The 54,947-nt window shown below is 70.7% G+C and carries 58 protein-coding genes (1 of these 58 running past the window's edge); 37 read left to right on the plus strand and 21 right to left on the minus strand.

Translation table 11 applies throughout. The features are described from left to right. A partial coding sequence (locus tag VFZ39_RS07880) for a heme o synthase (protein ID WP_330865183.1) occupies positions 1-623 on the plus strand: 623 nt, incomplete at its 5' end. A gap of 316 nt (positions 624-939) precedes the next feature. On the opposite strand, the gene VFZ39_RS07885 is transcribed toward VFZ39_RS07880, so the two are convergent. From VFZ39_RS07885 to VFZ39_RS07900, 4 genes are read right to left on the minus strand one after another with little or no spacing between them, the layout of a single operon-like run. After that, positions 940-1,827: a COX15/CtaA family protein gene (locus VFZ39_RS07885; RefSeq protein WP_330865184.1), complete on the minus strand. Its 888-nt coding sequence runs from the start codon at positions 1,825-1,827 to the stop codon at positions 940-942. Beyond that, positions 1,818-2,603: an ABC transporter permease gene (locus VFZ39_RS07890; protein WP_330865185.1), complete on the minus strand. Its 786-nt coding sequence runs from the start codon at positions 2,601-2,603 to the stop codon at positions 1,818-1,820. Before VFZ39_RS07890 ends, VFZ39_RS07885 begins: the two co-directional genes overlap by 10 nt. Further along, positions 2,600-3,565 carry an ABC transporter ATP-binding protein gene (locus tag VFZ39_RS07895; RefSeq protein ID WP_330865186.1) on the minus strand — a complete coding sequence of 322 codons (966 nt, stop codon included), beginning with the start codon at positions 3,563-3,565 and terminating at the stop codon, positions 2,600-2,602. The genes VFZ39_RS07890 and VFZ39_RS07895 overlap by 4 nt, the downstream gene beginning before the upstream one ends. Before the next feature lie 20 nt (positions 3,566-3,585). Then, positions 3,586-5,943, minus strand: coding sequence for a xanthine dehydrogenase family protein molybdopterin-binding subunit (locus VFZ39_RS07900; protein WP_330865187.1), 2,358 nt, complete (start codon positions 5,941-5,943; stop codon positions 3,586-3,588). A gap of 90 nt (positions 5,944-6,033) precedes the next feature. Between VFZ39_RS07900 and VFZ39_RS07905 the strand changes: the two genes are divergently transcribed. From VFZ39_RS07905 to VFZ39_RS07950, 10 genes are all read left to right on the plus strand, one after another. Beyond that, complete coding sequence (locus tag VFZ39_RS07905) at positions 6,034-6,708, plus strand: metalloregulator ArsR/SmtB family transcription factor (protein ID WP_330865188.1); 675 nt, start codon at positions 6,034-6,036, stop codon at positions 6,706-6,708. Between the two features lie 11 nt (positions 6,709-6,719). Beyond that, positions 6,720-8,138 carry a Fe-S cluster assembly protein SufB gene (sufB, locus tag VFZ39_RS07910; protein ID WP_330865260.1) on the plus strand — a complete coding sequence of 473 codons (1,419 nt, stop codon included), beginning with the start codon at positions 6,720-6,722 and terminating at the stop codon, positions 8,136-8,138. Next, entirely contained in the window at positions 8,138-9,295 is a 1,158-nt protein-coding gene (gene sufD / locus VFZ39_RS07915; protein WP_330865189.1) for a Fe-S cluster assembly protein SufD, read from the plus strand. The genes sufB and sufD overlap by 1 nt, the downstream gene beginning before the upstream one ends. After that, positions 9,295-9,630 (plus strand): non-heme iron oxygenase ferredoxin subunit, encoded by a 336-nt coding sequence (locus VFZ39_RS07920; protein ID WP_330865190.1) that lies wholly within the window; start codon positions 9,295-9,297, stop codon positions 9,628-9,630. The genes sufD and VFZ39_RS07920 overlap by 1 nt, the downstream gene beginning before the upstream one ends. Continuing rightward, entirely contained in the window at positions 9,627-10,388 is a 762-nt protein-coding gene (gene sufC / locus VFZ39_RS07925) for a Fe-S cluster assembly ATPase SufC (protein WP_330865191.1), read from the plus strand. The genes VFZ39_RS07920 and sufC overlap by 4 nt, the downstream gene beginning before the upstream one ends. Continuing rightward, positions 10,388-11,650 (plus strand): cysteine desulfurase, encoded by a 1,263-nt coding sequence (locus tag VFZ39_RS07930; RefSeq protein ID WP_330865192.1) that lies wholly within the window; start codon positions 10,388-10,390, stop codon positions 11,648-11,650. Before sufC ends, VFZ39_RS07930 begins: the two co-directional genes overlap by 1 nt. 4 nt (positions 11,651-11,654) lie before the next feature. Further along, positions 11,655-12,104 (plus strand): Fe-S cluster assembly sulfur transfer protein SufU, encoded by a 450-nt coding sequence (gene sufU, locus VFZ39_RS07935; protein WP_330865193.1) that lies wholly within the window; start codon positions 11,655-11,657, stop codon positions 12,102-12,104. Continuing rightward, the gene (locus tag VFZ39_RS07940) at positions 12,101-12,490 is read left to right on the plus strand and encodes a metal-sulfur cluster assembly factor (protein WP_330865194.1); all 390 of its coding nucleotides are present in this window, start codon (positions 12,101-12,103) and stop codon (positions 12,488-12,490) included. Before sufU ends, VFZ39_RS07940 begins: the two co-directional genes overlap by 4 nt. A gap of 65 nt (positions 12,491-12,555) precedes the next feature. After that, a complete protein-coding gene (locus VFZ39_RS07945) occupies positions 12,556-13,062 on the plus strand; it encodes an ASCH domain-containing protein (protein WP_330865195.1) in 507 nt (168 codons plus the stop codon). Then, positions 13,046-13,669: an acVLRF1 family peptidyl-tRNA hydrolase gene (locus VFZ39_RS07950; RefSeq protein WP_330865196.1), complete on the plus strand. Its 624-nt coding sequence runs from the start codon at positions 13,046-13,048 to the stop codon at positions 13,667-13,669. Before VFZ39_RS07945 ends, VFZ39_RS07950 begins: the two co-directional genes overlap by 17 nt. Positions 13,670-13,672: 3 nt before the next feature. Here VFZ39_RS07950 and VFZ39_RS07955 read toward each other — a convergent pair whose 3' ends face one another. After that, positions 13,673-15,022: a serine hydrolase domain-containing protein gene (locus tag VFZ39_RS07955; RefSeq protein WP_330865197.1), complete on the minus strand. Its 1,350-nt coding sequence runs from the start codon at positions 15,020-15,022 to the stop codon at positions 13,673-13,675. Between the two features lie 9 nt (positions 15,023-15,031). Then, positions 15,032-15,508, minus strand: coding sequence for a GbsR/MarR family transcriptional regulator (locus VFZ39_RS07960; protein ID WP_330865198.1), 477 nt, complete (start codon positions 15,506-15,508; stop codon positions 15,032-15,034). A 54-nt stretch (positions 15,509-15,562) separates the two neighbouring features. Between VFZ39_RS07960 and VFZ39_RS07965 the strand changes: the two genes are divergently transcribed. From VFZ39_RS07965 to VFZ39_RS07975, 3 genes are all read left to right on the plus strand, one after another. Further along, positions 15,563-16,477, plus strand: coding sequence for an ABC transporter ATP-binding protein (locus VFZ39_RS07965; RefSeq protein WP_330865199.1), 915 nt, complete (start codon positions 15,563-15,565; stop codon positions 16,475-16,477). Next, positions 16,474-18,045 carry a polyketide antibiotic transporter gene (locus VFZ39_RS07970; RefSeq protein WP_330865200.1) on the plus strand — a complete coding sequence of 524 codons (1,572 nt, stop codon included), beginning with the start codon at positions 16,474-16,476 and terminating at the stop codon, positions 18,043-18,045. The genes VFZ39_RS07965 and VFZ39_RS07970 overlap by 4 nt, the downstream gene beginning before the upstream one ends. A gap of 172 nt (positions 18,046-18,217) precedes the next feature. Beyond that, positions 18,218-19,123 carry a phosphotransferase gene (locus tag VFZ39_RS07975; protein WP_330865201.1) on the plus strand — a complete coding sequence of 302 codons (906 nt, stop codon included), beginning with the start codon at positions 18,218-18,220 and terminating at the stop codon, positions 19,121-19,123. Between the two features lie 3 nt (positions 19,124-19,126). Here VFZ39_RS07975 and ypfJ read toward each other — a convergent pair whose 3' ends face one another. Further along, positions 19,127-20,077 (minus strand): KPN_02809 family neutral zinc metallopeptidase, encoded by a 951-nt coding sequence (gene ypfJ / locus VFZ39_RS07980; RefSeq protein WP_330865202.1) that lies wholly within the window; start codon positions 20,075-20,077, stop codon positions 19,127-19,129. 73 nt (positions 20,078-20,150) lie between these two features. Here ypfJ and VFZ39_RS07985 point away from each other — a divergent pair, with 73 nt between their 5' ends. The 3 genes from VFZ39_RS07985 (at position 20,151) to VFZ39_RS07995 (ending at position 24,502) form a co-directional block, all read left to right on the plus strand. Next, a complete protein-coding gene (locus VFZ39_RS07985; protein WP_330865203.1) occupies positions 20,151-21,749 on the plus strand; it encodes an ABC-F family ATP-binding cassette domain-containing protein in 1,599 nt (532 codons plus the stop codon). Positions 21,750-21,818: 69 nt separating this feature from the next. Beyond that, a complete protein-coding gene (locus tag VFZ39_RS07990) occupies positions 21,819-22,610 on the plus strand; it encodes an enoyl-CoA hydratase/isomerase family protein (protein WP_330865204.1) in 792 nt (263 codons plus the stop codon). A 23-nt stretch (positions 22,611-22,633) separates the two neighbouring features. Beyond that, positions 22,634-24,502, plus strand: coding sequence for an ABC transporter ATP-binding protein (locus VFZ39_RS07995; RefSeq protein ID WP_414690277.1), 1,869 nt, complete (start codon positions 22,634-22,636; stop codon positions 24,500-24,502). Here VFZ39_RS07995 and VFZ39_RS08000 read toward each other — a convergent pair. Beyond that, positions 24,499-25,260: an SURF1 family protein gene (locus VFZ39_RS08000; protein ID WP_330865206.1), complete on the minus strand. Its 762-nt coding sequence runs from the start codon at positions 25,258-25,260 to the stop codon at positions 24,499-24,501. The genes VFZ39_RS07995 and VFZ39_RS08000 overlap by 4 nt on opposite strands. Positions 25,261-25,336: 76 nt before the next feature. Between VFZ39_RS08000 and moaA the strand changes: the two genes are divergently transcribed. Then, positions 25,337-26,335: a GTP 3',8-cyclase MoaA gene (gene moaA, locus VFZ39_RS08005; RefSeq protein WP_330865207.1), complete on the plus strand. Its 999-nt coding sequence runs from the start codon at positions 25,337-25,339 to the stop codon at positions 26,333-26,335. Positions 26,336-26,351: 16 nt separating this feature from the next. Here the strand turns inward: moaA and VFZ39_RS08010 are convergent, their stop codons facing one another. Both VFZ39_RS08010 and VFZ39_RS08015 read right to left on the minus strand, forming a co-directional pair. Then, entirely contained in the window at positions 26,352-26,570 is a 219-nt protein-coding gene (locus VFZ39_RS08010; RefSeq protein ID WP_330865208.1) for an acetone carboxylase, read from the minus strand. 187 nt (positions 26,571-26,757) lie between these two features. Next, positions 26,758-27,075 carry a DUF3099 domain-containing protein gene (locus VFZ39_RS08015; RefSeq protein WP_330865209.1) on the minus strand — a complete coding sequence of 106 codons (318 nt, stop codon included), beginning with the start codon at positions 27,073-27,075 and terminating at the stop codon, positions 26,758-26,760. Between the two features lie 73 nt (positions 27,076-27,148). Here VFZ39_RS08015 and VFZ39_RS08020 point away from each other — a divergent pair, with 73 nt between their 5' ends. The 6 genes from VFZ39_RS08020 to VFZ39_RS08045 all read left to right on the plus strand — a co-directional run bounded on the left by VFZ39_RS08020 (position 27,149) and on the right by VFZ39_RS08045 (position 32,714). Beyond that, complete coding sequence (locus VFZ39_RS08020; protein WP_330865210.1) at positions 27,149-27,361, plus strand: dodecin; 213 nt, start codon at positions 27,149-27,151, stop codon at positions 27,359-27,361. 58 nt (positions 27,362-27,419) lie between these two features. Continuing rightward, positions 27,420-28,136: a beta-ketoacyl-ACP reductase gene (locus tag VFZ39_RS08025; protein WP_330865211.1), complete on the plus strand. Its 717-nt coding sequence runs from the start codon at positions 27,420-27,422 to the stop codon at positions 28,134-28,136. A gap of 2 nt (positions 28,137-28,138) precedes the next feature. After that, positions 28,139-28,909 (plus strand): enoyl-ACP reductase FabI, encoded by a 771-nt coding sequence (fabI, locus tag VFZ39_RS08030; RefSeq protein ID WP_330865212.1) that lies wholly within the window; start codon positions 28,139-28,141, stop codon positions 28,907-28,909. Positions 28,910-29,136: 227 nt separating this feature from the next. After that, complete coding sequence (locus VFZ39_RS08035) at positions 29,137-30,042, plus strand: hypothetical protein (protein WP_330865213.1); 906 nt, start codon at positions 29,137-29,139, stop codon at positions 30,040-30,042. A gap of 60 nt (positions 30,043-30,102) precedes the next feature. Further along, positions 30,103-31,806 (plus strand): Mur ligase family protein, encoded by a 1,704-nt coding sequence (locus VFZ39_RS08040; protein ID WP_330865214.1) that lies wholly within the window; start codon positions 30,103-30,105, stop codon positions 31,804-31,806. Next, positions 31,803-32,714: a serine hydrolase domain-containing protein gene (locus VFZ39_RS08045; protein WP_330865215.1), complete on the plus strand. Its 912-nt coding sequence runs from the start codon at positions 31,803-31,805 to the stop codon at positions 32,712-32,714. The genes VFZ39_RS08040 and VFZ39_RS08045 overlap by 4 nt, the downstream gene beginning before the upstream one ends. Positions 32,715-32,767: 53 nt before the next feature. Here VFZ39_RS08045 and VFZ39_RS08050 read toward each other — a convergent pair whose 3' ends face one another. The 3 genes from VFZ39_RS08050 to VFZ39_RS08060 form a co-directional block, all read right to left on the minus strand. Next, positions 32,768-33,247, minus strand: coding sequence for a hypothetical protein (locus VFZ39_RS08050; protein WP_330865216.1), 480 nt, complete (start codon positions 33,245-33,247; stop codon positions 32,768-32,770). 183 nt (positions 33,248-33,430) lie between these two features. Next, positions 33,431-36,205, minus strand: coding sequence for a cyanophycin synthetase (gene cphA, locus VFZ39_RS08055; protein ID WP_330865217.1), 2,775 nt, complete (start codon positions 36,203-36,205; stop codon positions 33,431-33,433). Further along, positions 36,202-37,170 carry a cyanophycinase gene (locus tag VFZ39_RS08060; protein ID WP_330865218.1) on the minus strand — a complete coding sequence of 323 codons (969 nt, stop codon included), beginning with the start codon at positions 37,168-37,170 and terminating at the stop codon, positions 36,202-36,204. The genes cphA and VFZ39_RS08060 overlap by 4 nt, the downstream gene beginning before the upstream one ends. 33 nt (positions 37,171-37,203) lie before the next feature. On the opposite strand from VFZ39_RS08060, the gene VFZ39_RS08065 reads away from it, so the two are divergent. Together VFZ39_RS08065 and VFZ39_RS08070 are read left to right on the plus strand one after the other, a co-directional pair. Further along, the gene (locus VFZ39_RS08065) at positions 37,204-37,719 is read left to right on the plus strand and encodes a SixA phosphatase family protein (RefSeq protein WP_330865219.1); all 516 of its coding nucleotides are present in this window, start codon (positions 37,204-37,206) and stop codon (positions 37,717-37,719) included. 70 nt (positions 37,720-37,789) lie between these two features. Next, complete coding sequence (locus VFZ39_RS08070; RefSeq protein ID WP_330865220.1) at positions 37,790-38,713, plus strand: RNA polymerase sigma-70 factor; 924 nt, start codon at positions 37,790-37,792, stop codon at positions 38,711-38,713. A 28-nt stretch (positions 38,714-38,741) separates the two neighbouring features. Here VFZ39_RS08070 and serB read toward each other — a convergent pair whose 3' ends face one another. Continuing rightward, positions 38,742-39,953, minus strand: coding sequence for a phosphoserine phosphatase SerB (serB, locus tag VFZ39_RS08075; protein WP_330865221.1), 1,212 nt, complete (start codon positions 39,951-39,953; stop codon positions 38,742-38,744). Positions 39,954-40,026: 73 nt separating this feature from the next. Between serB and VFZ39_RS08080 the strand changes: the two genes are divergently transcribed. Then, positions 40,027-41,073, plus strand: coding sequence for a kelch repeat-containing protein (locus tag VFZ39_RS08080; protein WP_330865222.1), 1,047 nt, complete (start codon positions 40,027-40,029; stop codon positions 41,071-41,073). 59 nt (positions 41,074-41,132) lie between these two features. Here VFZ39_RS08080 and VFZ39_RS08085 read toward each other — a convergent pair whose 3' ends face one another. Then, positions 41,133-42,437 carry an FUSC family protein gene (locus VFZ39_RS08085; RefSeq protein ID WP_330865223.1) on the minus strand — a complete coding sequence of 435 codons (1,305 nt, stop codon included), beginning with the start codon at positions 42,435-42,437 and terminating at the stop codon, positions 41,133-41,135. Positions 42,438-42,656: 219 nt separating this feature from the next. After that, complete coding sequence (locus VFZ39_RS08090) at positions 42,657-43,589, minus strand: NADP-dependent oxidoreductase (protein WP_330865224.1); 933 nt, start codon at positions 43,587-43,589, stop codon at positions 42,657-42,659. Between the two features lie 104 nt (positions 43,590-43,693). On the opposite strand from VFZ39_RS08090, the gene VFZ39_RS08095 reads away from it, so the two are divergent. Next, a complete protein-coding gene (locus VFZ39_RS08095; RefSeq protein ID WP_330865225.1) occupies positions 43,694-44,383 on the plus strand; it encodes a helix-turn-helix domain-containing protein in 690 nt (229 codons plus the stop codon). 84 nt (positions 44,384-44,467) lie between these two features. After that, positions 44,468-44,827, plus strand: a complete 360-nt coding sequence (locus tag VFZ39_RS08100; protein WP_330865226.1) for a VOC family protein — start codon at positions 44,468-44,470, stop codon at positions 44,825-44,827. Positions 44,828-44,829: 2 nt separating this feature from the next. Here VFZ39_RS08100 and VFZ39_RS08105 read toward each other — a convergent pair whose 3' ends face one another. Then, positions 44,830-45,501: a hypothetical protein gene (locus VFZ39_RS08105; RefSeq protein ID WP_330865227.1), complete on the minus strand. Its 672-nt coding sequence runs from the start codon at positions 45,499-45,501 to the stop codon at positions 44,830-44,832. Between the two features lie 54 nt (positions 45,502-45,555). On the opposite strand from VFZ39_RS08105, the gene VFZ39_RS08110 reads away from it, so the two are divergent. The 6 genes from VFZ39_RS08110 to VFZ39_RS08135 all read left to right on the plus strand — a co-directional run bounded on the left by VFZ39_RS08110 (position 45,556) and on the right by VFZ39_RS08135 (position 51,250). Continuing rightward, on the plus strand, positions 45,556-46,356 hold the full coding sequence (locus VFZ39_RS08110) for an ABC transporter ATP-binding protein (RefSeq protein WP_330865228.1): 801 nt from the start codon (positions 45,556-45,558) through the stop codon (positions 46,354-46,356). A gap of 63 nt (positions 46,357-46,419) precedes the next feature. Beyond that, positions 46,420-46,893 carry an NfeD family protein gene (locus VFZ39_RS08115; RefSeq protein WP_330865229.1) on the plus strand — a complete coding sequence of 158 codons (474 nt, stop codon included), beginning with the start codon at positions 46,420-46,422 and terminating at the stop codon, positions 46,891-46,893. Between the two features lie 24 nt (positions 46,894-46,917). Further along, on the plus strand, positions 46,918-48,093 hold the full coding sequence (locus tag VFZ39_RS08120; protein ID WP_330865230.1) for an SPFH domain-containing protein: 1,176 nt from the start codon (positions 46,918-46,920) through the stop codon (positions 48,091-48,093). Next, entirely contained in the window at positions 48,090-48,851 is a 762-nt protein-coding gene (locus VFZ39_RS08125; RefSeq protein WP_330865231.1) for a sulfite exporter TauE/SafE family protein, read from the plus strand. Before VFZ39_RS08120 ends, VFZ39_RS08125 begins: the two co-directional genes overlap by 4 nt. 30 nt (positions 48,852-48,881) lie before the next feature. Continuing rightward, the gene (locus VFZ39_RS08130) at positions 48,882-49,463 is read left to right on the plus strand and encodes a GNAT family N-acetyltransferase (protein WP_330865232.1); all 582 of its coding nucleotides are present in this window, start codon (positions 48,882-48,884) and stop codon (positions 49,461-49,463) included. A 56-nt stretch (positions 49,464-49,519) separates the two neighbouring features. Further along, complete coding sequence (locus VFZ39_RS08135; RefSeq protein WP_330865233.1) at positions 49,520-51,250, plus strand: alpha/beta fold hydrolase; 1,731 nt, start codon at positions 49,520-49,522, stop codon at positions 51,248-51,250. A 2-nt stretch (positions 51,251-51,252) separates the two neighbouring features. On the opposite strand, the gene VFZ39_RS08140 is transcribed toward VFZ39_RS08135, so the two are convergent. After that, positions 51,253-52,209 (minus strand): YafY family protein, encoded by a 957-nt coding sequence (locus tag VFZ39_RS08140; RefSeq protein WP_330865234.1) that lies wholly within the window; start codon positions 52,207-52,209, stop codon positions 51,253-51,255. Between the two features lie 86 nt (positions 52,210-52,295). On the opposite strand from VFZ39_RS08140, the gene VFZ39_RS08145 reads away from it, so the two are divergent. After that, positions 52,296-52,736, plus strand: a complete 441-nt coding sequence (locus VFZ39_RS08145) for a hypothetical protein (protein WP_330865235.1) — start codon at positions 52,296-52,298, stop codon at positions 52,734-52,736. Positions 52,737-52,755: 19 nt separating this feature from the next. On the opposite strand, the gene VFZ39_RS08150 is transcribed toward VFZ39_RS08145, so the two are convergent. Both VFZ39_RS08150 and VFZ39_RS08155 read right to left on the minus strand, forming a co-directional pair. After that, on the minus strand, positions 52,756-53,145 hold the full coding sequence (locus VFZ39_RS08150; RefSeq protein WP_330865236.1) for a VOC family protein: 390 nt from the start codon (positions 53,143-53,145) through the stop codon (positions 52,756-52,758). Positions 53,146-53,170: 25 nt separating this feature from the next. After that, a complete protein-coding gene (locus VFZ39_RS08155) occupies positions 53,171-53,833 on the minus strand; it encodes a class I SAM-dependent methyltransferase (RefSeq protein WP_330865237.1) in 663 nt (220 codons plus the stop codon). 144 nt (positions 53,834-53,977) lie between these two features. Between VFZ39_RS08155 and VFZ39_RS08160 the strand changes: the two genes are divergently transcribed. Further along, positions 53,978-54,685 carry a hypothetical protein gene (locus tag VFZ39_RS08160; RefSeq protein WP_330865238.1) on the plus strand — a complete coding sequence of 236 codons (708 nt, stop codon included), beginning with the start codon at positions 53,978-53,980 and terminating at the stop codon, positions 54,683-54,685. A 23-nt stretch (positions 54,686-54,708) separates the two neighbouring features. Here VFZ39_RS08160 and VFZ39_RS08165 read toward each other — a convergent pair whose 3' ends face one another. Further along, positions 54,709-54,947, minus strand: the 3' portion of a protein-coding gene (locus VFZ39_RS08165) for an alpha/beta hydrolase (protein WP_330865239.1). 739 nt of this gene lie beyond the right edge of the window; 239 of the gene's 978 nt are visible here — the last part of the coding sequence; its start codon lies off the right edge, out of view — the gene reads right to left on this strand; the stop codon is at positions 54,709-54,711.

Consider the following 54,947-nt stretch of genomic DNA (forward strand, 5'->3'; position numbering starts at 1 on the left):
CCCTCATGTTCGCGACGGTGCTGGCCGTGCTGTCGACGGTGGTGCTGGCGGTGTGGGTCAACTGGCTCTCCGCCGCGCTCTCGGTGCTCGCCAACGCGTTCTACGTGTTCGTCTACACGATGCTGCTGAAGCGGCGCACCACCCAGAACATCGTCTGGGGCGGGCTGGCCGGCTGCTTCCCGGCGCTGATCGGCTGGACGGCGGTCACCGGCGAGCTGTCGTGGGTGCCGGTGGTGCTGTTCGCGGTCGTGTTCTTCTGGACGCCGCCGCACACCTGGGCGCTCGCGCTGCGCTACCGCGAGGACTACGCCAACGTCGACGTGCCGATGCTGCCGGTCGTGGCGCCGGCGCAGGTGGTCGCGCGCCAGATCGTCGTCTACTCGTGGGTGATGGTGGCGACGTCGCTGCTGCTCTGGCCGGTGGCTGACACCAGCATGTTCTACCCCGTCGCCGCGTCGGTGCTGGGTGCGGTGTTCCTGGTCGAGGCGCACAAGCTCCTGCGCCGCACCCGCGGCACCGAGGACCTCACGCGGATCCAGCCGATGCGGCTGTTCCACTCCTCGAACCTCTACCTGTCGCTGTTGTTCGTCGCGGTCGCCCTCGACCCGCTGCTCATGCGCTGACCCGTCACTTGTTGTCGGCCCAGATCCACTGACCCGTCACTCGTTGTCGGCGCGGAAACTCCCAGCCGGCACCGAACCTCACAGCTCGGGTGCCGAGGGGATGCGCAAGTGACGGCTCGTGCAGGTGTGGGGGTGCGCAAGTGACGGCTCGGGCGGGTGTGGGGGTGCGCAAGTGACGGCTCGGGCGGGTGTGGGGGTGCGCAAGTGAGGGCTCACGGAAGAGGAATCGAGAAAAGTTCGGGAACAAGGCAACCAAACCGGCTGCTGCGACGTCGTTACTGGTGACAGCGTCACGGTCCGGCCACGGGGGTCCGGATCAGGGCGCTGTCGCCACGTGCGGCCGGTCGACCCTCACCGGCTCCCGGACGGCGAGCAGGCTCCAGGTCATCGCGGCGGAGATCAGGGCCGCGCCGAGCAGGTGGAACCCCACCAGCACGATCGGCAGGTCGGTGAAGTACTGGACGAAGCCGATCAGCCCCTGCGCGAGCTCGATCGCGAGCAGCACCCCGGCGGCGCGCCGCGCGCCCGGCGGGGCGACGACCACGAGCGCAACGGTCAGCCCGACGAGGAGGAAGACGGCGTCCGCGTGCAGCTGGCTCAGCTGCAACGGGTCCAGCCCGTTGCGGGGGACGTCGAGGTCGCCCGCGTGCGGTCCCGAGCCGGTGACCACGGTGCCGACGTACAGCACCAGCCAGCCGGCCGCGAACACCAGCCACGCCAGGGTCACCACTGGCCCGCCCACCGGCTCCGGCTCGGGCCGGTCCAGCCGCCACAGGAACAGCACGGCCAGGCCGATGATGGCCAGCGAGCACAGCAGGTGGAAGGAGACCACCCACGGGTTGAGGTCGGTGAGAACGGTCAGCCCGCCGATCACTGCCTGGGCGGGGATGCCGACGCCCAGCACGAAGGCCAGCACCCGCAGGTCGCGGCGTCGGGTCTGCCAGGCGGCGATGAACGTCAGGATCGCGATCGCCGCCAGCACGAACGTCAGCAACCGGTTGCCGAACTCGATCGCGGAGTGCATGTCGAGGGCGCCGTGCGGAGTGAAGGACTCCTCCGTGCAGCGGGGCCACGTGGGGCAGCCCAGTCCCGACGCCGTGAGCCGGACCGCGCCGCCGGTCACGACCAGCCCGATGTTGGCGACCAGCGTCGCCCACCCGAGCCGGCGCACCTGGGGCGACAGGTCGAGATCGGTCACTCCCACTGGAACGTCCTCGCTGTGAGGACTGTGCCGAGGGCGCCCCACGCGAGCAGCACCACCAGCTCCACTCCCGGCAGCCGGCCGTCGGTGAGGGAGGCGCGGGTCGCCTCGCCGAGCGCGCCGGACGGCAACCACTGGGCGATCGCGCCGAAGTCGCCGTACGACGAGGCGGGGAGCACGACCGCTCCGCCGGCGAGCAGCAGCAGGTACACCAGGTTGGCCGCCGCCAGGGTCGCCTCCGCCCGCAGCACGCCGGCCAGGAACAGCCCGAGCGACGCGAAGGCGAAGGTGCCCGTCAGCACGGCGAGCACGAACCCGAGCAGGCCGGCACCACCGGGGGACGGCTGCCACCCCAGCGCCAGCCCGACGCAGCTCAGTACGAAGAGCTGGCCGACCTGGACCAGCAGCAGGGCCCCCACCTTGCCGAGCAGCAGCCCGGAGCGCGGGAGCGGCGAGCTGCCGAGCCGCTTGAGTACGCCGTACCGCCGCTCGAACCCCGTGGAGATCGCCAGGGACGTGAACGACGTCGACATCACCGCGAGCGCGAGCACCCCGGGGGTCAGTACGTCGACCGGTCGGCGGCCGACGTCGAGTCCCAGCCGGTCGGCGCCGACCACGGCGCCCACCAGCACGATCACCGGGATCACGATCGCCAGCAGCAGCTGCTCGCCGTTGCGCACCAGAAGCCGGGTCTCCATCGACGCCTGAGCGCGCACCATCCGGCCGAGCGGAGCGGAGCCCGGCCTGGGCGCGAAGGTGCCCGACGAGGTGGCCGTCACGGGACCAGCTCGCGCCCGGTGAGCTCGAGGACCACGTCCTCGAGGGTGCGTTGGCCCAGTGACAGGGTCTCCGGCAGCACCCCGTGCTCCTCGCACCAGGCCGAGACCTTGGCGAGGGTGGTCGAGTCGGCGGGGCCGGTGACCACCAGGCTCACGTCGTCGAGCTGGGTCACCTCGATCGCCTCGCCCAGCCGCTGCCTGAGCGAGCTCGGGGCGCCGGCCGGGAACGGCTTGGTGACGACCAGCCGGATGGTGGAGACTTTCCCGCCCCGGGTGAGCTCCAGCGGCGAACCGCTCACCACGAGCCGGCCCCGGTCGATGATGTGCACCCGGTCGGCCAGCCGCTCGGCCTCCTCCATGAAGTGGGTGGTCAGCACGACCGTGACGCCGTCGGCACGGAGCTCCGACAAGAGCGCCCAGGTGGTACGCCGGGCCTGCGGGTCCATCCCCGCCGTGGGCTCGTCGACGAACACCAGCTCCGGTCGCCCGACCAGCGCCATCGCGAGCCCGAGCCGCTGCTGCTGTCCACCCGAGAGTCGCCGGTACGGGGTGCGACCGCAGTCATCGAGGCCGAGCCGCTCGCTGAGCAGGTCGGTGTCGAGCGGGTGGGCGTGCAGCCGGGCGACGTGGTCGAGCATCTCGCGGGCACGCACCCCGGACCAGGCGCCGCCGGACTGCAGCATCACGCCGATCCGGGGCAGCAGGGCGCGCCGGTCGCGGCGCGGGTCCAGACCGAGCACCCGGACCGTGCCGAGGTGCGGGTGTCGGTACCCCTCGCACGTCTCGAGCGTGGTGGTCTTGCCGGCGCCGTTGGGACCGAGGACCGCGGTGATCGACCCCCGCTCGACCGTGAGCGAGAGGTCGTCGACGGCGATCTTGTCGCCGTAGCGCATCACCAGGCCGGCGATCGAGACGGCCGGCTCGTCGCCGGCTGGCTCGTCGGACGCTGGGGGCGCGGGCACCGGCACAGTCTAGGAACGCGTCACACCTCGACGTCGTCGGGCGCCTCCTCGTCGACGACGGTGGTGTCGGAGAACACAGCGGGCGGCTCGCGCCAGGGATCGGTGTCGCCCGCCTCGGCCGCTCGCAGGGCGGCGTGCACCCGGGCCGGGGTGCACGGGATGTCGACGTGCCGCACCCCGAGATGGGAGAGGGCGTCGACGACCGCGTTCTGCACGGCGGGGGTCGCGCCGATCGTCGCCGCCTCGCCGATCCCCTTGACCCCGAGGTCGTTGTACGGCGTCGGGGTCTCGGTGCTGTGAGCCTCGATCATCGTCGTGTCCGCAGCGGTCGGCAGTGCGTAGTCGGCGAACGTCGAGGTCAGCGGTGTGCCCTCGTCGTCGTAGACGAACTCCTCCCACAGTGCCTGGCTGATGCCCTGCACCGCGCCGCCGTGCTGCTGCCCGGCGACCAGCAGCGGGTTGACCACGCGACCGCAGTCGTCCACCGCGACGTGTCGCAGGGGAGTGACCAGGCCGGTCTCGGTGTCGACCTCGACGATCGCCACGTGGGTGCCGAACGGGAAGGTCGCGTGCTCCTGCTTGAAGTCGGAGCTGACGGCCAGCGGCTCACCGCGCTCGGCGGCACGTGCGGCCAGGTCGCCCCAGCTCACCGAGCTGGTCGGGACGCCTCGGACCGCCAGCCCGCCCTGGGCGACCTCCACGTCGTCGGGGGAGGCCTCGAGCAGCTCGGCGGCGAGCTCGCGGGCGCGCTCCAACAGCTCGCCAGCTGCCTGCGAGACCGCCTGCCCACCCATCTGGAGCGAGCGAGCTCCGCCGGTGCCGCCGCCGCGCGGCACGAGCGCGGTGTCGGACTGCTCGTAGCTGATCCGCTCGAGGTCCAGCCCGAGCCGCTCCGCCACGATCATCGAGAACGCCGTCGCGTGCCCCTGTCCGTGGGCGGAGGTACCTGAGCGGACCGTCGCCGACCCGTCCTCGTGGATCTCCACGACGCCGATCTCCTGACCGCCGAACCCGGTGATCTCGACGTACGACGCGATCCCGATGCCGAGCTGCCGGGGGTCCGCCGCGCGGCGCCGGCGCGCCTGGTCGGCGCGCGCCCCTTCGACGTCGGCCAGGCGGAGCGCCTCGCGCAGCGGCAGGTCGTAGTCGCCGGAGTCGTACGTCGCGCCCGCGTGCGTGGTCCACGGGAACTCGTCGGGCGAGACGAAGTTGCGGCGGCGGATCTCCTCGGGGGCCAGGCCGAGCTCGTCGGCGGCGAGGTCGAGCATCCGCTCGATGAGGGCTGCCGCCTCGGGGCGTCCGGCTCCGCGGAAGGCTCCCACCGGTGCGGTGTTCGTGACCACGCTCAGCCCGTCCCAACGCACGCGCGGGATCCGGTAGGGGCCCTGACCCATGGTGCGGGTGGAGCCCGCGGCGAAGCTGCCCCCGAAGCCGGCGTAGGCACCGCAGTCACCGACGACCCGCGCGCGGAGGCCGGTGATCACTCCGGCGCGGGTGAGTCCCAGTTCGGCGTACTGCACCTGGCCGCGGCCGTGCATCGAGAGCATCGCCTCGCTGCGGGTCTCGGTCCACGCGACCGGACGGCGGAGGGCGAGCGCCGCGCACACGACCGCGGCGTGGTCGGGCGAGACGCCGGCCTTCCCGCCGAAGGCGCCGCCGACGTGGGGCGCGATCACCCGGATCTCCTGCCGGTCGAGGCCGGTGATCTTCGAGAACAGCCGCTGCCCGAGGTGGGGGTGCTGGGTCGACACCCAGACCGTGAGCCGGTGCCCGGCGTCGTCAGGAGTCGGGTCGGCCAGGATCGCGTTGCCCTCGATCGGTGCGGTGGCGAGCCGGTTGTTCTCGATCCGCGCCCGCACCACCACCTCGGCGTCATCGAGCGGGTCGCCCTCGCCGAGCCGACGGATCGCGATGTTGCGGGGCAGCTCCTCGTGCACCTCGGGGGCGCCGGGCTCGGCCGCCGCCTCGGGGTCGACCACCACCGGCAGCGGTGCGTAGTCGACGTCGACCAGCTCGGTCGCGTCCACCGCCTGCGCCCGGGTCTCGGCGACCACCAGCGCGACGGGGTCGCCGACGTACCGCACCCGGCCCTTGGCGAGCGCGTAGCGTGGCACGGCGTCGTTCGCCTGGGCGAAGAGCGGCACCGGCGTCGCGCCGAGATCCGCGGCGGTGAAGACGCCGACGACGCCCGGGGAAGCGGCCGCCGCGTCGATGTCGACCGCGGTGATCTCGGCGTGGGCGAACGGGCTCCGGACGAACACCGCGTGAAGCGTGTCGGCGCGGGCGCGGGCCACGTTGTCGACGAAGCTGCCCCGGCCACGCAACAGCTCGGGGTCCTCCACCCGGCGGACCGCGGTGCCGAGGATCGATCCAGACATGTGCGCAGCCTAGGGTCAGGGCGGAGGAGCGCCGGAAGGTAAGGCCCCCCTTACTTGAATCGCTCCAACCAATAAAGGCACACTGATGTTGTGGAAATCATCGAGGACCACCCGACCCGGGATCGCGTGGCACGCGCGATCCTGGTCAACGGACCCTCGACGGCCGCCTCGCTGGCCGAACAGCTGGAGCTGACACCCGCCGCGGTCCGCCGCCATCTCGACCATCTGGTCGCCGAGGGCGTCGTCGAGCCGCGGGACCAGCGGGTCTACGGTCACCGTGGCCGTGGCCGGCCCGCCAAGGCGTTCGCGCTGACCGATGCCGGTCGCGATGCGTTCGACCAGGCGTACGACGACCTGGCGGCCGACGCGCTCCGGTTCCTGGCCGAGACGGCCGGTGACGAGGCCGTGCTCGCGTTCGCGCGGAGGCGGATGTCGTTCATCGAGCGCGACTACCGACGCGTCGTGGCCGACGACCCGAGCCTGTCACCCGCCGAGGCGCTGGCGAAGGTGTTCACCGACGAGGGGTACGCCGCCAGCGTGCGCGAGCTGCCCCTCGCCGACCAGCGCATCGGTGAGCAGCTGTGCCAGCAGCACTGCCCGGTGTCCCACGTCGCGCAGGAGTTCCCCCAGCTGTGCGAGGCCGAGACCGAGGCGATCGGCCGGATCCTCGGCACCCATGTCCAGCGGCTCGCCACGATCGCCCACGGCGACGGCGTCTGCACCACGTGTATCCCGGACGTCTCCAATGAGAGGAAGACGCAGTGACCTCCCAGAACCTGAGCATCGAAGAGCTCAACCCCGAGCTCAAGGGGCTTCGCGAGCGCTATCAGTTCGGATGGGCCGACCGCGACGACGCCGGGGCCGACGCCACGCGTGGCCTCAACGACGCGGTCGTCCGCGACATCTCGGGCAAGAAGTCCGAGCCGCAGTGGATGCTCGACCTGCGCCTGAAGGGCCTCAAGCTCTTCGGGCGCAAGCCGATGCCCACGTGGGGCTCCGACCTCTCCGGGATCGACTTCGACAACATCAAGTACTTCGTGCGCTCCAGCGAGAAGCAGGCGCAGTCGTGGGAGGACCTCCCCGAGGACATCAAGAACACCTACGACAGGCTCGGCATTCCCGAGGCCGAGAAGCAGCGCCTGGTCGCGGGTGTCGCGGCGCAGTACGAGTCCGAGGTCGTCTACCACTCGATCCGCGAGGACCTCGAGGAGAAGGGCGTCCTGTTCCTCGACACCGACACCGCGCTCAGGGAGCAGCCGGAGCTGTTCCAGGAGTACTTCGGCACCGTGATCCCGGTCGGCGACAACAAGTTCGCCGCCCTCAACACCGCGGTGTGGTCGGGTGGCTCGTTCATCTACGTGCCGCCCGGGGTCCACGTCGACATCCCGCTGCAGGCCTACTTCCGGATCAACACCGAGAACATGGGCCAGTTCGAGCGGACGCTGATCATCGTGGACGAGGACGCCTACGTGCACTACGTCGAGGGCTGCACCGCGCCGATCTACTCGTCGGACTCGCTGCACTCCGCCGTCGTGGAGATCATCGTGAAGAAGGGCGGTCGCTGCCGCTACACGACCATCCAGAACTGGTCGAACAACGTCTACAACCTCGTCACCAAGCGGGCGACGTGCGAGGCGGGCGCGACCATGGAGTGGGTCGACGGCAACATCGGCTCGAAGGTCACGATGAAGTACCCCGCCGTCTACCTGATGGGCGAGCACGCCAAGGGTGAGACGCTGTCGATCGCCTTCGCGGGCGAGGGCCAGCACCAGGACGCCGGCGCCAAGATGGTGCACGCGGCGCCCCACACCTCGAGCTCCATCCTGAGCAAGTCGGTGGCGCGGGGCGGCGGCCGTACGTCGTACCGCGGGCTGGTCCAGGTCAACGAGGGCGCGCACGGCTCGAAGTCCAACGTGCTGTGCGACGCCCTGCTGGTCGACCAGATCAGTCGCTCCGACACCTATCCGTACGTCGACATCCGCGAGGACGACGTGTCCATGGGTCACGAGGCGAGCGTCTCGAAGGTCAGCGAGGACCAGCTGTTCTACCTGATGTCGCGCGGCATGCAGGAGGACGAGGCGATGGCCATGATCGTCCGCGGCTTCGTGGAGCCGATCGCCAAGGAGCTGCCCATGGAGTACGCCCTCGAGCTCAACCGCCTGATCGAGCTCCAGATGGAAGGAGCCGTCGGCTGATGACGGCAGTGGCCGAGGCTCTCGAACTGAACCGTGTCGAGAGCCACCTCAACCCGCCTGCGTCGTACGACCTCGCGGACCACCCGACCCCGACCGGTCGCGAGGAGACCTGGCGCTTCACGCCGCTCAAGCGGCTGCGCGGGATCCTCGACGGCGAGGAGTCGGATGCCGAGCTGTCGTGGGAGACCACGCTGCCCGACGGCATCACCACGTCGGTGCTCGCGTCGGCGGACGCCCGCGCGGAGCACCTGCCGCCCAACGAGCTGCCGGCCGCGCTGGCCGTCGAGCGCTCGGGTGCCTGCCGGGTGATCGACGTCCCGGCGGACTGGAGCTCCGACGAGCCGATCCTGGTCCGGCTGCACGGCGACCACGCCGACACCCTGGTGTGGAGCCAGCTGCTGGTCCGGGTCGGCCACCACGCCCGGGCGACGCTCGTGCTCGAGCACACCGGCTCGGCCCGCTACTGCGTCTGCACCTCGGTGGTCGTGGGCGACGGAGCCGACCTCACCATGGTCACCATCCAGGACTGGGACGACGACGCCGTCCACCTCGGACGCGACGCCATCAGGGTCGGGCGCGACGCGGCGGTCAAGCACGCCGCGCTCTCGTTCGGCGGCGACCTGGTCCGGATGCACACCAACGTCGACTACGACGGACCCGGTGGCTCCGCGGAGCTGCTCGGCCTCTACTTCGCCGACGAGGGCCAGCACATCGAGCACCGGCTCTTCGCCGACCACACGGCCCCGCGCACCCGCAGCCACGTCAGCTACAAGGGCGCGCTGCAGGGGCAGGGCGCCCACACCGTCTGGGTGGGCAACGTGCTGATCCGCAAGGTCGCGGAAGGCATCGACACGTTCGAGGAGAACCGCAACCTGGTCCTCACCGACGGCTGCCAGGCCGACTCGATCCCGAACCTGGAGATCGAGACCGGGGAGATCGAGGGAGCCGGCCACGCGTCGGCGACCGGTCGGTTCGACGACGAGCAGCTGTTCTACCTGCGCTCGCGCGGGATCGACGAGAAGGAGGCGCGCCGGCTCGTCGTGCACGGCTTCTTCAACGACCTGATCCGCAAGATCGGCGTACCCGCGATCGAGGAGCGCCTGGTGCGGATCGTCGAGGCCGAGCTCTCGAAGAACGTCAGCGGGAAGGTGCTGTGATGGCGTTCGAACGAGCGTGCTCGCTGAGCGAGGTGGCCGAGGACGAGGCGCTCGGCGTCACCATCGGCGCGTACGAGGTCGCGGTCGCCCGCCACGGCGAGGAAGTCTTCGCCGTCCAGAACATGTGCAGCCACGCCGCGGTCGCGCTCTCCGAGGGTGAGGTCGAGGACTGCACTGTCGAGTGCTGGCTGCACGGCTCGCGCTTCGACCTCCGCACCGGCAAGCCCACCGGCCTCCCCGCCACCGAGCCCGTGACCACCTTCCCCGTCGACGTCCGTGGTGGAGACGTCTACGTCGACACCGAGACCACCCTGAACGGAGTTACCCCCTCATGAGCACCCTGGAGATCAAGGACCTGCACGTCAGCGTCGACACCGAGGACGGCGCGAAGGAGATCCTCACGGGGGTCACCCTCACCATCCGGGCCGGCGAGGTGCACGCGATCATGGGTCCCAACGGGTCCGGCAAGTCGACCCTCGCCTACTCGATCGCGGGGCATCCCAAGTACACCAACACCAGCGGCTCCGTGACCCTCGACGGCCAGGACGTGCTGTCGATGACGGTCGACGAGCGCGCGCGGGCCGGGCTGTTCCTCGCCATGCAGTACCCCGTCGAGGTCCCGGGCGTGTCCGTGGCGAACTTCCTGCGCACGGCCAAGACCGCGATCGACGGTGAAGCACCCAAGCTGCGGACCTGGATCAAGGACGTCAACGCCGCGATGGAGAAGGCCGACCTCGACCCGTCGTTCTCGCAGCGCAACGTCAACGAGGGCTTCTCGGGCGGTGAGAAGAAGCGCCACGAGATCGCACAGCTCGAGCTGCTCGACCCCAAGGTGGCGGTCCTCGACGAGACCGACTCCGGCCTCGACATCGACGCGCTCAAGGTCGTCTCGCAGGGCGTCAACCGGTTCGCCGAGGACGACGACAAGGCGGTTCTGCTGATCACGCACTACACGCGGATCCTGCGCTACATCAAGCCGGACTACGTGCACGTCTTCGTCGCCGGCAAGATCGCCGACGAGGGCGGCCCCGAGCTGGCCGACCAGCTCGAGGCCGAGGGCTACGACAAGTACGTCAAGGCTGCGGCGGTCTGATGTCGCTCCCCGGTCTGCTCCCTGATCTGGAGGTCCTGCGCAAGGACTTCCCGATCCTCGCGCGCACGGTCGCGGGTGGGCAGCCGCTGGTCTACCTCGACAGCGCCAACACCTCACAGAAGCCGCAGGTGGTCATCGACACGATGGTCGACCACCTCGAGCGGCACAACGCCAACATCGCCCGCGCCATGCACACGCTGGGCTCGGAGTCGACCGAGGCGTTCGAGGCGGCCCGCGACAAGGTGGCCGGGTTCATCGGCGCGCCCTCGCGCGACGAGGTGATCTTCACCAAGAACGTCACCGAGGGGCTCAACCTGCTGGCGAACACGTTCGCCTGGGCCGACGGCGACCTGCGGGTGGGGCCGGGCGACGAGGTGCTCATCACCGAGATGGAGCACCACTCCAACATCGTGCCGTGGCAGCTGCTGACCGAGCGGACCGGTGCGACCCTGCGCTGGTTCGGCATCACCGACGACGGGTTGCTGGACCTCTCCCGCATCGACGACCTGATCACAGAGCGGACCAAGGTCGTCTCGCTGGCATGGGTGTCGAACATGCTGGGCACGATCAACCCGGTCCGGCAGATCGCCGAGCGGGCGCACCAGGTGGGCGCGGTGGTGATCGTGGACGCCGCCCAGGCGGTCCCGCACCTGCCGGTCGACGTGGTCGAGAGCGGCGCCGACTTCGTCGCCTTCACCGGCCACAAGTGCGTCGGTCCGACCGGGATCGGCGTGCTGTGGGGGAAGGCGGACCTGCTCGACCGACTGCCCCCGTTCCACGGCGGCGGAGAGATGATCGAGACCGTCACGATGGAGCGCTCGACGTACGCCAAGGCGCCGCACAAGTACGAGGCCGGCACTCCACCGATCGTCGAGGCGGTGGGTCTCGGCGCGGCCGTCGACTACCTCGGTCACGTCGGGATGGGCGCGATCCACGCCCACGAGCAGGCGATCACCCGGTACGCGCTCGAGGGCATGTCGACCGTGCCCGGGCTGACTGTTCTGGGCCCGACCGACCCGACCCTGCGCGGCGGTGCGATCAGCTTCGAGATCGACGGAGTCCACCCGCACGACGTGGCGCAGGTGCTCGACTCGCGCGGCGTCGCCGTGCGCGCCGGCCACAGCTGCGCCAAGCCGGCTCACGCCCGGTTCGGGGTCCAGAGCTCGACCCGGATGTCGTCGTACCTCTACACGACGCCGGGCGAGATCGACGCCTTCATCGAGGGGCTGGAATACGTCCGGTCCTACTTCAGGTTGGGGTGATCCCATGAGCACGGATCTGGACAACCTGTACCAGGAGATCATCCTGGACCACTACAAGAACCCGCACCACGCGGGCCTGCGTGAGCCGTTCGAGGCCGAGGTGCACCACGTCAACCCGACCTGCGGCGACGAGGTCACCCTGCGGGTGCACGTGAACGACGGCGTGGTGGAGGACGTGTCGTACGACGCCGTCGGCTGCTCCATCTCGCAGGCGTCCGCATCGGTGCTGGCCGACCTGGTGATCGGCAAGTCCGTCGACGACGCGATGGGCGTGCACGAGACGTTCCAGACCCTGATGCAGGGCAAGGGCCAGGTGGAGCCCGACGAGGACGTGCTCGAGGACGGCATCGCCTTCGCCGGCGTCGCGAAGTTCCCGGCCCGTATCAAGTGCGCACTACTGTCGTGGATGGCGTGGAAGGACGCGACCGCGCAGGCATTGGAGGAGAAGCCATGACGACCAACCCGGCTCACACGCCCGACCATACGGACCTGCCCGAGGTGCCGGAGGCACAGTCGGGTGGCGGCACCGCGACCGTCACCGTCGACGACGTGACCGAGGCGATGAAGGACGTCGTCGACCCCGAGCTCGGCATCAACGTGGTCGACCTCGGCCTCGTCTACGGCGTCCACCTCGACGACGACAGCAACTGCGTCCTCGACATGACGCTCACCTCGGCCGCGTGCCCGCTGACCGACGTGATCCAGGACCAGACCAACAGCGCCCTCGAGGGGCTCGTCGGTGACGTGCTGATCAACTGGGTCTGGATGCCGCCGTGGGGTCCCGACAAGATCACCGACGACGGCCGCGAGCAGCTGCGCGCGCTCGGCTTCAACGTCTGAGCGAAACTCTGATCCGGAGCAGGCGGGCGGAGTCGGTCCTTCCCGACGCCGCGTACGGTGGCGGTGTGAACACCGACACCGAGCCGCCGACCGACGTCGAGGCCTTCTGGAACCTCGCGCGGTTCCACGCGAAGCTGAACGCAGCCCCGACGTACTTCGGTCCGACCACGCTCGAGGTGGTCCCACCGCCGGCGTGGTCGTTCGGCGCGACGCCGGAGCACGCTGACGGCCTGCTGCGGCTGGTCCTCGACGGCACCAAGACCGCCACGTCGACCGCCCTCTGGGACTTCGACGCCGAGGGGGAGGAGCTCCCGCAGTCCGGGACGCTCAGCATCATCCTGGACGGTGCCGGGCACCCGCGCGCGCTGATCGAGACGACCGACGTGACCGTGGTGCCGTTCGATGAGGTGGACGAGGAGCACGCCTGGCTGGAGGGCGAGGGTGATCGTTCCCTGGCCCACTGGCGGGACGTCCACGAGCGGTTCTTCACCGAGCACGCGGCACACGACCGCGGGTTCGCGCCGGACATGCCGGTGGTGCTCGAGCGGTTCAAGGTTGTCTACCAGGCCTGACGTCCTCGTCCCGGTGGAGCGGCTGGGTCGCTGGGTCGAGAACTTCGCTGCCAGGCACGGCGGCGTCGCACTGACCAGCGACGGCGCGCTGCACGGGACGGCTCCCGACGGGTCGACCTTCGTGGCCCGGCTTCCGTTCGACCGGACGTACGGCGGACCGGCCGACCCCGTCGCGTTCGCCGCTGCCGCGGTGCCGCCGTCGGTCTGGGGCGTGCTGCTGGTGCGCAAGGGCGGGTTCGCGGTCGCCCGCCTCGGGGGATCCGCCATGGTGGAGCACAAGGTGGGGCAGCGGCACGTCCAGGGCCGCACGAAGGCGGGCGGGCAGAGCCAGCAGCGGTTCGCCCGGCGACGCGACAACCAGTCGCGAGAGGCGTACGAGGCGGCCGCCGGGCACGCGGCCCGGATCCTGCGCTCCGGCCCCCTGGTGACCGGTGGCGACCACGCCGCCGTGGACTCGGTGCTCGCAGACGCGCGACTGGCCGACCTGCGACGTAGCGGCCTCACGGTCGTGGACCCCTGGCTCCCGGTCCCGGACCCGCGCCGGCGCGAGCTGGACGCGGCGATCGCCGACGCCCAGGCCGTGGCCATCGAGGTCCACAACGCCTGAGCGTCAGCCGGGGGACTCGCCGAAGGCGAGCGGCTCGCGGGTCGCGCGGTAGGTGGCCCAGTTGAGCTTCGTCGGCACGCCCGAGTCGTCCCGGGTGACGAGCAGCAGCTCGCCCCGCTCGCGGCCGCTGACGGTGCGGTACCGGTCCTCGCCGACCTTCTCGAACACCGACGGGGGACTCGCTGCGGGTGCGCCCTGCGGCCGCGCCTCCAGCCGACCATGCACGACCGAGAACACGAACGGAGATCCCTCCAGGAACCACACGCCGCGGAGGCCGGCGAGCTCCTCCGGCAGCTCGGTGCCGGGCGACCACGGCTCGGGCTCGTCAGGGACGTCGGCCACGACCCGGTCGCCCAGCTCCACCGCGAACAGGTCGGGCGCGGGGGTCACGGAGGCGTTCATCAGCACCAGCGCTCCGGTCCCGGACTCCCGGTGGGTGAAGACGCCGGTGATGTGGCCCGGCATCCCGCCGGTGTGCCCGACCCAGGTCCGGCCGGCGGAAGAGCGGGCCAGAAAGAAGCCGAGTCCCATGGCCCCGGTCCAGCCGTCCACGTCGCGCAGCGCCTGGGGCTGGCACATCTCCTCCATCGTGTCGGGCGAGAGCACCCCCGGGTCGGGGTCGGCGACGAAGGCCGACCACCGCACGAGGTCCCGCGCGGTGCTGGCCAGACCGCCGCAGGGTGCCATCGCGTGCAGGTCGATGACCGGCTCGGGGCGAGGCACGTCGTCGTACGGCGCCACGTAGTAGCCGGTCGCCCGGGCGCCGTCGTCGAACCCCACGGATGTCCGCCGCAGCTCCAGAGGCTCGAGCAGCCGGACACGGAGCGAGTCCTCCCACGAGCGACCGTCGAGGCGGGCCACGAGCTCGCCGAGCACGGCGTAGACGACGTTCGAGTAGTGCCAGCGGTCGTGCGGACGGCCCACCGCCTCGACGTCGGCGAAGCCCCGGAGCAGTTCCTCGGTCGTCGGCTGTTGCAACGTCTCCCAGACGTTGCCCACCGGCTCACGCTGCAGACCGGAGACGTGGGCCAGGCCCTGTCGCACGGTGGTCGGATGGGTGATCTCGGAGAGGTGGTCGGCGATCCGGTCGTCGAGGCTCAGTCGTCCCTCATCGCGCAGCTGCATCACCATCACCGCTGTGAACGTCTTCGAGTTCGAGGCGATCAGGAACTGGTCGTCCGGCCCGGGGGAGCGCTGGGCGCCGACCTCGACAACACCGATCCCGTCTGCCCAGAGCACGTCGCCCCGACGGTGCACTGCGGCGTACAGACCCGGTACGCGGCCGGTGCGTTGTCGGTCCAGCGCGGTACGACGGAGGGAGCGGACGGTCTGGTCGGGGAGTGCGGTGGTCACGCCACGACGCTAGCCCTTGACCTCCCGCTCGTACGCGGCGCGGTGCGCGAGCCAACGCTCGGCGACACCCTCCATCTCGCGTCCCACGAACACGAGGAACTCTCGCATCAGGCGCAGTCGACGATAGGTCGGCGACTCGTGATCGAGGTGGTCCAGGGCGTCCTCGAGTGCGGTGATCATCGGCCCGTAGAGCTGGTCCTCGCGCAGCATCGCCTGCAGCCACGCGTCGTCGTCGACGACGTAGACGTCGCGTCGCCCGCCGCGCTCCCGCTCGCGGTGGACGAAGCCGATCTGCGCCAGGTACCGGACGGCACCCGACACCGATGCGGGACTGACGCCCAGGGCGTCGACCAGCTCCGCGGAGGTCATCCGGCCGTCCTCGTCCGCGGTCAGCGCGGCGAAGACACGGGAGGGCAGCCGCTGCAGGCCGGCCGCGGTGAGGGCGGCGCCCATCCGCTCGACGTAGCGGGTGGTGGGGTCCGTCATGACTGCAGTATCACAGAATTTAGAAAGTTCTGAAAGTTGTGTACGCTCGTCGTCGTGAGTGCACCGATCGAGATCAGGCAACTGGACAAGCGCTTCGGGGCGACGCAGGCCCTCGACGGCCTGGACCTGACGGTCGACGAGGGGGAGGTCCACGGCTTCCTCGGACCGAACGGCGCCGGCAAGTCGACCACGATCCGGGTGCTGCTCGGGTTGCTCCGGAAGGACCGCGGGGAGGTCCTGCTGCTCGACGGCGACCCATGGCGCGACGCCGCCGCCCTGCACCGCCGTCTGGCGTACGTGCCCGGCGACGTCACGCTCTGGCCGAACCTCACCGGTGGCGAGGTGATCGACCTGCTCGGCCGGCTCCGGGGGGGTGTGGACACCCGACGCCGGGACGAGCTGGTCGAGCGGTTCGAGCTCGACCCGACGAAGCGGGCGCGGGGCTACTCCAAGGGGAACCGGCAGAAGGTCGCGCTGGTGGCCGCGCTGGCCTCCGACGTCGAGCTGCTGCTGCTCGACGAGCCGACGTCGGGCCTCGACCCGCTGATGGAGGCCGTCTTCCAGGACTGCATCGACGAGTTCAAGGAGCGGGGCCGGACCGTGCTCCTCTCGAGTCACATCCTCGCCGAAGTGGAGCGGCTCTGTGACCGGGTGAGCATCATCCGGGCCGGCCGCACCGTTGAGCGCGGGACGCTTGCCGAGCTCCGGCACCTGACGCGGACCTCGGTCGCCGCCGAGCTGGCCGGACCCGCCGCTGACCTGGCCTCTCTCGACGGGGTCCACGACCTCGTCGCCGAAGGGCACCGGGTGCGGTTCGAGGTCGACACCGCAGCCCTCGACGAGGCCGTCGGTGTGCTGCACCGGGCGGGGGTCCGCACCCTGACCGCGACCCCGCCGACGCTGGAGGAGCTCTTCCTGCGGCACTACGGCGACGAGCTCCCGCAGGCCGTCGAGCCGACGTCGACATGACCGGGACCGGGGTGCTGGTGCGGGCGTTCCTGCGACGCGAGCGCTGGCCGTTGCTGTGGTGGGCGCTCGGGGGCACGCTCCTCTACTGGAGCCAGGCGATCAGTGTGAAGGAGCTCTACTCCACGCAGGCGGAGTTCGACCGGGCCGCGACCATGATGGAGTCGAACCCGGCGCTGATCGCGATGGCCGGACCTGCCCGAGCGCTCAACACCGTCGGCGGGCAGGTGACGTGGCAGTCGGCCGCGTTCGGGGCGATCGTGGTCGGCCTGATGAGTATGTTCATCGTCGGACGCCACACCCGCGCCGAGGAGGAGAGCGGGCGGGACGAGCTGCTCAGGGCGGGCGTGGTCGGCCGCCGGGCGCCGATGACCGCGGCGCTGCTGGTCGCTGCGATCGCGAACACCCTGGTAGGCGGGCTGGTCGCCGTCAGCCTGATCTCGGTACCGCTCGCGGTCGCCGACTCGGTGGCGCTCGGCGTCGGGCTGACGCTGTGCGGCCTGGTCTTCACGGGGGTCGCGCTGGTGGCCGCGCAGCTCACGGCCGGCACCCGCACGATGTACGGCCTCACCGGTCTGGTGATCGCGGCGTCGTACGCACTCCGCGCGGTCGGCGACGTGGGCAACGAGGCTCTGAGCTGGTTGAGCCCGATCGGCTGGTACCAGCAGATGTACGCCTTCTCCGGCCTGCGCTGGTGGCCGGCACTGCTGCTCGCATCAGCGGCGTTCGTCACCGTTCTGGTCGCCTACGCCGTGTTCGAGCGCCGCGACATCGGAGCGGGCGTCTTCGCGTCGCGGCCCGGACCCGCCCGGGCGCACCCGGCGCTGCGCAGCTCGTGGTCGCTGGCGTGGCGGCTCCAGCGCGGCGCGGTCATCGGCTGGTCGCTCGGGCTGCTCGCGGCCGGGCTGGCGTACGGCTCGATCGGCAACGACGCCGGCGACCTGATGGGCGACAGCGACGCGGCGCGCGAGGTGATGGTGGCCGCTGGCGGCGACCTCGTCGACGGGTTCTTCGCGATGGCGATGACGATCCTGGCGCTCCTCGCGTCCGGCTTCGCGATCTCCTCGGCGCTGCGTCCCCGGGGTGAGGAGGACGCCGGCCATGCGGAGGTCGTCCTTGCGACCGCGACGTCGCGGACCCGGTGGCTGCTGAGTCAGGTCTGCGTGACGGTAGTCGGCAGTGCGGTAGTGGTCGGCGCAGGCGGCCTGGGGCTCGGCGGCGCCTACGCCTTGGTGACCGGTGACGCGAGCGAGATCGGCACGTTCATCTGGCAGAGCCTGACCTGGCTGCCGGCGGTGCTGGTGCTGGCCGGGCTGACGCGGTTGTTGTACGGGCTCGCGCCGCGGCTGGCCACCCTCGGCTGGCTCGGGCTGGCGTACGCCGTGGTCGTGCTCGTGTTCGCGGAGATCCTGCGCTTCCCGGAAAGGCTGCGATCGCTGTCGCCGTTCGAGCGGTTGGCCTCCGTGCCGGTCGAGTCGTTCGACGTCGGTGCCTTCGCGGCCGTCCTGGGGGCCGCCACGCTGTTGAGCGCCGGTGGCTGGTTCGCGTTCACGAGGCGCGACGTCGGCTAGTGTCTCGTGCGTGAGGCCTCTTGATGCTTGGCGTCTTCAAAGTGCGTGCAGCGCAAGGCGGCGGAGCGCGGGACTACTGGGCGTACTTCGAGCGACGCCAACGCAGCGAAGTGTGTGCTGTGGGGGCGCGAAGCGCCTAGAGGTCTCGCGCACGGGACACTAGGTCCCCACCATGTGGGAGCCGGAGCCGCACTGGCATCCGCTGACCGGCGGGACCGGAACGTCGACCGTCGGGGTGTGGCGCGCCGCCCTGGGCGAGCAGCCGGTGGTCATCAAGCGGCTCGCGCGACCGGCCCGACACGACCCGGCAGAGTTCAGCGACCCCGAGCACTTCGCTTACTGGCGGCGCGAGGCCGACGTCCTCTCCACCGGAATCCTTGGGGGCACGTCGGGGTTGCGCGCGGTTCCGGCGGCGGTCGAGGAGGACCCCGACGGCATCACGATCACACGCGAGTGGGTCGAGGATGCCGCGAGCAGCGGGCTCTTCGTCGCGATGGCTCTGGGCCGGTTCGCCGGCAGCCTCACCGCCCGGCCCCGGTTCCTGGCCCGCCACCAGCTGCGCGACCGGTTGGCGAGGGTGGAGCGGCGGGGCGGGTGGCCCACCTTGGCCAGGACCGCCATCGCCGATGTCGCAGACCATCTCTGGGAGCGGCGCACCGCGTTCCTCGAGAGGGTCGAGTCCCTGCCGCGGGTCGCCCAGCACGGGGACGCGACTCCGGTGAACCTGCCGGGGCGGGTCGCGGACGAGGTGGTCGCGATCGACTGGGCGACGCTCGGCGTAGGCCCGGTGGGCAGCGACCTCGGCCAGTACGCGTTGGCCGCTCGCGAGGAGTTCGATCCGCTGCTCGACGCCTACCTGATGGGTCTCGACCCCGAGGTCGCGGAGTACGACGAGGTGCTGCTCGGGGCCCGGGTCACTGCCGTCTACACCGCCCTCAACCGCGCGGAGTGGGCGCTGGAGCGCGTGTCGGGCGGCGAGGGCGCCCTGGCCGCCAAGTTCCGACACCCGGCCGTAGCGCCGCACCTGCGGACCCTGCAGCGGCAGTACCCGTTGATCGAGGCCCTGGTGGAGGGCTGAGCCTCACAGCTGCGATGCGCTGAACGTGTCGCAGGCCTGCAGCGACCCCTCTTGGTACCCGACCATGAACCAGCGCTGCCGCTGCTCGGCCGAGCCGTGGGTCCACTCCGCCGGGTTGACCCGGCCGGTGGTCTGGTCCTGGATCCGGTCGTCGCCCACCGACTTGGCAGCCGCGATCGCCTGGTTGATGTCCTCCTCGGACAGCTCGAGGATGAGGGGTACGCCGGACTGGTCGTCGGTGCCGGTGGCGTTGCGGGTCCACATGCCGGCGTAGCAGTCGGCCTGGAGCTCGAGCCGGACGGCGTCGCTCTCCGGCCCGCGCTGGGTGCGGACCTGTCCCATCGTCCCCATCACGTTCTGGATGTGGTGTCCGTACTCGTGGGCGAGGACGTAGGGCTCGACGAACTCACCGGCCGGTCCGCCGAGCTGCTGCTGCAGCACCTGGTCGAAGAAGGTGGTGTCGAGGTAGATGCCCTCGTCGGGCGGGCAGTAGAACGGCCCGACCTGGGACGTCGCCTGGCCGCAGCCGGTGCCCACGGCGCCCCCGAACGTCCGCATCACCTGCACCGGCCGGAACTGCATGTCTGCCTGCGCCGGCAGCGCCTCGCCCCAGTAGTCGGTCAACGAGTTCTCGACCGCCACTCGGGCGCAGTCGACGTCGGACTCGGCGTCGGCGCCGGTCTGGCAGTTCGCGTACCGGTCGCTGTCCGCCTCGGCCACCCGTGACGTGTCGAGGCTCGTGTCGGGAAGGGGCAGTCCGCCCTGACCGCCGCCCACGCACTGGGTCAGCACGAGGAACAGCACCAGCACCAACAGCCCGCCGAGGCTGCTGCCGGCCTTCGCGCCGCCGGGGATGGGGATCCGCATGCCCCCGCCACCCATGCCACCGCCGGAGCCCCGGCCGCTGTCGCGGACCCGCGACGTGTCCAGCCTGGCCTTCGGGTTGAAGCGCATCGCCGTCCCCTTGTGTCGTTCGCGCGGTCCGGCCGTCGTCGGCCGGATCCGCGGCCCTACACTAACCATCCTCATGATCACCGCCCAGCACCTCGAAGTACGGGTCGGTGCCCGACTCCTGATGGCCGACGTGACCTTCCGAGTGGCCGCCGGTGACAAGGTCGGACTGGTCGGCCGCAACGGGGCCGGGAAGACCACCCTCACCAAGATCCTCGCCGGCGAGGCGCTCCCGGCCGCGGGAAAGGTCCTGCGCACCGGCGACGTCGGCTACCTGCCGCAGGACCCTCGCACCGGCGACCCCGGCGTGCTCGCCATGAACCGGATCCTGTCCGCACGCGGCCTCGACGACGTCGTACGACGGATGCGCGCGGCCGAGGAGGAGATGACCAGCGACGACCCCGCGGTGCGGGAGCGGGCCATGCGGCGCTACTCGCGCGCCGACGCCGAGCTGCACGCCGGCGGTGGTTATGCCGCGGAGTCCGAGGCGGCCCAGATCGCACACAGCCTCGGGATCGAGGACCGGATCCTCCAGCAACCGCTTCGCACCCTGTCCGGCGGCCAGCGGCGACGGGTCGAGCTGGCCCGGATCCTGTTCTCAGGAGCCGACACGCTGCTCCTCGACGAGCCCACCAACCACCTCGACGCGGACTCCGTCGTGTGGCTCCGCGACTTCCTCAAGGCGCACCAGGGTGGACTGGTCGTGATCAGTCACGACACGGCGCTGCTCGAGCAGACGGTCACCCGGGTGCTCCACCTCGACGCGAACCGGGCCGAGATCGACGTGTACAACCTGGGCTGGACGGCGTACCTCCAGCAGCGGGAGACCGACGAGAAGCGCCGCAAGCGCGAGCGCTCGAACGCCGAGAACAAGGCGAAGGCGTTGACCGACCAGGCGAACCGGATGCGGGCGAAGGCGACCAAGGCGCAGGCGGCGCAGAGCATGCTGAAACGTGCGGACCGGCTGATGGCCGGCCTGGAGGGGGAGCGGCGGGCCGACCGGGTGGCCCGGATCGCGTTCCCCGCACCCGCCCCGTGCGGCAAGACGCCGCTCACGGCCACCGAGCTGTCCAAGTCCTACGGCTCCCTCGAGGTGTTCACCGACGTCGACCTCGCGATCGACCGGGGGAGCCGGGTGGTCATCCTCGGCCTCAACGGTGCGGGCAAGACCACCCTCCTCCGCATTCTGGCCGGCGTCGACACCCCCGACACCGGTGCCGTGACGCCCGGACACGGGCTGAAGCTCGGGTATTACGCGCAGGAGCACGAGACGCTCGACGTCGAGCGGACCGTCCTGGAGAACCTCCATGCCGCAGCGCCTCAGCTCACCGACACCGAGGCCCGCTCGGTGCTGGGTTCGTTCCTGTTCTCCGGCGACGACGCCTACAAGCCCGCGGCAGTGCTGTCCGGAGGGGAGAAGACCCGACTGGCGCTGGCGATCCTCGTGGTGTCGTCGGCCAACGTGCTGCTGCTCGACGAGCCGACCAACAACCTCGACCCCGCGTCGCGCGAGGAGGTGCTGGCCGCGATCCGCGAGTACGCCGGCGCGATCGTCCTGGTCACCCACGACGAGGGCGCAGTCACCGCGCTCCAACCGGACCGGGTGCTGATCCTGCCCGACGGTGTGGAGGATCTCTGGACGGAGGACTACGCCGACCTGGTCTCGCTGGCATGACGGCCTGACCGGACGTGGTTCGACCGGCGTGATTCGGCTCGTCGACCCTCCCCTGCGAGGATGCTGGACATGACGCCAGACGAGCTGAAGTCAGTCGGCCTGCGCTACGACGTGGAAGGTTCGGTCGCCACGATCACCCTCGACCGCCCCGAGGTCCGCAACGCCCAGACGCCAGCGATGTGGCGTGCGCTGGCCGGTCTGGGCGAGGAGATCGCGGACGACGTACAGGTGGTCGTCGTCCGTGGCGAGGGGCCCTCGTTCTCCTCCGGCCTCGACCGGGCCATGCTCGACCCGCGCGGTGGCGAGGAGGGGGAGGAGACGCTCACCAGCCTGCTGTCGATGAGCGACGACCAGATGTCGGCGACGATCGACGAGTACCAGCGTGGCTTCACGTTCCTGCGCGACCCGCGGTTCGTGTCGATCGCCGCTGTCCAGGGCTACGCGATCGGCGCCGGCTTCCAGCTCGCACTCGCCTGCGATCTGCGGATCCTGGCCGAGGACGCGCAGCTGTCGATGAAGGAGGCCACCCTCGGGCTGGTGCCGGACCTGACGGGAACAAAGCCGCTGGTCGACAGCGTTGGGTACGCCAGGGCGTTGGAGATCTGTGCGACCGCGCGGATGATCGGCGCCACCGAGGCGGTCGACCTGGGCTTGGCGCTGATGTCGGTGCGGGTCGAGGAGCTCGATGACACGGTGGCGGACCTGGTCGGCGCCCTGGCCGCTCCGATGGCCGGTGCGGTCCACGAGACCAAGGCGTTGCTGCTCGCGGCAGCAGGGCGGACGCTGGAGGACCAGCGCCGGTTCGAGCGCGAGGCGCAGATCCGGAGGTTCCGAGAGCTCGCCCGCGCGATGGGCGGATAGAGGAGGCGCGCGTGTCGCTGTCGATGGGGATGGGGCCGGCCTGGCGGCACATGCGTACCGACCGGAGCTCGGTGAAGAGCCGTGTCGAGAAGGGCACGGTGCGGCGGGTCCTCGGGTTCGCCGGACCTCATCGCAGCACGATCACCGGCTTCCTCGCCGTGACGGTCGTCGACTCGCTGCTGGTGGTCGTGACCCCGCTGCTCGTGCAGCGGATCGTCGACGACGGCATCCTCGGCAAGGACCCGCAGCTGGTCACGCTGCTCGCGCTCGCGATGGCGGCGACCGCCCTCATCGGAGCGGTGCTGTCGGTGATCGGCGGCTTCCTGTCGTCCCGGATCGGCGAGGGTCTGATCTTCGACCTGCGCACCCAGGTCTTCGCACACGTGCAGCGCCAGTCGCTGGCCTTCTTCACCAGGACCCAGACCGGCGCCCTCGTGTCCCGCCTCAACAACGACGTGATCGGCGCCCAGCGGGCGTTCACCTCCACGCTGTCCAACACCGTCTCCAGCATCATCTCGGTGATCGTGGTCGGCGTCACGATGGTGGCGCTGAGCTGGCAGGTGACGCTGCTGTGCCTCGCCCTGTTCCCGATCCTGCTGCTGACCTCCCGATGGGTGAGCGGTCGACTTGCAGCACTGACCCGGGAGCAGATGGACGGCAACGCCGACATGGGCAATGTCATGACCGAGCGGTTCAACGTGGGCGGCGCCATGCTGCTCAAGCTGTTCGGCCATCGCGCCACCGAGGACGGGCTGTTCGCAGCCAAGGCCGGTCACGTCCGTGACCTCGGGATCCGGATCGCCCTCGTCACCCGGGTCTTCATGGCCGCGGTCCTCACCGTGCCGGCGCTGGCGCTCGCTGTCGTGTACGGCGTGGGCGGACACCTGGCCGTCGACGGCACCCTCACCGTCGGCACCCTGCTGGCGCTCGGCACGCTGCTGGTGCGGCTGCTCGGGCCGCTCCAGAGCCTCTCGAACGTCCGGATCGACGTCATGACCGCCCTGGTCAGCTTCGAGCGGGTCTTCGAGGTCCTCGACCTTCCCTCGCTCATCGAGGAGAAGCCGGACGCGGTCGCTCTGCCGCGCTCCGCGGCCAGCCTCGAGTTCGACCACGTCGGCTTCCACTACCCGAGGCCGGACGAGTTCTCCCTCGCCTCCCTGGAGACCGTGGCGCGCGCCGAGAGCCGCGACTCCGGCCAGGTGCTCCACGACATCTCCTTCCGGGCCGACCCCGGCCAGATGATCGCCCTGGTCGGTCCGTCCGGCGCCGGCAAGACCACCGTCACCCACCTCGTGGCTCGGCTCTACGACGCCACCGGCGGCGTCGTCCGCGTGGGTGGCCACGACGTGCGCGACGTGACGCTGGAGTCGCTGGAGGACGTGGTCGGCTACGTCACCCAGGACGCCCACATGTTCCACGACACGATCGGCTCCAACCTGCGCTACGCGCGCCCGGATGCGACGGACGCTGATCTCTGGGCCGCCCTGGAGGCCGCGCAGATCGCCGCCTTGGTGCGTGGCCTGCCCGACGGGCTCGACACGGTCGTCGGCGACCGGGGCTACCGGCTGTCCGGCGGCGAGCGCCAGCGGCTGGCCATCGCCCGGCTGCTGCTGAAGGCACCGTCGATCGTGGTGCTCGACGAGGCGACCGCTCACCTCGACAGCGAGTCGGAGGCCGCGGTGCAACGAGCGCTGGACGCCGCGCTCGCCGAGCGCACCAGCCTGGTGATCGCCCACCGGCTGTCCACCGTCCGGAACGCCGACCTGATCCTGGTGCTCGACGCGGGGCGGATCGTCCAGTCCGGCACCCACGCCGAGCTGCTCGCGCGGGGCGGCCTGTACGCCGACCTGTACCGCACCCAGTTCCTGGAGGACGCACCGACGCCGATCTAGGACGCGTCCTGCCGCTCCGGGTCGCGAGCGGTACGCATCCGGCGCCGCTCGTCGCGCGCGAGGTAGCCGAACCCGAAGAGCGCCAGCAGACCGAAGAACCACCACTGCAGGCCGTAGAAGAAGTGCGGGCCGTTGTCGAGCTCCGGGAGCTCGACCGGCTCGAGCGACTCCGCGGGAGCCGGCTCCTCGGAGCGGAGCTCGAGGAACCCCCTCAGCACCTCACGGCCGAGCGCCTCGCCGATCGCGACGCTGGAGATCGCCCGGGTCGACTGGTCCGACACGCTCGTGCTGTCACCGGTCGCGTCGGCGCGAGCCCAGCCGGTGATCGTCACCTCACCCTCCGGCGGTGCGGGTACGTCGGCCGCCGTCACGCCGCGCGCGTCGGTGGCGACCCAGCCGCGGTCGACCAGCACCGCCCGACCGTCCCCGAGGACGAGCGGCACGACGACGTCGACGCCCGACGCCCCGTCGCGGGTGCGGTACCTCACGATGACGGTGTCGCTCACGTCGTACTCTCCGCTGGCGGTGACGAGCCGCCACTCGTCGGTGTCCGCCACGTCACCCGAGGCGGGGAGGACGTCCTCGACAGGGGCCGGTGGAAGGGTCTCGTTGCGCTCGATGATCGCGTTGCGGTCCTTGCGCTCCTCGAGCCGGTCGAACTGCCACTCCCCGAGCCACCACGCCCCCCACGCGAGCAGCGCCACGACCACCGCGAAGCCGACCCAGCGCCGGCTCAGCAGGAACCCCCACGCTCGCACCCGGCGAGGCTATCCGAGCCCGCTCGACCCCCGGTCGCTGCCCGCTGGCCACCACCGGAGCCCTAGACTCGGTGGGATGGAGCCCATTGCACTGGCGGACCGCTTCGGGCGGGTCGCGACCGACCTCAGGGTCTCGCTGACCGACCGGTGCAACCTGCGTTGCTCCTACTGCATGCCGGCCGAGGGCCTGGACTGGCTGCCGGGCCAGGAGATCCTCACCGACGACGAGGTGGTGCGGCTGGTCGGGATCGGCATCCGGCTGCTCGGCATCCGCGAGGTGCGCTTCACCGGTGGCGAGCCGCTGATCCGGCGCGGGCTCGTCGACATCGTGCAACGGACGCGCGCGATCGACCCCGCCGTGGAGCTCAGCGTCACCACCAACGCCCTCGGTCTGCAGCGGATGGCCGGCACGCTGGCGGACGCCGGGCTGGACCGGGTGAACGTCAGCCTCGACACCATCCGGCGTGACACCTTCCACACGATCACGCGACGCGACCGGCTCGACGACGTGCTCGCCGGGCTGGCTGCGGCCCGCGATGCCGGCCTCACGCCCGTCAAGATCAACGCCGTCCTGCTGCGTGGCGTCAACGACGAACAGGCGCCGGAGCTGCTGGAGTGGGCGATCGGGCACGGCTACGCGCTGCGGTTCATCGAGCAGATGCCGCTGGACGCGCAGCACGACTGGAGCCGGGCCGAGATGGTGACCGCCGAGGAGATCTTCGACCGGCTCGCGACGCGGTTCACGCTGACCCCGGCGTCCGAGCCTCGGGGGAGCGCCCCGGCCGAGCTGTTCACCGTCGACGGCGGTCCGGCCACCGTCGGTGTCATCGCCTCGGTGACGCGCCCCTTCTGCGGCGACTGCGACCGGGTGCGGCTCACCGCCGACGGGCAGGTGCGCAACTGCCTGTTCGCGCGCGAGGAGTCCGACCTCCGCACGGCGATGCGGGCGGGCGCCGACGACGAGGATCTCGCCCGGCGCTGGGTGGTGGCGATGCTCGGCAAGCGCGCCGGTCACGGCATCGACGACCCGACGTTCCTCCAGCCCGACCGCCCGATGTCGGCGATCGGCGGGTGACCCCGCAGCCGCTGCGCTAACCGGCGTCGTCGGGGATCTCGGCGAGCGGCACCACGTCGCGCAGGAACTGTCGCGCCGTCAGGAAGTCGCCCAACGTCGAACGATGGTCGTCGCACGCGAGCCAGACCTTGCGCCGGTCGGGCGTGTGCAGCCTCGGGTTGTTCCACAGCAGGCCCCAGCTCGCCGACCGCTGGCACCCCTTGGCGCTGCACGTCGGGATGTCCTCGGCTGCCATCTCGGCATCGTCCCAGCACGACGCGAGCGGACCTGGACCGGCCCTCCCGCCCATGAAGCACAGCCTGGAAATATGGCACGGTGCCGGAGCGCCACAATAGGCGCCCGGCACCGCGGTGAACTGCGACGGGGGAGACACAGTTCGGCTTCGAGTGTCCGGCCTTCCGGGCAGGAAGTCAAATACTGTCCTACCTGTCAGATCCTTCGGAATCAGTAGGGTTCGGCAACTCATTTCGTGGTTCGGGGTCGCGTCTCAGCGCGAACCCGTCGGACTTCGAAGACACGGCGTTGGCCATCACCACGGCGACGTACGGGAGCACCACTGCCCCCGCGACCAGGACCCATCGAAGCCAGCCGTCGGCCACGACGGCGCCGACGAAGCACACGGTCCGCAGCGACATCGACAGCACGTACCGGCGCTGTCGCTGCGCGATCTCCTCCTGACGGCTCAGCGGCGCGGTGGTGATCCGGACAGCCCTGCCGTGGGCCACGCGCTGGCGCGTCATACCGTGATCGTACGTCGCTACCATCGACGGCCCAGGGCTGCCACCAGGCGCCCGGCCGGAGCCGGAGGTAATCATGTCCAACCGCACCTACCGCGTCACCGAGATCGTCGGCACTTCCCCGGAGGGAGTCGACCACGCCATCCGCAACGGCATCGAGCGGGCCGCGCAGACGCTGCGCCACCTCGACTGGTTCGAGGTCACCCAGATCCGCGGACAGGTCAAGGACGGAGGAGTCGAGCACGTCCAGGTCGGGATGAAGATCGGGTTCCGGCTCGAGGACGAGTAGCTCCCTCGGGCGCGGACGGTTTCGGGCTACCCGTCGGTAATCACTAGCGTCGTTGACCGTGAGCGACCCAGAACCCAGATCCGTGCTCGTCACCGGCGGTAACCGTGGCATCGGCCACGCCATCGCCTCGGCCTTCCTCGCCCGGGGCGACCAGGTAGCGGTCACCAGCCGGAGCGGCGGCGGCCCCGACGGTGCCCTCGCCCTGACGTGCGACATCACCGATCCCGAGGCGGTCGAGGCCGCGTTCGCCGAGATCGAGCAGGCGCACGGGCCGGTGGAGGTGCTGGTGGCGAACGCCGGCGTGACCGCCGACACGCTGTTGTTGCGGATGAGCGAGGACGACTGGTCCAGGGTCATCGACACCAACCTGACCGGATCCTTCCGGCTCGCCAAGCGGGCGGCCAAGGGCATGCTGCGGATGCGGAAGGGGCGGATCGTGCTGATCTCCTCGGTGGTCGGCCTCACCGGCCAGGCGGGGCAGGTCAACTACGCCGCGTCCAAGGCCGGCCTGGTCGGCCTGGCGCGCTCGCTGTCGCGAGAGCTCGGGTCACGCTCGATCACCACCAACGTGGTGGCGCCCGGTTTCGTCGACACCGACATGACCTCGGTGCTGTCCGACGACCAGAAGAAGTCGATCATGGAGCAGGTGCCGCTGGGTCGGTACGGCACCGTGGAGGAGGTCGCCGCGGCGGTGCTGTGGTTGACCGGCGAGGGCGGCGGCTACGTGACCGGAGCCGTGATCCCGGTCGACGGCGGACTTGGAATGGGGCACTGACGATGGGCATTCTCGACGGCAAGCGGATCCTGGTCGCGGGAGTCACGATGGACTCCTCCATCGGGTTCGCCGTTGCGCGGGTCGCACAGGAGCAGGGCGCGACCGTGCTGATCTCCAACTTCGGGCGCGCGCTCGGCATCACCCGGCGGATCGCGAAGCGGCTGCCGAGCGAACCCCCGGTGCTCGAGCTCGACGTGACCGACCAGTCCCACCTCGACGGGCTCGAGGAGGCGGTGCGCGAGCACGTGGACGGTCTCGACGGCGTCGTGCACTCCATCGCGTACGGCAACCCCGAGACCCTGCTCGGCGGCAAGTTCCTCGACGGTCCGTGGGAGGACGTCGCGCAGGCGGTCCAGGTCTCGGCGTACTCGCTGAAGGCGTTGGCCGTGGCGGCCCGCCCCTTGATGGAATCGGGCGGCTCGATCGTGGGCCTCACCTTCGACGCCACCACGGCGTGGCCGGCGTACGACTGGATGGGCGTGGCCAAGGCGGGGCTCGAGTCCACCTCGCGCTACCTCGCTCGTGACCTCGGTCCCGAAGGCATCCGCTGCAACCTGGTGTCCGCCGGACCGCTCAAGACGCTGGCGGCCAAGGCGATCCCCGGCTTCGAAGGACTGGAGTCGCTGTGGAAGGACCGGGCGCCGCTCGGCTGGGACGAGGGCGACCACGACCCGACCGCGCGCGCCGTATGTGCCCTGTTGAGTGACTTCTTCCCCGCCACCACCGGCGAGATCGTGCACGTCGACGGTGGGTTCCACGCGATCGGGGCTTGAGCTCGGGTCACCCAGCGGCGGTGAGTACGGGACCGAATGAGGGCGTGGTTCGGTCCCTGATCCACCGCGCGGGGACGGTCGCTCTGCACAGACAGGTGGGCGTGCCACGTCGTCCACAGGGACGCCGAGCGCTGTCGCCCCGTTCGAGTGGGATGGGACCCATGAGACCGGTCCCCGAGCATCTGCTGCACCGACCTTTCAGCCGCAGTGAGGCGGAGGCTTCCGGAGTGACCGGACGCATGTTGCGCGGCCGCCGCTTCATCCGCATCCTGCCGCGGATCTACCGGCACCGCGACCACGTCATGACCGACGATGACTGGGTGTTGGCCGCTCGTCTCGCCCTCCCGTCACGTGCACACCTGACCGGCATCACCCGGATCCAACAGCTGGGACTCGACTTCGGACCCCGTTTCCCTGTGCGCTTCGTGGTCGAGGGAGACCTCCACCTCGCGTTCGACGAGATCTTCCTGCACCGGACCAAGCGGCTCCCGCCCACCGACGGGGAGGGCGTGATCCCGGCTGCCGCATTCATCTCCTTCTGCGGGCGAGCCCGAGTCATCGATGCGATCAAGGTCGGTGACTGGCTGCTGTACCACGGGCACATGACCGTGGGCGAGCTGCACGACCTCGCGCTGGCCGAGCAATGGCGCGACGGAGCCGATCAGGCGCTCTGGGTGCTCGATCACCTCGATGGCGATGCTCGCTCGCTCCCCGAGTCAGAAACACGAGCCATTGTGGAGTTCGCCGGGCTGCCCGTGCCGGAAGTGAATCGTCGCCTCCCCATCGAGGACTCCATTGTCATCGGCGACCTGGTGCTTCTCGAGTGGCGAGTCGTCGTGGAGTACGAGGGGTCTCACCATCAGGCGGACCGGGGCCAGTACGTCTCCGACATCAGCCGCTACGCAGTCATGCGCCGGCACGACTTCGGTTACGTCCAGGTGACCAAGGAGAAGCTGGCTCGGGCGAGGAGTGTGGCTCGCGAGGTCCACCGCGAACTGGTCAGCCGTGGATATGATGGCCCGCCTCCCGAGTTCGGAGACCGGTGGCGGACGTTGTTCACCCGTCTTCACCGTGTCATCGGGTGTGAGCGCCTCGGTCGACGTGCTGGCGGTGAGGACGGGACCGCTTCGTGACGTGGATTAGTCCCTGGCTCACCGCTGACCCGCGCGACCGGGTTCGGTAGCGTCCCGCGCGTGACCTCACTCGTCGAGCTCCGAGTCCTCGAGGGCCCGAACCTGTACTTCCCGCGCGCGGCGGTGAAGCTGACGCTGGACATCTCCCCGCTGGCGTCGGCGTCCGACGAGACGGTGGTCCGGTTCGCCCGGCGGATCGGGCTGAAGGGGGCGCGCCCGGGTGAGCCCGACACCGGCTTCCGGCAACGGTTCGCTGCCAGGGCCATCGCCCGGTTGGTCCGGACGATCGCCGCCGAGAGCGGGACGTCCCGGCTGGCGGTCCGGGTGCGTCCGACCGGCGACCCGCACCGGCTGGTGGTCGCCTACCCGTGGCGCCACCGGGAGCGCGCCCAGGTCATGGGCCGAGCCGTGGCCGAGGTCCTCGACGCCGTACCGGGCGTCGGTGTGGAGGAGGTCGTCGCCCGGGCGGCAGCAGCAGTGGCTTCCGCCGAGCCGGGGGAGGCGCCGAGCACGATCACGCCCACAATCCCGGTCGTGGCGGTGACCGGCACCAACGGCAAGACCACCACGAGCCGACTGATCGCCCACATCGCACGCACCGACGGCCGGCGCGTCGGCTGGTCGAGCACCGACGGGATCTACGTCGACGGAGCTCTGGTCGAGGCCGGCGACTACTCCGGACCCAGCGGCGCCGGTCGGGTGCTCGCCCATGACGACGTCGAGCTCGCCGTGACGGAGACCGCGCGCGGCGGCATCCTGCTCAAGGGGATCGGCCTGACGCGCAACGACGTCTCGGTGGTCACCAACGTCTCTGCCGACCACCTCGGACTCCAGGGGATCGACACGGTGGACCAGCTGGCCGAGGTCAAGGCCGTGGTCCCGCGGATCACTCGCAAGGACGGGTGGGCGGTCCTGAACGCCGACGACCCCCGCGTGTTCGCGATGCGCTCGGTCGTGAGGGCACAGCCGTGGGTGTTCTCCCGCGACCCCGACAGTCCCGCGATCCGCGAGGTGTTGTCGCACGGCGGTGGCAGGGCGACGACGGTCATCGACGGCTGGGTGTCGGTGCTCGACTCGCGCGGTGAGGTCGACCCGCTCGTGGAGCTGGTGGATGTGCCCATGACGCTCGCCGGCCTGTCCCGCTTCAACGTGGAGAACGCACTGGCCGGGGCGTCGGCCGCACTGGCGGTGGGCATCTCGCGGGACGTGGTGGTGGCCGGTCTTCGGACGTTCCGGACCGACGCCGAACACAACCCGGGTCGGATGAACATCTTCAGCCTTGCGGGGGAAGCGCACGGCGTGACGGTGATCGTCGACCTGGCCCACAACGAGGCCGGGCTCGAGGCGTTGTTGGAGGTCATGGCTGGAGTACGGCGGCCGGGCGCCCGGCTACTGCTCGGGCTGGGTGCGGTCGGTGACCGGCAGGACGACCTGATCGAGCGGCTGGGCGAGATCGGCGCGATGGGCAGCGACGTGGTGGCGATCTGCCACAAGCACCGCTATCTGCGAGGACGCACGGAGGGGGAGCTCGAGGCACTGCTGCGCGCCGGGACGGAACGCGTGGGCGTCGCCGACGTGCCGGCGTACCCGACCGAGGTCGAGGGCCTCGCCGCACTGGTCGCGCAGGCGGGGCCTGGCGACGTGGTGGGCCTGATGTGCCATGCGGAGCGGGACGCCGTCTACACCTGGATCGCCGAGCACGGGGGTACCTCTGACAGCCCCGAGGAGCTGGCCGACAAGGTTCGCGCGACGGGTCGTGCATGAAGCGCCATCCGGGCCCGCTCGTGGTCGCGACGTCGATCGGCGGCGAGCGTCACCTCGACCTGCGGGGACCCGCACCCTTCCCGCCCGACCAGCTGTTCCAGATCGGCTCCGTCACGAAGACGTTCACCGCCCTGCTCCTCGCCCGGCGCCTCGTCAGCGGCGAGCTGACCCTGGACACGCCGGTCGCCGACCTGCTTCCCAGCGCCGCGCCCGTGGGCGGTGACCGGCCGGTGACGGTGGGTGAGCTGGCGACCCACCGGTCCGGGTTGCCCCGCGTCCCCCGCAGCATGTGGCGCAAGGCGCTCACCTTCGACGACGACCCCTACCGCGAGTACGGCGACCAGCAGCTCGCGGACGACCTGCTCCGGGTCCGGCCGCGCCGACGCGGGCGACTGCGGTACTCCAACTTGGGAATGGGGCTGCTGGGCCATGCCCTCGCTCACGCCGCGGGAACGTCGTACGACGCCCTTGTGCACCGCGAGATCTGCGCACCGCTCGGACTCGTCGACACCACCGCGGCACCCAGCCACGAGCAACGGACGCGGCTGGCCATCGGCCACAAGCGCCTCGGCAAGCCACGCACGGTCGCATGGGAGTTCGACGCACTGGCAGGCGCGGGTGCCCTCTGGTCGACCGGCAACGACCTGCTCGCCTATCTCGAGGCGCACCTCGCACCGCCTGAGGGACCGCTCGGCGCGGCGCTGGAACGGGTGCTGGTGGAACCGGTCCTCGCCTGGCAGTCGATCCCGAGAGGCAAGCTCGCGGGGCTCTGGTGGCACAACGGCGGCACGGCCGGGTTCCGCAGCATGGTGGTGCTGGATCCCGAGCGTCGCCGCGCGTCGCTGGCACTGGCCGCGATCGACCGGGGTGTCGAGGCCGTCGCGCTCGACGCCCTCGAACAGAACTGAGCGCTGACCGGCCCCCCCAAACCGGTCAGCGCTCAGCAGTCATCAGCGCCCGCTCAGTTGAGCGGGCACTCCGCGAGGTTGTTGTCGGTGTCGAGCCTCGAGGCGAGGTCGAGCATGGCGGCGCGGCTGCCGGTGGCGAAGGCGGCGTTCACCGTGCTCACCAGACCCGGCCGGCCGTCCTCGCCGGCACCGACCCGGCGCCACGGGTAGCCGACGCCGTCGTGGGCCGCGTTGAGGAAGGCAGCGGTCGCGGCGCGGGCCAGGACCTTGGCAGCGCCGTCGGCACCCGACCCGCCTCCGCCCTGGAGCGACTGGAGCAGGGTCTTGCCTGCCACGTTGGCGCGAGCACTCGTGAACGCCGCGCCGAAGAGGTCGCCGGGTGCGGCCTCCTGCCAGTTGTCCGTGTGGTTCTTCCAGTAGCCGGGCGTACAGCCCTCGTGGCCGGTTCCGACGGCCTGTGCCGCCGGGGCCACCGACATCGTGGCGATGACAGCAGCGAACGCGACGAGCGCGATCTTGATGATCTTGATCATGTGAGTTCCCCTGAATCCCTTTCACTTGGCGCGGTTGCGAAAGGAAGTCAGAGCCCGAGCGTGCCCCCCGTTACACCCGCTCGCCCAGCATCGGTCCGCCAGCACGGAGGGTCAATCCCCAGGACAGGCACAGGATGTCAACGCACGGCGAGAGGTCTAGTCGACCCGAGCCCGAGGTCCCCGTCAGGAGTCGGCCGTGACGGGCGCGTAGTCGGGGTCGGCGGCCGGGGCGTCCTCGCTCGCGCCGGCGCCGGGATACGCCTGGTTGGACCAGTTCTCCAGCTCGCTCATCACGGCCGCATGCTTGTCGACGCAGACGACGAGCAGGTCGCCCTTGTTGGCGCGACTCATCGCGTGGCGCACCGCCTCGATCTCCTCGAGCACGACCTCCACCTGCTTGCAGCGCGCACCTGCGGTCATGGCTTCCTGCACCCCTTGGCGGACCAGCTCGGCGACGTCGCCCCGCTCCCGGCTGCGGAGCGACTCGTCCTCGCGGACGATCACGACGTCGAAGTGAGCCGCCGCGATCTGGCCGAGCTCCTTCATGTCCTCGTCGCGGCGGTCCCCGGCGGTGGCGATGATGCCGATCCGCGAGGGTCGCGCCAGGTCGTGGGACGAGGACAGCGACTCGCCGACGCGGTCGACGAAGTCACCGAGCATCCGCATGCCCGGTGCGTTGTGGCAGTAGTCGACGATGATGTTGACGCCGTTGACCTCCACCTCGTTGAGACGTCCGGGGGAGAGGTAGTAGTTCGTCGAGAACGTCCGGAGGCCCTGGCGGATGTCGTGCAGGGGGGCATTGGCGGCGAAGGCAGCGGCAGCCGCGGCCAGCGTGTTCTGGACGTTCATCCGAGCCCGACCGCCGAACGTCGCGGGCAGTAGGTGCGTCCACGCCAGCTGCATCTCGCGACGGCCGTGCTTGACGACTATCATCTCGCCGCGCTCGGACGGGTTGAGGACCAACGCCTTGCCCCCGCGGCGGCAGTGGGCCTCGATCATCTCGCGGACGTCACTGCCGGGGTCGTCCATGGAGAACCACACGACCTCGCCGCTGCACTTGCGACGCATCTCGCGCACCAGCGGGTCATCGGCGTTCAGGACCGCGGCTCCCGTACGAGGCACGGCCTCCACGATCACGGCCTTCACGTCCGCGAGCTGCTCGATCGTGTCGATGCCGCGCAGCCCGAGGTGGTCGGGCTGCACGTTCAGGACCACCGCCACGTCGTTGCGCTCGTACCCGAGGCCTTCACGCAGGATGCCGCCGCGGGCCACCTCGAAGACGGCGAAGTCGACCCGTGGGTTCTGCAGCACCATCCGCGCCGAGCGGGGACCGGAGGCATCGGCCCGGATCAGCAGCCGCTCGTCGATGACGACCCCGTCGGTCGACGTCATGCCGACCTTGCGGCCCATCCCCTTGAAGATGTGGGAGATCATCCGCGACGTCGTCGTCTTCCCGTTGGTGCCGGTCACCGCGACGATCGGGATCCGCGACGTCGCACCGGGCGGGAACAGCATGTCCACGACCGGCTTGGCGATGAACTGCGGCTCGCCGATCGTCGGGTGGGTGTGCATCCGGAAGCCCGGAGCGGCGTTGACCTCACAGATCGCTCCACCGGTCTCGCGCACCGGCTCGGTGATGTCGGGACAGATGAAGTCGATGCCGGCGATGTCGAGGCCGACCATGCGGGCAGCCTCCTCCGCGATCTCGACGTTCTCGGGGTGCGCCTCGAAGGTGCGGTCGATCGAGATCCCGCCGGTCGACATGTTGCCGGTGAGCGCGAGCTTCACCATCTCGCCCTCCTCTGGGACCGACTCCAGGGTGTGACCCTGGCTCGCGAGGACCTCGACCGCCGCCTCGTCGACCTTGATCCGGGTCAGCACCTTCTCGTGACCGACGCCGCGCCGCGGGTCCGCGTTCGTGTCCTCGACCAGCTGCTCGACGGTCGCGCTGCCGTCACCGATGACGTGTGCGGGCACCCGTTCGGCGATCGCCACCATGCGACCGTCGATGATCAGGCACCGATAGTCCTTTCCGGTCACGAAGCTCTCCACGATCACCCAGCCGCGGCGTGACTGCTCCTGGGCGATCGCGAACCCCTCGCGCACCGCCGCCTCGTCCTGCAGGTCGAGGCAGACGCCGCGGCCGTGGTTGCCGTCGAGCGGCTTGACCACGACCGGGTACCCGATCCGCCTGGCAACCGAGACCGCCTGGTCGGCGGTGCGCACCGAGTCCTGCTTCGGCACGGGTAGGCCCGCCGCGCCGAGCAGCCGGGTGGTGAGGTCCTTGTCGGAGGCGATGTCGACGGCGATCGAGGACGTCTCGGACGTCATCGTCGCGCGGATCCGCTTGGCGTGGACGCCCTGCCCGAGCTGGACGAGCGAGTACTGGTTCAACCGGATCCAGGGGATGTCGCGGGAGACCGCCTCGTCGACGATGGCCTGGGTGGAGGGTCCGAAGGCGGTGCGCTCGGCACGTTTGATGAACGTCTCGAGCTCCGCCTCCCAGTCGAGCTCCGGATCTCCCTCCACGAGGTGGTTGACCAGCCGTACGGCGAGCCGGCCGGCGGCCAGCGCCACCTGCTCGTCGACGTACCCGTAGACGACGTTGTAGACGCCGGGGCGACCCTTGACGCCACGCGTCTTGCCCCGGCGGATGTCGTGGCCGACCACCTGCTGCAGCGCCAGCGCGCAGTGCTCCGCGACGTGGCCGAGCCAGGTGCCCTCGTTCAGGCGCTCGACGAACCCGCCGCGCCGACCGCGCGAGCAGGAGTGCTCGCGGAGCCCGGGCAGCATCACGAGCAGCCGCTCTGTGAAGCCGGGAAGCGTGTCGGTCGGGAACTCCTCGAGCCGACCGAGGTCCACGACCAGGTGGATCGCCTTCTCGTACGACCAGACATTGGCGCCGCGGTAGACGCGGGTCTCCTCGATCGTCAGATCGGGCGTGGGGCGTGTCGTCATCGGCGGGTTTCCTCCTGGTGGGACTGGGAACGGCTGCGTCGTCGCGCCAACCTGCGTCGCAGGGTGCCTGGGGAGATGTCCTCGGCAGCGATGTCACGCGCCATCTGCTGCATGTCACGCTGGGCGTCCGCCAGCTCGGCAGCGTCCTCGGGGTCCACCGTCGCCGGCTGTGGCACGAGTGCCCGGTCCTCGAGGTCGAACACGGACCCGGCGGGCAGCACGTGGAGCACCACGCCGCTGGCGAGCAGCGGGCTGGACCGCTTCGCCTCGAAGGCGTTGGTGACCATCCGGGCGGGGTCGAAGACCGTGACCGCCCCCTTGCCGATGACGCTCATGCGCCGCCGGCCCTCCTCAGCCGTGACGACCGCCGCCGTGTCCTCGTCGACACCGACCCCGAGCAGCTGCGGCGACTGGGACACGATCATCAGCAGTCGCCCGTACCGGTTGCGCTGGTCGAAATGCTGGTCGATCACGGCGTCCTGGAGCAGGCCGAGGCCGGCCGCGACCTGGGTCATCCGCTGCTTCGGCGTAGCCCCCGGCCCGCCGAAGGCGACCATGTGCGAGGACTGGATGCTGGCTCCCGCCGAGGTGCCCGCCACGATCACGCCGCGCGCGTGGGCGTCCCGGATGGCTTCGCCCAGCGGCGTACCGCAGACGATCGAGGACAGCTTGAGCTGGTTCCCACCCGTCATGAAGATGCCGGTCGCCGAGCTGAGCTGGTCCAGCAGCGCCTCGTCGTGGGCGTCCTCGCGGGTCTCCGGTCGGACCGCGACCACCTCGGCGGCCCCGAGCGACCGGAACAGGGCGTCGTAGACCTCGACCACCGCGTCTCCGAGCGACGATGCCGTCGGGATCACCGCGATCCGGGCCTGCTGGCCGCCGGCGGCGGCCACGAGCTCCTTGAGGATGGCGCGTTTCCGGAGCTTGTCCTCCGCGCCGCCGATGATCATGAGGGGTCCCGGCATGACAGCCACGCTAGCGGCTGAAAGAGTGAGTCCGTGCAGGAGTCACGTCGCCTCGTCATCGTCCGGCATGCCAAAGCGGACTCCCAGGGGTCGTCGGACCGCGAACGCCCGCTGGCCGCCCGCGGGTCCCGCGACGCCGCCGCGGGCGGCGCCTGGCTCGCTGCGTCCGGCGTCCACCCCGACCACGTCCTGGTCTCGTCGGCTCGCCGGGCCCTGGAGACCTACGACGCGTTGCGGGAGGGAGCCGGGTGGGACACACCGGTCGAGGCCTCGGACACGCTCTACTCCGCCGAGCCCGAGACGGCGCTCGACGTGGTGCGCCAAGTGCCCACCGAGGCGTCCACCGTGGTCGTCGTCGGCCACAACCCCACGATGGGCACGCTGGCGCAGCTGCTCGACGACGGCGAGGGCGACGCGCAGGCGACCGGTGCGCTGCTCGCCGGGGGCTTCCCGACCTGCGCGATGGCGGTGTTCGACGTGGCCGTTCCCTGGGCCGACCTCGGCTTCACCGGCGCGACGCTCACCGCGTTCCACGTGGGTCGCGGTTGACCCGCCTGTCACATCCCGCCCGGCTGCCTCGTCCACTGGTCATGGGGCAACCGTCGACGAGGAGGCTGACGTGAACCGGATCGAGCAGTTCGAGGAGCTGCGGCCGCTGCTGTTCGCCATCGCGTACCGCATCCTGGGCAGCGTGACCGAGGCGGAGGACGCGGTCCAGGAGACCTGGCTCCGCTACGAGCGGACGTCCGAGGAGCCCGAGTCGCCGAAGGCGTTCCTGTCGACGGTCGTCACCCGGATCGCGATCGACGTGCTGCGCTCGGCGCGGGTCCGGCGTGAGGAGTACGTCGGCGAGTGGTTCCCCGAGCCGTTGCTGGCCGACCCGTACGAGGACCCGGAGCGCTCGGCCGAGCTCGCCGACTCCGTCTCGATGGCGGCGCTGCTCCTGCTCGAGCGGTTGAGCCCGCTCGAGCGCGCGGTGTTCGTGCTCCGGGAGGTGTTCGGCTTCGGGTTCGCGGACATCGCGTCCGCAGTCGATCGGTCGGAGGACGCCTGCCGTCAGCTCGCCGTCCGAGCGAGACGGCACATGGATGCCGGCCGCCCTCGTTTCGAGGCCGATCGTCGCGCACGCGAGGAGCTGGCCGCCCGCTTCTTCGAGGCGATGCGGGACGGCACGATGGACGGACTCCGCGACCTGCTGGCCGCGGACGTCCAGCTCGTCGCCGACGGCGGTGGCAAGGCACCGCAGCTCGCGCGGGGCCTGGTCGGTGCCGACAACGTGGCGCGGGTGCTGCTCGTGCTGTTCCCGGAGATGGTGGACCTCGGCGTGGGGTTCGAGCAGCACGTGGTGAACGGCCAGCCCGGCGCGATCATGCGCGACGGCGACGGCAACGTGGTCACGGTCTGGACGCTCGACGTGCTCGACGGGCGGATCCAGACGATCCGCGCCGTGCTGAACCCCGACAAGCTCGGCCACGTGGGACCGGTGGCGGACGCGTGGGCCCTGCACTACGCGGCTCGCGACGCCCGGCGCCGCTCGCGGTGATCGCGCACGTGTCCCCGAGTGGAACGGGTCAGACCGGCGGCGAGGGGGTGACGATGCCGGCCTCGGCGTCGGCCGCCTCGATCTCCTCCCGGGAGATCCCGAGCAGGTACATGATCGTGTCGAGGTAGGGCACGTTCACCGTGGTGTCGGCAGCCTCCTGCACGACCGCCTTGGCGTTGAACGCGATGCCCAGCCCGGCGGCGTTGAGCATGTCGAGGTCGTTCGCGCCGTCGCCGATCGCGATCACCGCCTCGAGCGGTACGCCGACGGCCTCGGCGAACTCGCGCAAGGCCTGGGCTTTGCCGGCCCGGTCGATGACGTCACCGACGATCCTCCCGGTGAGCCGACCGTCGACGACCTCGAGCTCGTTCGCCCGGGAGTAGTGGATGCCGAGGTCGTCCGCCAGCCGGTCGGTGATCTGGGAGAACCCGCCCGAGACCAGCCCGAAGCGGTACCCCAGCCGACGGAGCGTCCGCACCATGGTCCGGGCGCCGGGGGAGAGCACCAGCTCGTCGTACACCTCGTCGATCGCGGAGGCGGGCACGCCCGCGAGCCGTGCGACGCGGTCGCGCAGGGACTGCTCGAAGTCGAGCTCTCCCGCCATGGCGGCCTCGGTGGCGCGTGCGACGGCGTCCTGCTGCCCGGCGTGGGCGGCGAGCAGCTCGATCACCTCGCCCTGGATCAAGGTGGAGTCGACGTCGAGCACGATCAGCCGCATCCCGCGACGGAGCAGGTTGGCGGGCTGCACGGCGATGTCGATGCTGTGAGTCGCTGCCTCGCCCGCCAGCAGCGTGCGCAGCTTGTCGGTGTCGGCGCCCGAGACGTGCAGGTCGATGGCGGTGACGGGGTAACGCGCCATCCGCTCGATCCGGTCGATGTTGGCGCCACAGTCGGCGATCCGGCCGGCCACCGCGGCCATGTGGACGGCCTTGAGGGGGCTGCCGATCACGGTCACATGGGAGCGGCCCTCGGCGCGCGTCTTGTTGTCGCCGACTCCGCGATCGACGTCGACCGTCATGTCGAGGGCCGCCGCCGTCTCCTCGACCGCGGCACGCAGCCGCTTCCAGTCTCGTGGGGCCGTCACGAGGACGCCGAGCACCAGCCGCCGCCGGAGCACGATCTGCTCGACGTCGAGGACCTCGACGCCGGCGCCGGTCAGGGTCGAGAACACGGCCGACGTCACGCCCGGTCGGTCCTTGCCGCTGAGGGTGATCAGCAGGGTCTTCGGCGCATCATCCATGTCGTGACGAGGCTAGCCGGTTCGTTACGTCGTCGTGATTGACCCACCGGCGCGTGGACAGCACCGTGGTCGGGTGCGCAGCACCTCCGGCCGGCTCCAGCTCGTGCTCATGGGTGCGCTCGTCCTCGCCGGCTGCAGTGCCGACGAGCCGGGCGAGCGGGAGCCGGCCGGTGCGGCGACCGGGTCGCCATCGACGTCGACGCCGGTGCTCGGGGCATCTCACGAGCTGCTGCCCGATCCGGGCGGTGACGGTGTGCTGCTCCTCTCGGGGCCACCCGAGCTCGACCCCGCCGGTGATCCGCTGCAGCTGTGGCGGTGGGACGGGTCCGCGTGGTCTCCCGTCGCGACCACGGGCGATGTCCCCCCGCAGCGCTCCTACTTCTCGGCCACCTACGACGACGCGCGTGACGTGGTGGTGCTCTACGGGGGCGAGCTGCCGGGCGATGAGCCGGCGGTGGTCTGGGAGTGGGACGGAGCATCGTGGACCGCCCACGACGCAGCCCCCGGCCCAGGGCCCCGCCGGTCGAGCGCGATGACGTACGACGACGACGGCCTGGTGCTCCTGTACGGCGGCGACGACCCAGGCGGCATCTACAACGACACCTGGGCGTGGGACGGCGAGGCCTGGCAGCGGCTCGTGCGAGGCGGCCCGGAACCGGCGCGCTGGCCGGGGGCGTTCGTCGACGTCGCGGATGCGGGGCCGGTGCTCGTCGGTGGCCACCAGGTGGAGCACGAGGACCTGCCGGCCGCACTCGGGGACACGTGGGTGTGGGACGACGAGTGGCAGGAGGCCCAGGACGCGAACGCCCCGCCACGGCTGGTCAACGCCAAGGGCCTCGTCCACCCCGAGCACGGGACGCTGCTGGTCGGCGGTGCCGACCTCGCAGCCGCCAGCGGCGACGTGCTCCGCTGGACCGGGACCGGCTGGGAGATGTTCGCCGAGGACGTCTTCCCCGAGCGACAGGCGTTCGGGCTGGCGTACGACGCCGGGCGCGACGTGGTGGTGCTGACCGGTGGCGTGGTCGAGCCCGGAAGCACGCAACGTCATCAGGACGTGTGGGAGTGGTCGGGCGACCCGGGCGACCGGGCGGTGCAGGTGCTCGACGCTCCGCCCGCCTGATCACGCCTGCACCATCGGTCGGTAGTGCATCCCACGCCGGCCGAGTGCGTTCCCAATGCTCAGGGGTGCGGTTGGTCCCGACGGTCGCCGGGGAGTCTCGGCAGTGGTTGGGTTTCAGCGTCTGGTGTGGACTTCGGTGGGGTGGCCCGCCTGGGCACGGGCCTACTGAGGTAGGCCGGCCTCGGCCGGGTCGGGCGGACCAGTTGAACCTGGCGTCGGACCCTCTGCTCGAGATCCATCTCGGACAGCAGCCGTTTGACGGTCGACAGCGCCACGGCGTGCAACTCGCGCAGTTCGGGAGCACTCTCGGTGGTCGCCAGGTCGTCCAGTCGCGCCCGCGCCTCCTGCATGCCCTCGAGGGCGTCCCGGAGAGCCTGGACGTCCTCCGAGCCCAGACTCGCTGCGGGGCCCGCCTCGTTGCGGACGAGCTGCCCGAACGTGTCGATACCGGCGGCCAGTTCCCGCAGTGTCTGGGCGAGCCCGAGCAAAACGTCCTCGGCGCCGTCGTCGTCGAGCCAGGTCGGTTCGGACGTCGCGTCCACCAGCGCGCGGAACATCGAGCGGATGGCGACCGCGGAGTGCTCCAATGCCTCGAACCCCTGGCGCAGACCCGGCCCCACGTCGGGGCTGGCGACGGCGCGAACGTTGAGTCGCCGCCCCTGCTCGGCGTGCAGGATGGCCAAACCGACCCGGGGGATGTCGTGGTGGGTGATCCGGCGGGCCTCGTCCAGCCACGTCCGAGCAGCCGACCCCACCTCACGCCCCCCGGTGACCAGCTCAGTCAGCTCCTCGGCGGCGCCGTTGAGCAACTCGCTGATCGAATCCGAAAGTCCGTCGATGGCCCGCGCGGCGTCGGCACTGGCGATCCTGGGAGGGAACAGCAGGTTCGCCGCGACTCCGACTGCGGCACCCACCAGGGTCTCTGCGATCCGCTGCCAGGCTGCGGACTCGGCACCCAGCGAGCCGACGCCGAGCACCAGCATGCCGCTGATCGCGACCTCGATGAGGTTCGAGCGCAGGCGTAGCGCCTGGCCGATCGCCATGGAGACGAAGATCAGCAGGCCCAGGCTCCACCACTCCAGCGGGAGTACGGCAGCGAATGCCACTGCCAGGGACACGCCGGTCACCACGGCCACCACACGGTCGAGACCGCTGGCGAGAAGCGAGACCGGAGTGACCTGGACGACCAGCATCGCGGTCAGGGGTGCGAGCAGTGGCTGCGTGCCCGGGAAGATCAGCGTCGCTACGACGAAGCTCGCCACCGCGGCCATCGTGATCCGCAAGGACCACAGGACTGCGGCGCGGCCGTCGTTGCTCAGCCGAGTCAGGTTGCGATCCAGCCCTCGTCGCCACTTGTCGCGCACGGTTCATCATGCTTGACGTTGGAGCGAATGCCTACGGAGAGTCGGCCGCAGGCTACGCCGGTGCGTCCACTCCTGCGCATGAGCGATCGCATCGAGCCATGAGGACGGTGTGCCTGCCAGATGCCGCCGGTACAGCGGGCCACGTTCGCTCAGCTGGGACACAAAGCCGAGCCGAGGGCACGACCGTCGGTGGGGACGGCCCTGCCTTTGCCGGCCTCGTCAGTCGATGTTCACGACGAGCTTGCCCAAGGTGCCAGCCGCGAAAGCTTCGAACGCGGCCGGGACCTCGCCTAGCGGGAAGGTCTGCTGAACGCGCACCCGCGAGTCACCGGCGACGTGATGGCGGACGGCCCGGTCGAGGGTGGCCGCGTCAGGGTTCGCGTAGATGGCGTGCACCGTGGCGTCGTCCGTAGGCACTTGCTCGGGCGACATGATCAAGGTCGAGGCGAGTCGGCCGCCTGGCCGCACCGGGGCCAGAGCGAGGCTGGGGTCGCCAGCGAAGTGCAAGACCACATCGACGCCGTCGGCGTGGACCTGGCGGACTTCAGCGGCGAGATCGCCGGTGTAGTCCACGACCGTTGCGGCACCCAGGTCAGTGACCAGCTCGCGCTCGTCGTCCGTGGCGGCGGTCGCGACCACGTGCGCCCCCGCCTGCGTGGCCAGCTGCACGGCCTGGTTGCCCACGCCACCGGTGGCGCCGACGACCAGGACCTTGTGACCAGGCTGGACCTCCGCGGCATCGAGGGCCTGAATAGCGGCCGTCCCGGCCAGCCCAAGGGCAGCACCTTCGGCGTAGTCGACCTCGTCAGGGAGCTTCGCAAGCCCGACCGCCGTCGACACCGTGACGAACTCAGCGAACGAGCCGTCGCCGAGGTAGGGCTTGGTGACCACCCCGAAAACGCGGTCACCGACCTGGAAACCGGTCACGCCGGGGCCGACGGCATCGACGACGCCGGCGAAGTCCTTGCCCAGCACGACGGGGAACCGGTGCTCCATCATGTCCTTCAGCAGGCCGCCGGCGACCGCGAGGTCAAAGCCGTTCACGGCTGCTGCACGGACTTGCACCCGCACTTCACCCTCGGCGGGCTCGGCGACGTCGACTTCGATCAGCTCAGGAGCAGCGTCGAAAGCGGTCAGGCCGAAGGCACGCATAGGGCATCTCCTAGGGAGTCAAGGAATGGAACGGATGTTCCACTTACAGGTGACGTCAACGTAGGAAGTGGAGCGCCTATTCCAGATGTCTGTAGGCTTTTTCCATGGCGAGGATTCCCGCGAGCGAGCAGCCCCCGGCGGGGGCCGCTCTGCGGGCGGACGCCGAGCGGAACAGGGAACGGGTTCTCGAGGCCGCGCGCCACGTCTTCGCCGAGCAGGGCTTGGACGCCTCGACGAACGCCATTGCTCGCCGCGCCGGTGTGGGTGTCGCGACCCTGTTCCGACGGTTCCCCACACGTGAGGACCTGATCGCAGCAGCCTTCGCCGAGAAGATGCATGCCTACGCCGAGGCCGTCGATGACGCGCTGGCCGCGCCAGATGCCTGGCACGGCTTCTGCGCCTACCTGGAAAGGGTCTGCCAGATGCAGGCCGACGATCGGGGCTTCGCTGACGTGCTCACCTTGACCTTCCCGACGGCCAAGGCTTTCGAGGAGCAGCGCAAGGAGATTGGAGAGAAGCTGACCAAGCTGCTCGACAGTGCCAAGGCCACCGGCCGCCTCCGGCCAGACTTCGCCCATCAAGATGTGCCCCTGATCCTGATGGCCAACGCCGGCGTCATCACCGCCACCAAGGACGCCGCTCCCGACGCGTGGCGTCGCCTCGTCGGCTACCTGTTGCAGGCCTTCGCCGCCGAAGCGGCGCAACCCCTGCCCGACCCGCCGTCGCGCGCGCAGATGTACCGAGCCCTCAAGCGCCTGGCGCCAACTCCGCACGGCGCACGCTCTTCGGGCTGACGTCAGTCGCTGCACTGGCTCCAGGCACCAGCACACCGCCGGCGGGGTCAGCACCTGTCAGTGCCCCGTCGTAGCGTGCCGACCATGGAGTCCACACATCACACGATCTCCTACGTCGAGCTGGCGGCTCCTGACCTCGCCGCCTCCAAGGCCTTCTACGCCGCCGCGTTCGGCTGGCAGTTCAACGACTACGGCCCGACCTATGCGGGCATCCGCGCGGCCGACGGCGACGGCGAGGTCGGCGGGCTCAACGCCGCCGCTCAGGGCGGGTCGGGCAACGGGCCGCTGGTGCTGCTCGTGTCCGAGGACGTCGACGCCTCGCTCGCCGCGGTCGAGGCCGCGGGCGGTCGGATGGTGACCCCGGTCGAGGCATACCCGGGCGGCCGCCGGTTCACCTTCGCCGACCCGGCCGGCACCGTGCTGGGCGTGTTCCAGATCGACTGACCTCAGGCCGGCGGCCAGACGTCGGCAGAACACGCGGCCACCAGGGCGCGGCGCGCGGCGCGCTCGAGGCTCGCCAATGCCTCTCGCCGGGCCGACATCTCGGCTGACCCGATGGCCCCGCCGTCGTCCGCCAGGCCGAGCCCGGCGATCCGCAGCACGCGGCCGGCCCGACCGGCCAGTGCCACCGCAGCCGCCGGGATCCCCGCCGGACCGGTCAGCTCGTCCGGACGCGCCAGATCGAGGAACTCGTCGGCAAGTACCGGCTGCCACCGTGCGACGTCGAGCCGCGCGAGCGTCTCGGCGGCCGAGAGCGTCTCCGATCGCAGCGCCCGGTCGGCCTCACCCAGATCTGGGACCTGACGCGGCGCGGCGTCGTACTGCTCCCACCACAGTGCCGAGCCTTGGCGCCGCGGCACCAGCGCGATGCCTCGACCGACCACGGCCTCGCCGACGGAGAGCGCCGCGGCGTTGAGCTCCCGGGGCCCGCCGAGCCCGAGCAGGTCGCCGGCGCGCGGGAGGGCGATCCCCACCCCGTCGGCGCCGCTGCGTCGCAACCCGGCCAGCTGGTCGAGGTCGAGCCCGAAGGACGTGAGCTCGTCGGCCGGCTCGTGCCCCCGGAGCCACGACGTGGCGTGCCAAGCCACGCAGGCCGAGACGGGCAAGGAAGACGTCACGGCGCGCGACGATACGCCGAGGGGCCTCGCAGCACGGTGGATAGGGTGGCCGCCATGTCCGCCGTCCTCGAGTTCGCAGGTGTCACCGTGCGCCGGGGCGGGGCGACACTGATCGACTCGATCGACTGGTCGGTCACGGAGGACCAGCGCTGGGTGGTGCTGGGACCGAACGGAGCGGGCAAGACCACGCTGCTGCAGGTCGCGTCGGCACAGATCCACCCGACGGCCGGGGTGGCCGGGATCCTGGACGAGGTCCTCGGCACTGTCGACGTCTTCGAGCTGCGACCGCGGATCGGCCTGACAAGCGCGGCGTTGGCCGAGCGGATCCCGCGTGACGAGCGGGTGCGCGACGTCGTGGTGTCGGCGTCGTACGGCGTGATCGGCCGCTGGCGCGAGGAGTACGACGAGCTCGACCACGAGCGAGCACAGAACCTGTTGGTGGAGGTGGGTGTCGACCGGCTTGCCGACCGCACCTTCGGCACCCTCTCGGAGGGAGAGCGGAAGCGGGTCCAGATCGCGCGGGCTCTGATGACCGACCCCGAGTTGCTGCTGCTCGACGAGCCCGCTGCCGGCCTCGACCTCGGTGGCCGCGAGGACCTCGTCAGCACGCTGACCGTGCTCGCGAACGACGAGGCGTCGCCGGCGACCGTGCTGGTGTCCCACCACGTCGAGGAGATTCCACCCGGGTTCACCCACGCGCTCCTGCTACGCGACGGTGCGGTGGTCGCGTCGGGTCCGTTGCGAGACGTCGTGACGGAGGAGAACCTGTCCGCGACGTTCGGCCTGTCCCTCGTGCTGCGCTACGAAGCCGGTCGTTTCAGTGCCCGCCGACGGGCCCGTCGACACCTGGGTTGACACCTGGGTTGACGGGCCGCGAGTCGCGGCTTGCGGCGTGGTGTGCCCGGATAGGCTGCCAGCATGGAGGACTTCGCCAGCTGGCTCCAGGAGAACATGTGGGGTGGCTGGCTGGCGCTCGCGACGGTCCTCGGCATCGCGGAGATGTTCAGCCTCGACCTGGTCCTGATCATGCTCGCGACGGGTGCACTGGGCGGGCTGGTGACCAGCCTGGTCACCGACGTGGTCGTGGTGCAGTTCCTGGTCGCGGTCGTGGTGTCCGTCGGGATGCTGGCCGTCGTGCGGCCCGGACTCGCCCGACGCCTGCACACCGGTCCTGAGCTGATGCTCGGCCACGGCAAGCTGGTCGGCACCCAGGCGCTGGTCACCGAGTCGATCACGTCCCAGGAGCCCGGGAGGGTGCGACTGGCGGGAGAGATCTGGTCCGCACGACCGTACGACGAGACCTTGACCATCGACGCGGGGGAGACGGTCGAGGTGTTCGAGATCCGAGGAGCTACGGCCTACGTCCACCCCGTACCCCGACTCGAGGGCTGACGGCCCTCGACCGACAGGAGAACCATGACACCGCTCATCATCCTGGCGCTGGTGGCGCTGTTCGCCATCGTGATGCTGGCCAAGACGGTCAAGATCGTCCCGCAGGCTCGCGCCGGCATCGTCGAGCGGTTCGGCAAGTACCAGCAGACCCTGGACGCCGGCCTGAAGCTGATCGTGCCGTTCATCGACAAGGTCCGGTACCTCATCGACCTGCGTGAGCAGGTGGTGAGCTTCCCGCCGCAGCCGGTCATCACCGAGGACAACCTGGTCGTCTCCATCGACACGGTCATCTACTTCCAGGTCACCGACCCGGTGGCAGCGACGTACGAGATCGCGAACTACATCCAGGCCGTCGAGCAGCTCACGATGACCACGCTCCGCAACATCGTCGGTGGCATGGACCTCGAGGAGACCCTCACGAGCCGCGACGCGATCAACAGCCGGCTGCGTGGGGTGCTCGACGAGGCGACCGGCAAGTGGGGCATCCGCGTCAACCGAGTGGAGCTCAAGGGGATCGACCCGCCGCCGTCGATCAAGGACTCCATGGAGAAGCAGATGCGCGCGGACCGTGAGAAGCGGGCGGTCATCCTGACCGCCGAGGGCCAGCGGCAGGCCGCGATCCTCACGGCGGAGGGTTCCAAGCAGTCGGCGATCCTGAACGCCGAGGGCGACCGCGAGTCGCTGATCCTCCGCGCCCAGGCCGACCGGGAGTCCCAGATCCTGCGCGCCCAGGGCGAGGGGCAGGCGATCCAGACGGTCTTCCAGTCGATCCACGACGGGCAGCCCGACCAGGCGCTGCTGGCGTACCAGTACCTCCAGATGATGCCGAAGATCGCCGAGGGCGACGCCAACAAGGTATGGGTCATCCCGTCGGAGATCACCAAGGCGCTGGAGGGTCTCGGCTCGTCGCTCCACGAGATCGCGGGGATCCCGAAGGACGCGACGCCGCGCAAGCGGGTGGACATGGGGCCGTCAGAGCCCCAGCTGTCGACAACGTCGAGCGACCGGGAGCTGAGCGGTGCCAACAAGGCCGTCGAAGAGGCGATCGCCGCGGCCGAGAGCGCGGCCGCGCCGGGCCGCTCCAACGCGCCCACCCCGTCGACCGACCCGAGCGCGCCCGCCGATCCCGATCCGCTCGGGCTCGACGACCTGCCGTCGTCCTCAGGCCCGGCGTCGCCAGGGGAGCCGCCCAGCGCGTGAGCCCCTTCGAGGTCGCGGCCATCCTGCTGGCCGGGATGGCTGCCGGCACCATCAACACTGTGGTGGGGTCGGGAACGCTGATCACGTTCCCGACCCTGCTCGCGTTCGGCGTCCCGCCGGTCACGGCCAACGTGAGCAACACGGTGGGGCTCGTCCCCGGTTCGGTGTCCGGGGCGATCGGCTACCGCGCCGAGCTCGAGGGCCAGCGGAGCCGGCTCGTGCGGCTGGGGTCCGCGTCGCTGCTGGGTGGACTGGCCGGGGCCGCACTCCTGCTGTGGCTGCCGTCCAAGGCCTTCGACACGATCGTCCCCGCCCTGATCGGGATCGGCGTGCTGCTCGTGATCCTGGGCCCGGCCATCTCGCGTCGGGTCGCGGCACGTACCGAGCGCGAGGAGCCGGCTGAGCACGGCGCGACGTGGGTGTGGCTCGCCGTCCTGCTCACCGGCGTGTACGGCGGCTACTTCGGTGCCGCACAGGGCGTGCTGCTGGTGGCGATCCTCGGGATCGGGATCGCGGACACCTTGCAGCGGCACAACGCGACCAAGAACGTGCTGGCGGCCATCGTCAACGCGGTGGCGGCCGTCGTCTTCATCCTCGTCGCGGACGTGGACTGGGCGGTTGCCGGCCTGATCGCAGCCGGGTCGATCGTCGGCGGGCAGCTGGGCGCCACCGTCGGTCGCCGGCTGCCGGCACCCGTGCTGCGGGCGGTGATCGTCCTGGTCGGCCTCACGGCTCTCCTCGTGTTCCTGCTCGACTGACCGGGAGCGCCGCCCCCCTAGCATGCAGTCATGGACGAGCAGCTCACGGTCAAGCCCCTCTCACCCGAGACGTGGGACGCCTTCGCCGCGATGGTCGACCGCCACAACGGGATCTTCGGTGGATGCTGGTGCATCTGGTTCCACCCCGACAGCGACGAGCGCGGTCAGGGGGCCGAGGCGAACCGGGCGCTGAAGCGCCGCTTCGTCGACGAGGGCCGCGCCCACGCCGCCCTTGTTCTCGACGGTGACCGTGCGGTCGCGTGGTGTGAGTTCGGAACGCCGGAGGAGCTGCCAAACATCCACCACCGCAAGGACTACGAGGCGGCAGGTGAGCCGGCCCCGGACTACCGGCTGACGTGCCTCTTCATCGACAAGGAGTACCGCCGTCGCGGACTGTCGGCCATGGCACTGCACGGTGCCCTCGACCTGATCGCGGAGGCGGGTGGCGGCGTCGTCGAGGGGTACCCGCAGGACCTCTCCGACGGTCGGCGGGTCGGCAACTCGTTCCTCTACAACGGCACCCGAGCCCTTTACGAGCGCGCCGGCTTCACGTACGTGCGCCCGAAGGGCAAGAACCACACCGTGATGAGGCGGACGGTGGCCGCCCGCTGACGGTGGGACCCCCAGGTCGAGTCGGTCCATCGTCTTCTGGCACTAGCGTCACTCGCATGCTGGTCCACCGCGACAACCGTGTGCTGCGGATCGTCGCAGGTGTCGCCTGCCTGGTCCTGGGGGCCTGGGTGCTGGGCCGTCCGTTCGCCTCGCTCGCCGTCCTGGTGATCGGGCTGGCGGCCGTCCTGATGGTGCTCGGAGTCCGGGAGCTGGTCGGCGAGGAACGCCCGTGGCCGTGGGTGACGCTGCTGACGGCAGGTGGTTGGTTCGTCTCGGCCCTGGTCCTGCTGGCGATCCCAGCATGGGGCTTCCGCGTCCTCGTGGTTGCGGTCGGCATCTGGCTGTTGATGGAGGGGCTGAGCAGGGTCGTCCGGGGGTTGCGTGGTGCCGCGGACGACCGCATGACGTCCGTCCTCTACGGTGCCGCGTCGATGGTCCTGGGCGTCCTGGCCCTACGGTGGCCCGACATCACCCTGACCGTCGTCGCGCTGGCCGTCGGGGTCCGCGTGCTCTGGCTCGGCCTCTCCCTGGTCTGGGGGGCGCTCCGTGGGATGCGTCCGGCGCGGCCGGCCCGGGGCCGGCTTCGTCGGGTCGGTCGAGCCGGGCTGGCGGCGCTCAGTCTGGTGCTGGCCCTCGGTCTCGCCGGCGTCAGCTACATGCTCCACGCGACGGCTCCGGTCCCCGATGCGTTCTACGCGACCCCGGCCGACGTGCCCGACGAACCGGGGCAGCTGCTGCGCGCCGAGCCCTTCACGCGGGCGATCCCGACGGGAGCGAGCGCCTGGCGGATCCTCTACACGACCACGCGGGACGAGGGGGTGCCGGCACTGGCGAGCGGGCTCGTCGTGACCTCCGACGAACGACCGGTCGGTCCGCGCCCGGTGCTCGCCTGGGCACACGGGACCACCGGCGTCGCGGAGGGTTGCGCGCCGTCGCTCCTCGGCGACCCGTTCGAGGCTGGTGCGATGCCGGCCCTCGACGAGGCACTGGCCGAGGGGTGGGTGGTCGTCGCCACGGATTACGTCGGACTCGGCACGCGGGGCCCGCATCCCTACCTGATCGGGCAGGGCGAGGGCCGCTCGGTGCTGGACGCGATCCGCGCCGCCCGTCAGCTGGACGGTCTCGACCTCGGCCACGACACCGTCGTGTGGGGCCACTCGCAAGGCGGCCACGCGGCGCTGTGGACCGGCGTCCTGGCATCGACGTACGCGCCCGATGCCGGGGTCGGCGGAGTCGCCGCCTTGGCTCCGGCGAGCGACCTGCCGGCCATGGTGGCCGGCCTCGACGACGTGCCCGTGGGCGCGCTGTTCGCCTCCTTCGTCGTCGCCGCCTACGACGCGACGTACCCCGACGTGCGTGCTCGCGACCTGGTCCGGCCCGGCGCGCGGATACCGGTGGAGGAGATGGCCGAACGGTGCCTCGCGGAACGCTCGGTGCTGGTGTCCGTGGTCCAGAACCTGCTCTTCGAGCAGTCGATCTTCAGCGGTGACCCCGCGACGGGTGCGACGGGCGACCGGCTCTCACAGAACGTGCCCTCCGGGCCGATCGACGTGCCCGTGCTGGTGGCGCAGGGACAGTCCGACGAGCTGATCACGCCGACCGTGCAGGCGGCGTACGTCGACGATCGCTGCCGAACCGGCGGCGAGGTCGACTACCGCACCTATCCCGGGATGGGTCACCTGGAACTCGTCGCCGCGGACTCACCGCTGGTGCCGGAGCTCCTCGAGTGGACCCGGGCGCGCTTCGCCGGGCAGCCGGTGACGCCGGCCCAGGCCTCCGGGTGCTGAGGTCAGGCGCCGCGCGAGGCGTCGGCATACCGCTGCGCCAGAAGCCTCACCTCGGCGAGCAGCTCGGGTGAGTCGAGCACCTCGAACGGTGCATCCCACCAGGCGAGGTACTTGGCGACCATGGCGGCGTCGTCGGAGCCGACGGTGACGAGGCAGGCGTGCTCGCCGTCCGGCTCGATCTCGACGGACGCAGGTGCCCGCTCGCGGATCAGGTCGGCCGAGGCGAGCAGACGCACGCGGTAGCGGCTCTGCCAGGGTGCGGTCTCGAGGGCGCGCACGACGAAGTGCTCGAAGCCGCCCTCGGGGTCGGGTCGCGGTTGGAAGCGTCGACCGTTGGGCACCTTGACCCGCATCCGATCGACCCGGAAGGTCCGCCAGTCGTCTCGTGCGAGATCCCAGCCCAGCAGGTACCAACGGGCACCACGGTGGACGAGACGGTAGGGCTCGACCTCCCGATCCGTGTTCTTGCCGGAGGCGTCGCGATAACGGAACCTCAGCTGCTCGCGTGCGTGGATCGCGGCCGCGATCGGAGGCAGGGTGTCCATGGCGACCGTGGGACCGCCGAGTGGAGCGTTCAGCGTGGCGCCGGCCAGCGACTCGAGGCGGGGACGCAGGCGCGAGGGCAGCAGCGCGACGACCTTGGTGAAGGCTCGCATCGACGATGTGGCCGTGTCGGACAGGCCATGCGAAGCGGCGAGAACCAGTCCCAGCGTCACGGCCATCGCCTCGTCGTCGTCCAGCAGCAACGGCGGGAGCCGACTGCCGGCGCCGAGACGATACCCGCCCGCGACACCCGGTGTCGCCTCCACCGGGTAGCCCAGCTCGCGCAGCGTGGCCACGTCGTTGCGCAGCGTGCGCACGGACACGCCGAGCTCAGCCGCGAGGGACGGTCCGCCGTGGGCGCCCGGCACCTGCAGCCGGGCAAGGAGACGGAGCAACCGCGCGGAGGTCGTCAGCACGCTTCAGGCTATCCGACAACGCGGAAGTGAACCTGCCGCAATACGTGATGGGATGGAAGCATCCGATCCACGAAAGGACACTCGTCATGGGAACTCCCACCATCGCCACCGTCGTCTTCCCGGCTCGCGACTTCGAGGCCGGCGTGAGCGCGTGGACGTCGGTGTTCGGCACCGGCCCGGCCTTCTCCAGCAGCGGCGAGCAGACCCCGCCCGGTGAAGCCGACTTCGCGGTGTTCAAGACGCCGGACCTCGAGATCGCGCTGACGTCCCTGCCCTGGGTCGACGCGCCTCTCGTCTTCCTCGACGCCGAGGACATCGAGCGGACCCGGCAGGAGCTGGTCGACTCCGGCGCGACCGGGCTCGGTGAGGTCTCCGACGGTTCGCTCGCGGAGCTCGGCAGCGCGTCCATCACCAACGGGAGTCCCGAGACGGGGATCGTCGACGTCCCCGGCGCCAAGCTCGCAGTCGTGCGGCTCGCCGACGGGAACCTCCTCGGTCTTCGTCAGTCGATGCCCGCCGCTTGGTGACCCGCGGCGCGGAAGCCGGTCACGGGCGACGGGTCGCCAGGACGCAGAACTCATTCTGCTCCGGGTCAGCCAGGCACACCCAGGGCTCGTCGCCGGTCTGGCCGACGTCCGCGTGGCGCGCGCCGAGGTCCAGCAGCCGACGGACCTCGGCCTCCTGGTCCCGGTCGGCCGGGTTGAGGTCGAGATGGAGCCGGTTCTTGACGGTCTTGCCCTCCGGCACGCGGGCGAAGGTCAGCGCCGGCGGCACCGGACCTCGGTGGGCCTCCGGGTCGGTCACGTCGGGCGAGCCGATGGTGACCACGTCGTCGTCCTGGTCGAGCACGTCGTAGCCGAGGACCGCGCACCAGAACTCGGCAAGCGCTCCTGGATTGGCACAGTCGATCGCCAGCTCGGTGAACTTGCTGGTCATGCCACGTCCTCCCCGGTCCTGAGTGTCATCGGCGTCGCGCCAGGGTGACGCCGTCCGCGAGCGGGAGCAGGCACATCGTGACCCGTTCGTCCGATGCCAGCTTCGCATTGAGCGCGCGAATGGCCGCTGTGTCCGCGTCGTCGGCGCCGTCCTCGATCACCTTGCCGCCCCACAGGGTGTTGTCCAGCGCGATCAGCCCACCCGGACGGATCAGGCGGAGACAGCGTTCGTAGTACCCGTCGTAGCCGGCCTTGTCAGCGTCGATGAACGCGAGGTCGAACGTGCCTTCCTCGCCGGAGGCGATCAGCTCGTCCAGGGTGTCGGAGGCTGGTGCGATGCGGAGGTCGATCTTGTCCCTGACGCCCGCCTCGCGCCAGTACGTGCGCGCCAGCGCGGTCCACTCCTCAGAGACGTCACAACACACGACCTGGCCGCCGTCCGGGAGAGCGAGCGCCACGGCCGTGGAGGAGTATCCGGTGAACGTGCCGACCTCGATGCACCGGTGCGCACCGAGCAGCTCGACCAGGAGGGCGAGGAACGCGCCCTGCTCGGGTGCGACCTGCATGCCGTGCTGGGGGATCGCTGCGGTCTCCGCGCGCAGCCGGGCGAGGACGTCGGGTTCCCGCGTGCCCAGCTGGAGCACGTACGCCGCGAGCTCGTCAGAGATGCCGATCGTCTTGTTGGCCATGGACGCGACTCTAGTTGCGCGTCGGCGGTGGGTTTGACGTCGAGCAGGGTGCTGCTTGTCCCGGACAGCTGACGGGGTCAGACTGGTACGAGGCGGTCTGACGACCGCACGGGCGTCAGACACGACCCTCTCGAGGTGAGTGTGATGAGGCACGGAGAATCCCTGGCCCTGACCATCGAGGCGACGCAACGGTCTCTGGACGGGCGACTGCGCGAGGCTGTGATGCCCCACAGCGACCCGCTCCGGCCGCGCGACAACTACGCGGCGACCGACACGTTCATGGCCGCGACCAGCCGGCACCTGGCTGCCGTCGAGGCCGTCGTGCTGCCGTCGGTGCGCCGCACCGTCCCGGACGGCGCGGCGCTCGTCCACGACTACGTCCACGCGGCTCGACAGCTCGAGCACACTCTCGCCCTGATCAAGGGGCGGTTGTACGGCGAGGCCTACGCGGTGCACCTCGCGTGGCCGACGCTGTGGGACACCGTTCGCACCCAGCTGGCCGAGCACAACCGGATCGAGCGTCAGATGGTGGAGGAGCTGATCGGATACGGCGATCCGACGGACGTCGAGGCGCTACCCCGCAAGGTCTTCGAAGCGGAGACCCACGGGCCTACCCGGCCGCACCCGGTGTTGCCGCACACCGGCTTCCTCGGCCTCGTGGCCCGCCGCATCTGGACCCTGGCGGACCGGTTCTGGGACAGCGCCGAGGGTCGCGTCATCCCCGAGCCCGTCCACCCCGCCCATCACCGTCACGACAGCCTGATGGCGCAGTACCTCGTCGCGGATCCGCAGTTCGACGCCGACGCCACGATCTTGGAGCACCGGCATCCCCGCCACGGGCGGCCCGCCTAGCAGCACCACCACCGCCGTCGACGTCAGCTGGTCAGACTCCGAGTCCTGATGCTCGCGTCGACGTACGCCGCCACCCATCGCTCCAGCTCGTCGTACACCCTCGCCCGGGCTTCCGGCCGCGAAAGCACCACGTCGTGGCGTGCGCCGGGAATGGCGATGTAGGTGACGTGGCTGCCGATCGCGGTCGCCCAGCGCCGGATCTGCTCGACGTCGAGCACGATGTCGGTGGTGTGGACGTCCTCGCCCATCTCCCGCGGCCACG

The sequence above is a fragment of the Nocardioides sp. genome, assembly GCF_036374615.1.
In the GTDB taxonomy this organism is placed as follows: domain Bacteria; phylum Actinomycetota; class Actinomycetes; order Propionibacteriales; family Nocardioidaceae; genus Nocardioides.

What these genes read in the sequence shown, in the direction of transcription:
- VFZ39_RS07985 (WP_330865203.1), top strand. Translation starts at nt 20,151, where the DNA reads ATGATCACCGCCCAGCACCTCGAAGTACGGGTCGGTGCCCGACTCCTG.
- VFZ39_RS08045 (WP_330865215.1), top strand. Translation starts at nt 31,803, where the DNA reads ATGAAGCGCCATCCGGGCCCGCTCGTGGTCGCGACGTCGATCGGCGGC.
- VFZ39_RS08155 (WP_330865237.1), bottom strand. Translation starts at nt 53,833, where the DNA reads ATGGCCAACAAGACGATCGGCATCTCTGACGAGCTCGCGGCGTACGTG.
- VFZ39_RS08135 (WP_330865233.1), top strand. Translation starts at nt 49,520, where the DNA reads ATGCTGGTCCACCGCGACAACCGTGTGCTGCGGATCGTCGCAGGTGTC.
- VFZ39_RS08015 (WP_330865209.1), bottom strand. Translation starts at nt 27,075, where the DNA reads ATGACGCGCCAGCGCGTGGCCCACGGCAGGGCTGTCCGGATCACCACC.
- VFZ39_RS07920 (WP_330865190.1), top strand. Translation starts at nt 9,295, where the DNA reads ATGGCGTTCGAACGAGCGTGCTCGCTGAGCGAGGTGGCCGAGGACGAG.
- VFZ39_RS08010 (WP_330865208.1), bottom strand. Translation starts at nt 26,570, where the DNA reads ATGGCAGCCGAGGACATCCCGACGTGCAGCGCCAAGGGGTGCCAGCGG.
- VFZ39_RS08145 (WP_330865235.1), top strand. Translation starts at nt 52,296, where the DNA reads ATGGGAACTCCCACCATCGCCACCGTCGTCTTCCCGGCTCGCGACTTC.
- VFZ39_RS07995 (WP_414690277.1), top strand. Translation starts at nt 22,634, where the DNA reads ATGGGGATGGGGCCGGCCTGGCGGCACATGCGTACCGACCGGAGCTCG.
- VFZ39_RS08115 (WP_330865229.1), top strand. Translation starts at nt 46,420, where the DNA reads ATGGAGGACTTCGCCAGCTGGCTCCAGGAGAACATGTGGGGTGGCTGG.
- VFZ39_RS07930 (WP_330865192.1), top strand. Translation starts at nt 10,388, where the DNA reads ATGTCGCTCCCCGGTCTGCTCCCTGATCTGGAGGTCCTGCGCAAGGAC.
- VFZ39_RS08060 (WP_330865218.1), bottom strand. Translation starts at nt 37,170, where the DNA reads ATGCCGGGACCCCTCATGATCATCGGCGGCGCGGAGGACAAGCTCCGG.
- VFZ39_RS08120 (WP_330865230.1), top strand. Translation starts at nt 46,918, where the DNA reads ATGACACCGCTCATCATCCTGGCGCTGGTGGCGCTGTTCGCCATCGTG.
- VFZ39_RS08100 (WP_330865226.1), top strand. Translation starts at nt 44,468, where the DNA reads ATGGAGTCCACACATCACACGATCTCCTACGTCGAGCTGGCGGCTCCT.
- VFZ39_RS08095 (WP_330865225.1), top strand. Translation starts at nt 43,694, where the DNA reads ATGGCGAGGATTCCCGCGAGCGAGCAGCCCCCGGCGGGGGCCGCTCTG.
- VFZ39_RS08150 (WP_330865236.1), bottom strand. Translation starts at nt 53,145, where the DNA reads ATGACCAGCAAGTTCACCGAGCTGGCGATCGACTGTGCCAATCCAGGA.
- VFZ39_RS07940 (WP_330865194.1), top strand. Translation starts at nt 12,101, where the DNA reads ATGACGACCAACCCGGCTCACACGCCCGACCATACGGACCTGCCCGAG.
- sufU (WP_330865193.1), top strand. Translation starts at nt 11,655, where the DNA reads ATGAGCACGGATCTGGACAACCTGTACCAGGAGATCATCCTGGACCAC.
- VFZ39_RS07970 (WP_330865200.1), top strand. Translation starts at nt 16,474, where the DNA reads ATGACCGGGACCGGGGTGCTGGTGCGGGCGTTCCTGCGACGCGAGCGC.
- moaA (WP_330865207.1), top strand. Translation starts at nt 25,337, where the DNA reads ATGGAGCCCATTGCACTGGCGGACCGCTTCGGGCGGGTCGCGACCGAC.
- VFZ39_RS08090 (WP_330865224.1), bottom strand. Translation starts at nt 43,589, where the DNA reads ATGCGTGCCTTCGGCCTGACCGCTTTCGACGCTGCTCCTGAGCTGATC.
- ypfJ (WP_330865202.1), bottom strand. Translation starts at nt 20,077, where the DNA reads ATGCGCTTCAACCCGAAGGCCAGGCTGGACACGTCGCGGGTCCGCGAC.
- VFZ39_RS08130 (WP_330865232.1), top strand. Translation starts at nt 48,882, where the DNA reads ATGGACGAGCAGCTCACGGTCAAGCCCCTCTCACCCGAGACGTGGGAC.
- serB (WP_330865221.1), bottom strand. Translation starts at nt 39,953, where the DNA reads ATGGATGATGCGCCGAAGACCCTGCTGATCACCCTCAGCGGCAAGGAC.
- VFZ39_RS07900 (WP_330865187.1), bottom strand. Translation starts at nt 5,943, where the DNA reads ATGTCTGGATCGATCCTCGGCACCGCGGTCCGCCGGGTGGAGGACCCC.
- VFZ39_RS08020 (WP_330865210.1), top strand. Translation starts at nt 27,149, where the DNA reads ATGTCCAACCGCACCTACCGCGTCACCGAGATCGTCGGCACTTCCCCG.
- fabI (WP_330865212.1), top strand. Translation starts at nt 28,139, where the DNA reads ATGGGCATTCTCGACGGCAAGCGGATCCTGGTCGCGGGAGTCACGATG.
- VFZ39_RS08050 (WP_330865216.1), bottom strand. Translation starts at nt 33,247, where the DNA reads ATGATCAAGATCATCAAGATCGCGCTCGTCGCGTTCGCTGCTGTCATC.
- VFZ39_RS08110 (WP_330865228.1), top strand. Translation starts at nt 45,556, where the DNA reads ATGTCCGCCGTCCTCGAGTTCGCAGGTGTCACCGTGCGCCGGGGCGGG.
- cphA (WP_330865217.1), bottom strand. Translation starts at nt 36,205, where the DNA reads ATGACGACACGCCCCACGCCCGATCTGACGATCGAGGAGACCCGCGTC.
- VFZ39_RS07990 (WP_330865204.1), top strand. Translation starts at nt 21,819, where the DNA reads ATGACGCCAGACGAGCTGAAGTCAGTCGGCCTGCGCTACGACGTGGAA.
- VFZ39_RS07975 (WP_330865201.1), top strand. Translation starts at nt 18,218, where the DNA reads ATGTGGGAGCCGGAGCCGCACTGGCATCCGCTGACCGGCGGGACCGGA.
- sufD (WP_330865189.1), top strand. Translation starts at nt 8,138, where the DNA reads ATGACGGCAGTGGCCGAGGCTCTCGAACTGAACCGTGTCGAGAGCCAC.
- VFZ39_RS07960 (WP_330865198.1), bottom strand. Translation starts at nt 15,508, where the DNA reads ATGACGGACCCCACCACCCGCTACGTCGAGCGGATGGGCGCCGCCCTC.
- sufC (WP_330865191.1), top strand. Translation starts at nt 9,627, where the DNA reads ATGAGCACCCTGGAGATCAAGGACCTGCACGTCAGCGTCGACACCGAG.
- VFZ39_RS08160 (WP_330865238.1), top strand. Translation starts at nt 53,978, where the DNA reads ATGAGGCACGGAGAATCCCTGGCCCTGACCATCGAGGCGACGCAACGG.